45 protein-coding genes and 1 tRNA gene (2 of these 46 running past the window's edge) are annotated in these 57,671 nt (G+C 34.3%); 19 read left to right on the forward strand and 27 right to left on the reverse strand.

Features of this window, described 5'->3' with window-relative positions:
* A protein-coding gene (locus IQ05_RS07025) for a TspO/MBR family protein (RefSeq protein WP_144891409.1) crosses the window boundary here: on the forward strand, positions 1-5 show its final stretch. 475 nt of this gene lie to the left of the window's left edge; the window shows 5 of its 480 coding nt (coding positions 476-480); its start codon lies off the left edge, out of view; the stop codon is at positions 3-5.
* Between the two features lie 30 nt (positions 6-35).
* Here the strand turns inward: IQ05_RS07025 and IQ05_RS07030 are convergent, their stop codons facing one another.
* From IQ05_RS07030 to IQ05_RS07085, 11 genes are all read right to left on the reverse strand, one after another.
* Positions 36-773: a hypothetical protein gene (locus IQ05_RS07030; protein ID WP_144891411.1), complete on the reverse strand. Its 738-nt coding sequence runs from the start codon at positions 771-773 to the stop codon at positions 36-38.
* Between the two features lie 246 nt (positions 774-1,019).
* On the reverse strand, positions 1,020-1,295 hold the full coding sequence (locus IQ05_RS07040; protein WP_144891413.1) for a Txe/YoeB family addiction module toxin: 276 nt from the start codon (positions 1,293-1,295) through the stop codon (positions 1,020-1,022).
* On the reverse strand, positions 1,277-1,498 hold the full coding sequence (locus tag IQ05_RS07045) for a DUF2683 family protein (RefSeq protein WP_144891415.1): 222 nt from the start codon (positions 1,496-1,498) through the stop codon (positions 1,277-1,279). The genes IQ05_RS07040 and IQ05_RS07045 overlap by 19 nt, the downstream gene beginning before the upstream one ends.
* 79 nt (positions 1,499-1,577) lie before the next feature.
* Complete coding sequence (locus IQ05_RS07050; protein WP_144891417.1) at positions 1,578-2,801, reverse strand: BaiN/RdsA family NAD(P)/FAD-dependent oxidoreductase; 1,224 nt, start codon at positions 2,799-2,801, stop codon at positions 1,578-1,580.
* Positions 2,798-3,475 (reverse strand): glycerophosphodiester phosphodiesterase, encoded by a 678-nt coding sequence (locus IQ05_RS07055; protein ID WP_144891419.1) that lies wholly within the window; start codon positions 3,473-3,475, stop codon positions 2,798-2,800. Before IQ05_RS07055 ends, IQ05_RS07050 begins: the two co-directional genes overlap by 4 nt.
* 81 nt (positions 3,476-3,556) lie before the next feature.
* A complete protein-coding gene (locus IQ05_RS07060; protein ID WP_144891421.1) occupies positions 3,557-5,209 on the reverse strand; it encodes an alpha-amylase family glycosyl hydrolase in 1,653 nt (550 codons plus the stop codon).
* A gap of 89 nt (positions 5,210-5,298) precedes the next feature.
* Complete coding sequence (locus tag IQ05_RS07065; protein WP_244289539.1) at positions 5,299-7,104, reverse strand: glycoside hydrolase family 13 protein; 1,806 nt, start codon at positions 7,102-7,104, stop codon at positions 5,299-5,301.
* A gap of 254 nt (positions 7,105-7,358) precedes the next feature.
* Positions 7,359-9,662 (reverse strand): glycoside hydrolase family 65 protein, encoded by a 2,304-nt coding sequence (locus tag IQ05_RS07070; protein ID WP_144891425.1) that lies wholly within the window; start codon positions 9,660-9,662, stop codon positions 7,359-7,361.
* Between the two features lie 103 nt (positions 9,663-9,765).
* A complete protein-coding gene (gene pgmB / locus IQ05_RS07075; protein ID WP_144891428.1) occupies positions 9,766-10,419 on the reverse strand; it encodes a beta-phosphoglucomutase in 654 nt (217 codons plus the stop codon).
* 5 nt (positions 10,420-10,424) lie between these two features.
* A complete protein-coding gene (locus tag IQ05_RS07080; protein WP_144891430.1) occupies positions 10,425-11,783 on the reverse strand; it encodes an MFS transporter in 1,359 nt (452 codons plus the stop codon).
* Positions 11,784-12,055: 272 nt separating this feature from the next.
* Entirely contained in the window at positions 12,056-13,075 is a 1,020-nt protein-coding gene (locus tag IQ05_RS07085; RefSeq protein ID WP_144891432.1) for a LacI family DNA-binding transcriptional regulator, read from the reverse strand.
* Positions 13,076-13,311: 236 nt separating this feature from the next.
* Here IQ05_RS07085 and IQ05_RS07090 point away from each other — a divergent pair, with 236 nt between their 5' ends.
* The 4 genes from IQ05_RS07090 (at position 13,312) to IQ05_RS07105 (ending at position 21,696) form a co-directional block, all read left to right on the forward strand.
* Positions 13,312-16,257, forward strand: coding sequence for a SusC/RagA family TonB-linked outer membrane protein (locus tag IQ05_RS07090; RefSeq protein WP_144891434.1), 2,946 nt, complete (start codon positions 13,312-13,314; stop codon positions 16,255-16,257).
* Positions 16,258-16,267: 10 nt separating this feature from the next.
* Entirely contained in the window at positions 16,268-17,878 is a 1,611-nt protein-coding gene (locus IQ05_RS07095; protein ID WP_144891436.1) for a RagB/SusD family nutrient uptake outer membrane protein, read from the forward strand.
* 29 nt (positions 17,879-17,907) lie between these two features.
* Positions 17,908-18,729 (forward strand): SusE domain-containing protein, encoded by an 822-nt coding sequence (locus IQ05_RS07100; protein WP_144891437.1) that lies wholly within the window; start codon positions 17,908-17,910, stop codon positions 18,727-18,729.
* Positions 18,730-18,807: 78 nt separating this feature from the next.
* On the forward strand, positions 18,808-21,696 hold the full coding sequence (locus IQ05_RS07105) for an alpha-amylase family glycosyl hydrolase (RefSeq protein WP_144891439.1): 2,889 nt from the start codon (positions 18,808-18,810) through the stop codon (positions 21,694-21,696).
* A gap of 113 nt (positions 21,697-21,809) precedes the next feature.
* Here the strand turns inward: IQ05_RS07105 and acs are convergent, their stop codons facing one another.
* The 9 genes from acs to IQ05_RS07155 form a co-directional block, all read right to left on the reverse strand.
* Complete coding sequence (acs, locus tag IQ05_RS07110) at positions 21,810-23,717, reverse strand: acetate--CoA ligase (RefSeq protein ID WP_144891441.1); 1,908 nt, start codon at positions 23,715-23,717, stop codon at positions 21,810-21,812.
* Between the two features lie 14 nt (positions 23,718-23,731).
* Complete coding sequence (locus tag IQ05_RS07115) at positions 23,732-25,630, reverse strand: acetate--CoA ligase (RefSeq protein ID WP_144891443.1); 1,899 nt, start codon at positions 25,628-25,630, stop codon at positions 23,732-23,734.
* A 15-nt stretch (positions 25,631-25,645) separates the two neighbouring features.
* On the reverse strand, positions 25,646-26,008 hold the full coding sequence (locus tag IQ05_RS07120; protein WP_144891445.1) for a response regulator transcription factor: 363 nt from the start codon (positions 26,006-26,008) through the stop codon (positions 25,646-25,648).
* A gap of 3 nt (positions 26,009-26,011) precedes the next feature.
* The gene (locus IQ05_RS07125) at positions 26,012-28,717 is read right to left on the reverse strand and encodes a sensor histidine kinase (RefSeq protein WP_144891448.1); all 2,706 of its coding nucleotides are present in this window, start codon (positions 28,715-28,717) and stop codon (positions 26,012-26,014) included.
* Positions 28,718-29,047: 330 nt separating this feature from the next.
* On the reverse strand, positions 29,048-29,275 hold the full coding sequence (locus tag IQ05_RS07135; protein ID WP_144891452.1) for a DUF6814 family protein: 228 nt from the start codon (positions 29,273-29,275) through the stop codon (positions 29,048-29,050).
* 11 nt (positions 29,276-29,286) lie between these two features.
* On the reverse strand, positions 29,287-30,822 hold the full coding sequence (locus IQ05_RS07140; RefSeq protein ID WP_144891454.1) for an MFS transporter: 1,536 nt from the start codon (positions 30,820-30,822) through the stop codon (positions 29,287-29,289).
* A 21-nt stretch (positions 30,823-30,843) separates the two neighbouring features.
* A complete protein-coding gene (locus IQ05_RS07145) occupies positions 30,844-32,223 on the reverse strand; it encodes a porin (RefSeq protein WP_144891456.1) in 1,380 nt (459 codons plus the stop codon).
* Positions 32,224-32,324: 101 nt separating this feature from the next.
* Complete coding sequence (locus IQ05_RS07150) at positions 32,325-32,744, reverse strand: IS1 family transposase (RefSeq protein ID WP_144891458.1); 420 nt, start codon at positions 32,742-32,744, stop codon at positions 32,325-32,327.
* A 321-nt stretch (positions 32,745-33,065) separates the two neighbouring features.
* Positions 33,066-33,138 (reverse strand) — tRNA-Phe (locus tag IQ05_RS07155).
* A gap of 98 nt (positions 33,139-33,236) precedes the next feature.
* On the opposite strand from IQ05_RS07155, the gene IQ05_RS07160 reads away from it, so the two are divergent.
* The 7 genes from IQ05_RS07160 (at position 33,237) to IQ05_RS07190 (ending at position 40,972) form a co-directional block, all read left to right on the forward strand.
* The gene (locus IQ05_RS07160) at positions 33,237-33,968 is read left to right on the forward strand and encodes a type III pantothenate kinase (protein WP_144891460.1); all 732 of its coding nucleotides are present in this window, start codon (positions 33,237-33,239) and stop codon (positions 33,966-33,968) included.
* Positions 33,965-35,215 carry a hypothetical protein gene (locus IQ05_RS07165; RefSeq protein WP_144891462.1) on the forward strand — a complete coding sequence of 417 codons (1,251 nt, stop codon included), beginning with the start codon at positions 33,965-33,967 and terminating at the stop codon, positions 35,213-35,215. The genes IQ05_RS07160 and IQ05_RS07165 overlap by 4 nt, the downstream gene beginning before the upstream one ends.
* Positions 35,216-35,248: 33 nt before the next feature.
* Positions 35,249-35,803: an LPS export ABC transporter periplasmic protein LptC gene (gene lptC / locus IQ05_RS07170; RefSeq protein WP_144891464.1), complete on the forward strand. Its 555-nt coding sequence runs from the start codon at positions 35,249-35,251 to the stop codon at positions 35,801-35,803.
* Between the two features lie 11 nt (positions 35,804-35,814).
* Positions 35,815-36,018: a hypothetical protein gene (locus IQ05_RS07175; protein WP_144891466.1), complete on the forward strand. Its 204-nt coding sequence runs from the start codon at positions 35,815-35,817 to the stop codon at positions 36,016-36,018.
* A 347-nt stretch (positions 36,019-36,365) separates the two neighbouring features.
* The gene (locus tag IQ05_RS07180; RefSeq protein WP_144891468.1) at positions 36,366-38,462 is read left to right on the forward strand and encodes a peptidylprolyl isomerase; all 2,097 of its coding nucleotides are present in this window, start codon (positions 36,366-36,368) and stop codon (positions 38,460-38,462) included.
* 239 nt (positions 38,463-38,701) lie between these two features.
* On the forward strand, positions 38,702-40,285 hold the full coding sequence (locus IQ05_RS07185; protein ID WP_144891470.1) for a hypothetical protein: 1,584 nt from the start codon (positions 38,702-38,704) through the stop codon (positions 40,283-40,285).
* Between the two features lie 138 nt (positions 40,286-40,423).
* Positions 40,424-40,972, forward strand: a complete 549-nt coding sequence (locus IQ05_RS07190) for a hypothetical protein (RefSeq protein ID WP_144891472.1) — start codon at positions 40,424-40,426, stop codon at positions 40,970-40,972.
* Positions 40,973-41,038: 66 nt separating this feature from the next.
* Here IQ05_RS07190 and IQ05_RS07195 read toward each other — a convergent pair whose 3' ends face one another.
* Positions 41,039-41,974, reverse strand: a complete 936-nt coding sequence (locus tag IQ05_RS07195; RefSeq protein WP_144891474.1) for a GYDIA family GHMP kinase — start codon at positions 41,972-41,974, stop codon at positions 41,039-41,041.
* Between the two features lie 60 nt (positions 41,975-42,034).
* Positions 42,035-43,351 carry a hydroxymethylglutaryl-CoA reductase, degradative gene (locus tag IQ05_RS07200; RefSeq protein ID WP_144891476.1) on the reverse strand — a complete coding sequence of 439 codons (1,317 nt, stop codon included), beginning with the start codon at positions 43,349-43,351 and terminating at the stop codon, positions 42,035-42,037.
* A 180-nt stretch (positions 43,352-43,531) separates the two neighbouring features.
* On the opposite strand from IQ05_RS07200, the gene IQ05_RS07205 reads away from it, so the two are divergent.
* The 6 genes from IQ05_RS07205 to IQ05_RS07230 all read left to right on the forward strand — a co-directional run bounded on the left by IQ05_RS07205 (position 43,532) and on the right by IQ05_RS07230 (position 51,740).
* A complete protein-coding gene (locus IQ05_RS07205; RefSeq protein ID WP_144891478.1) occupies positions 43,532-45,703 on the forward strand; it encodes a S9 family peptidase in 2,172 nt (723 codons plus the stop codon).
* 34 nt (positions 45,704-45,737) lie between these two features.
* Entirely contained in the window at positions 45,738-47,411 is a 1,674-nt protein-coding gene (locus tag IQ05_RS07210) for a peptide MFS transporter (protein ID WP_144891480.1), read from the forward strand.
* A 77-nt stretch (positions 47,412-47,488) separates the two neighbouring features.
* Positions 47,489-49,147 carry a peptide MFS transporter gene (locus tag IQ05_RS07215; protein WP_144891482.1) on the forward strand — a complete coding sequence of 553 codons (1,659 nt, stop codon included), beginning with the start codon at positions 47,489-47,491 and terminating at the stop codon, positions 49,145-49,147.
* 3 nt (positions 49,148-49,150) lie between these two features.
* A complete protein-coding gene (locus IQ05_RS07220; protein WP_144891485.1) occupies positions 49,151-50,662 on the forward strand; it encodes a peptide MFS transporter in 1,512 nt (503 codons plus the stop codon).
* 52 nt (positions 50,663-50,714) lie between these two features.
* Entirely contained in the window at positions 50,715-51,173 is a 459-nt protein-coding gene (locus tag IQ05_RS07225) for a thioredoxin family protein (RefSeq protein WP_144891486.1), read from the forward strand.
* Between the two features lie 111 nt (positions 51,174-51,284).
* Positions 51,285-51,740 (forward strand): thioredoxin domain-containing protein, encoded by a 456-nt coding sequence (locus IQ05_RS07230; protein ID WP_144891488.1) that lies wholly within the window; start codon positions 51,285-51,287, stop codon positions 51,738-51,740.
* 10 nt (positions 51,741-51,750) lie between these two features.
* On the opposite strand, the gene IQ05_RS07235 is transcribed toward IQ05_RS07230, so the two are convergent.
* The 5 genes from IQ05_RS07235 to surE all read right to left on the reverse strand — a co-directional run bounded on the left by IQ05_RS07235 (position 51,751) and on the right by surE (position 56,601).
* On the reverse strand, positions 51,751-53,727 hold the full coding sequence (locus tag IQ05_RS07235) for a ComEC/Rec2 family competence protein (protein WP_317133637.1): 1,977 nt from the start codon (positions 53,725-53,727) through the stop codon (positions 51,751-51,753).
* 120 nt (positions 53,728-53,847) lie between these two features.
* Positions 53,848-54,420, reverse strand: a complete 573-nt coding sequence (locus tag IQ05_RS07240; RefSeq protein ID WP_144891492.1) for a C40 family peptidase — start codon at positions 54,418-54,420, stop codon at positions 53,848-53,850.
* Entirely contained in the window at positions 54,407-55,519 is a 1,113-nt protein-coding gene (gene lpxB / locus IQ05_RS07245; RefSeq protein ID WP_144891494.1) for a lipid-A-disaccharide synthase, read from the reverse strand. The genes IQ05_RS07240 and lpxB overlap by 14 nt, the downstream gene beginning before the upstream one ends.
* Before the next feature lie 37 nt (positions 55,520-55,556).
* Positions 55,557-55,862, reverse strand: coding sequence for a hypothetical protein (locus IQ05_RS07250; RefSeq protein ID WP_244289540.1), 306 nt, complete (start codon positions 55,860-55,862; stop codon positions 55,557-55,559).
* Positions 55,822-56,601, reverse strand: coding sequence for a 5'/3'-nucleotidase SurE (gene surE / locus IQ05_RS07255; RefSeq protein WP_144891496.1), 780 nt, complete (start codon positions 56,599-56,601; stop codon positions 55,822-55,824). Before surE ends, IQ05_RS07250 begins: the two co-directional genes overlap by 41 nt.
* Before the next feature lie 208 nt (positions 56,602-56,809).
* Here surE and IQ05_RS07260 point away from each other — a divergent pair, with 208 nt between their 5' ends.
* Positions 56,810-57,671: the 5' end (the start) of a carboxy terminal-processing peptidase gene (locus tag IQ05_RS07260; RefSeq protein ID WP_144891498.1), read on the forward strand. The gene runs 1,316 nt beyond the window's last position; 862 of the gene's 2,178 nt are visible here — the first part of the coding sequence; its start codon is at positions 56,810-56,812; the stop codon falls past the right edge of the window.

Consider the following 57,671-nt stretch of genomic DNA (forward strand, 5'->3'; position numbering starts at 1 on the left):
GTTGACAGTTTTCAGTCTGTTTAATCATTAAAATTTTATAGGCTTTTGAATTGCAATATTTTGCTACTCATAAATTCTTGCAGTGAAAGTATATTTTGCTGTGCAGCAATCGTTTTCGACTTGGGGTCTTTGTTGCAAAAGTCTAGAAAAGCAGCTATTTCTTCTTGACGAAGTTGCAAAGTATCGGTATAAAATTCGGTTTCGATTTGTGTTTTTGCTGCCTCTGTGAACGGTAATACAGGACTTTTTGTCTCAAGGTCGGTATTTTTGTTTTTGAATAATTTAGCAATCATTCCGCCAATCCTCATTATATCCATGCCGTTTTCAATGGTGCCATCGTAAACCCCTGGATTTTTTAGTTTGCTAGCATTTTTCTCTAATGTGTATTGATCTAGTTTGGCTTGTTCCCATTTGGCATCTTTACTTAATTTGATTGAAGGAGTGTTTTGTACCACTACTTCTTTTAGCTCTTCCACTTTGGCGACCAAAGTCATGTTTATGAAACCTTCTTTTAAAATTGCAGCTGTAACTTTCAATTCTTTTATTTCATGATTTTTGGCTACAAAAACCAATTGATCGTTCGCTTCGACTGTAATGGTAAATTTACCTTCAGTATCTGTTAAGGCGACATTTTTACTTGTAGCATTGATAACCTCTACTTTGTTTACCACAGTTTTATCAAAAACTATTTGCCCTTGAATGCGTTCTGTAACTTGCGAAAATCCACTTTGATAAAGCACAAAAAGAAGTAAAGCGAGTAATTTTGTTTTCATAAAGTTCTGATAATAGAATGGTAAAGTTATCAGAATCATCTTAAATAAAACTTACTGAAGTTTTAAACTCTTGTTAATTAAACTCAAATGGAGTTCGCCACAATAAACCCACCTGTCCACGCATTTTGAAAATTGAATCCGTCTGTGATAGCATTTACATCTAATTTATTGAGGAAAAAAAATAATTTATCTTTGGAGATTAAGAGGAGATCATTTGGTTAGATCTTACTGAACTGACTTTTATAATTATGAGTAATGACCCATTGCTGAAACAACATAAACAGTAACCGTACTTTCATGAACTTCATATATCAAGCGGTCTTTTTTATTAATTCTTCTTGACCAAAAACCTTTTAATTCATGTTTTAATTCTTCTGGTTTTCCGATCCCAGTGTATGGATGGTCCTGTAATTCGGTCAGTATTTTTATTATTTTTTTTATTGAAGCAACATCGCCCGATTTCTTATGTTTTACTAAATCTCTTTCAGCTGTTTGTTTGATAATTACTTGATATTGTCCCATAATTCCTCTGCACTATTCATAACTCTTCCTTTTTCCTTGCTTGCTTTTTTAATTTTTTTTACAAACTCTGGATTATAGGGGCTTTTATTATCTTCTTCAATGAGTACAATTTCTTTTGAGTTTTCAAAAAAGACACGAGCCATTTCTAAAAAAGCTTTGCCTTTTTTAGTATTTTCATTGATTTTCAAGGTTATCGTTGTCATAAATTACTTTTTTACAAATTTACAAAAAAATGTCGTATCGTAGATTTTGCTTGGTGTTGATTTTTAATGCGTTATGGGTTTAACCGATTGCATTCGCCACAATAAAACCGCTGGTCCACGCATTTTGAAAATTGAATCCGCCTGTAATAGCATCAATATTCACAATTTCACCAGCAAAATATAGGTTTTCATGTAACTTACTTTCCATAGTTTTGAAGTTTATTTCTTTTAAATCAATTCCGCCAGCTGTTACAAATTCTTCTTTAAAAGTACTTTTTCCATTAACTTGAAAAGTTCCTTTCGTCAATTGATTGGCTAGATTTTGCAATTGTGTTTTCGATAAATCAGCCCATTTGGTCTCCACCTCAATTCCGGAGGCGAGTACGAAAATTTCCCATAACCTGTTGGTTAGTTCGAAAGGTGATTTTTTTGAAACCGATTTTTTGGCGTGATCTTGTTTTAAGTCTTTTAGTTTTTTCTCAACTCCTGCGGTGTCTTCATCATTCAACCAATTTACGAAAATGGTAAACTGATAATTTTTGTCATGCAAGATTCGGGCTCCCCAAGCAGAGAGCTTCAAAATTGCTGGGCCACTCATTCCCCAATGCGTAATTAATAACGGTCCTGTTGAAGTGAGTTTAGTGTCTTTTACGGTTACGGTAACTTGTGCGGCAACGCCAGGTAATTCTTTTATTCTGGAATCTTTGATGTTGAATGTGAATAGGGAAGGAACCGGGCTGACTACTGCGTGACCAAAATTTTGTAACATTTCCCAAACTTTAGGATTGCTGCCCGTGGCCAGAATTAACTTTTCGACAAGATAATTTTCGGTTTGTGTTTCTATCTTCCAAACGTTTTCTCCCGAAACTTCGGGATTGAAAATAGATTGTACACTTTGTCCTGTAAGTACTGCGATTCCCAGTTTTTGCGTTGCTTTCAAGAAACAATCAATAATGGTTTGTGAGGAATTCGAAATAGGAAACATACGTCCGTCGGCTTCAATTTTTAATTCTACGCCATGTTTTTCGAACCATTCAATCGTATCGCCTGAACAAAACTGATGAAAAGGACCACGCAATTCTTTTTCGCCTCGAGGATAAAACTTTACCAACTCGTTCGGCTCAAAGCAAGCGTGTGTAACATTGCAACGTCCGCCACCGGAAATACGTACTTTTTGCAATACTTCTGCACCGCGTTCTAAAATTGCGACTTTCAGTTTTGGATTTTTCTCCACAATATTAATCGCTGTAAAAAAACCTGCTGCGCCACCGCCTACTATTATTATATCGAAATTCTGATTCATATTCTATTTGGGAAATCAGTGATGATTCCGTTTACGTTGTATGTTTTTATTTTTTGAATGTCTTCTAATTCATTGATTGTCCAAGGGAACACTTGAAATCCTTTTACTTGTATGTGTGCCGTGTTTTCTTTTGTCAATAAATGAAAATACGGATGAATGGATTTTGCTTGTATCGTTTTGGCGAAAGCCAAAGCCAAGTCTAAATCGGTTTCTGTTAAAACGCCTATCACAATTTTATCATTTAACAATGCCACTTGCTGCAACGCAATCCAATCGAAACTAGAAACTAAAAAATATTCGTATTTCCAGCCTTTTTTGTTTACGTATTTTTCAATTAGCGCCACTACTTTATCTGTTGCTGTATAATTTTTGAGCTCTATATTGATGAAACACTTTTGGTTTACTAATTCAAAAACTTCCTCTAGCGTGGGGATTTCGTGTTTTCCTTCTATTAAAAAAGCCTTTAATTCCAGCAAAGATAACGTGTTTACAAAACCTTTTCCGTTAGTTGTTCTGTCAATAGTTTCGTCGTGAATCACGATTATTTCATCATCAGCACTCAAATGCACATCGAGTTCAATCCCGTCCACGTATAGGTCTAATGCTTTTTGAAAGGAAACCAAAGTATTTTCGGGTTCGTATCCTTTTGCGCCGCGATGTCCAATTTTGAGCATTGATTTCGGTTTTGAGGCAAAGGTAAACATAAAAAAAACGCCTTCATTTCTAAAGGCGTTCTAGTGTAATTATTTTTAGACTTATTTTTTTAATTCTAACAAAACAATGTCAAATTCAGTATCGATTATAACTTTTCCATTAGCCACTACTGATTCTTTTCCAGAATAAGCATCTTTCACTTTGGTATCGTCAGCGAAAATTGTTCCTACTGAAAGTTCTTTAGTTCCACTTTTTAAATCCAAGCCAACAACTACTTTATCTGAATAATCTCCTTTTGAGAAAGTTCTTGAAAAAGTATAGGGTTGAGCTGAAATTTGCTTGTGAATTCCAGCACCTACTGAAGGATGGTTTTTTCGGAATTGACCTAATTTTTGCCAATGCAAGAGTGTTTTTTGAGTTTCTGGATTCGATGTAATAGCATCCCAATTCATAAACGAACGCAAGGTTGCATCGCCTTGTGTTCCTCTGATTACTAACGAACGAGCACTTTCGTCACCGTAATATACTTGCGATACTCCTGGCGAAAGCAATAATTTGGTTCCGGTTTCCTTATTTTTAGTACGTTTGGCATCAAACGGTGCGCCATCGTCGTGCGATGACATATAGTTCAAGACACTAAAGCCTTTTAAGTCATTGTTCAGTTTAGTCGAATATTTTGAAAATATAAATTCGTAATCTTTTTGTGCATCCCACTTGAATTCGAAATTGATCATGTTGTTAAAACCATTCTTGAAATAGTTCACTTTTTTATCGCCAAAATCAAAATCTTGACCGCCACTGATGCCATAATTATAGACTTCGGCAATGGTGTAAAAGGAATTGTTATCTAGCACTTTTGTTGGATTGTTTTTTTTCCAAGTTTCAAAAGTGTAATCACATTGGGTTTTGAAATCGGCCCAAACTGTTTCATCAGTATGTTTTACGGTGTCTCCGCGGTATCCGTCAATTCCGTATTCAGTAATATAGTCCGTCAACCATTTGATGATGTAATATTTTGGTGCTCTTGGATAACCGGTTCTTGCAAAAAATGCGTCGAGTTCTTTCATTTCTTGTTCGTAACGGCCTTCTTTTTTCCATTTTTCGATTAAAGAAGTAGGCAAAGCCACAGCTTGATTACTTTCTGTTTTAACATCAGGTAAGTTTGCTACGAGCGTGCAGGCAGTTGTGTTTTCAAATGATTTGTAATCGCAAGTTGGACCAGTTCGAACCCAATCTTTTGGCCAAACCGTATCAATAGGAGTAACTGGTCCAGTGTGATTGATTACCCCGTCTAGAATGATTCGGATGCCGTGTGCATGAGCCTTTTGAACTAAAGCCGCTAAATCTTCTTTCGTTCCAAAGTTTGGGTCTAAAGCCGTCCAATCTTTGGCCCAGTAGCCATGAAAGCCATAACTCAAACCAGTGCCCTCGTCAACGCCATCGTGAATTTGTTCCACTATCGGCGTAAACCAAATGGCATTGATGCCGAGTTTGTCAAAATAGCCGTCGTCAATTTTTTGAGAGATTCCTTTGATATCACCACCTTCAAATCCGCGCAGTTTTCCTGTGGTTTTATTTCTGTCAAAGTTTAAGTCGTTGGATGTGTCGCCATTATTAAAGCGATCCGTCATCAAGAAGTACACATTAGCTCCTTCCCAAATGAAAGGTGTTTTGTTACTCTCAACAATCGTTTGCGCATTGGAGCAACTGCTTAAAGTTATCATTGTCAATAGTAAAAGGGAATATTTTTTCATTTTTTTAGTAGTAAATGATTGTTTTTTTTTGAAACATATAAGTCATATTAGTTACTTTCAAATTTCTTAAATGACTTATATGGTTTATACTATTTCAACTCTAAAATCAAAACCGATTTAGCTTCGATTTTAATTTCATTGGTAACGTCAAAAGTAAGTTCAGAAATAACGTCTTTTCCTGATTTAAAGTTTTTGATGTTCTCTTTAAAACGATCGGTTTTTATCGTTTTGGTTTCGTTACTGTTGTTTATCACAACCATTACCGTTTCATCATTGTTGTATCTAAAATACACGTAAACATTGTTCTCCGGAATGTAATGCGTCATTTTTCCGGTATGAATGGCTGTTTTTGATTTCCTCCAATTGAATAATTTAGCCGTAAAATCAAAATAATCGTTTTGGGCTACAGATCGTCCTTCTTTAGTAAAGGCATTGTTTGGATCACCATTCCAACCTCCTGGAAAATCTTGACGGATGTCAGCATCACCTTTATCTTTATTTCCGGCCATACCTATTTCGCTACCGTAATACAATTGAGGTATTCCGCGAACAGTTGCAAGAATTGTCATGGCCATTTTGTATTTCCTAATGTCTTTTCCATAAGTTTCATTGATGCGATTGGTGTCATGATTCTCCGCAAAAATTAAAATATTGTTTGGGTTTGGATACAAGAAATCATTTGCGAAATTGTCGTAAAACTTCATCAAGCCTTTGTCCCATCCCGCATCGTCCTCGTTGAATGCTTTGGTTGTGGCTTCGTAAAGTGTAAAATCCATAACGCTTGGAAGGTAGGAATTGTAGTTTTGTATGGCCGCAATTTTACTGTCTTTTTGCCAATAGGCCATTTGCGCTTGATTTTGCATCCAAACTTCGCCAACGATATTAAAATTGGGGTATTCATCGGTGATAGATTTTGTCCAAGTTGCAATTCCTGCGGGATCGGAATAGTTGTAGGTGTCTACTCTAAATCCATCTAAATCGGCAAATTCAATCCACCAAATTGCATTCTGAATCAAGTAATTTAAAGTAAGCGGATTTTTTAAATTTAAATCGGGCATCGATGGAACGAACCATCCGTCAATAGCTACTTTTTTATCAATTTCAGCTGCGTTGATGTCATGAATAACAGTTCGTTTGTGATTGGTTTGAGTGTATTTTTCAAATTGGTTGATCCAATCTTTGGTGGGTAAATCTTTAATCATCCAGTGTTCAATTCCCCAATGGTTGATGACATAATCCATTACCAGTTTCATGTCTCTTTTATGCATTTCAGAAGCCAATCTAGCATAATCAGCATTAGTTCCATAACGTGGATCAATTTTATACACATCAGATTGTCCGTAGGTGTGATACGAAAATTTAGCATCGTTGTCTTCACATAGAGGCGTGCTCCAAATGGTCGTTGCGCCTAAGGACGAAATGTAATCTAGGTTTTTAATAATTCCTTCAATATCGCCACCGTGTCTTCCGCCAGGTAAATCTCTATTGAATTTTTCTTGAGTTGAATTTTCGCTGTCGTTATTTGTGTTCCCATTCGCAAAGCGGTCTGGCATCAATAAATACATCACATCCGAAGAATCGAAACTTTTACGTTGCGCCGCATTTTCTCTTCTTTGCTTCAAAGAATATTTTTGTGTAAACGTTTCTTTGTTTTTATTTTTAAAAGTAATTAGGAAATCAGAGGCGGGTACTTTTTTGGTGTCAATGGTGACAAAAATGTAGTTGGGATTCTCAGTTCTTTGTACGTTAGTTATTTTGATTCCATTAGAAACGGTAACTTGGCTTTCAGAAATGTCTTTGCCATAAAACAGAATCTGTAATTCTGTATTTTTCATTCCTGCGTACCAAAACGGAGGTTCCATTTTGTCTATTTGAGCATGTAACGTTACAGACATAAAAAAAAGGAATAAGGTTATCTTTTTAAAAAATTTCCTGTTAGCGAAAGGTAGAGAAATAATTTTGTCCATGGTCAATGATATAATTTTAAAAAGCGATGTTGAAATAATTGATGCTATTCCGTGGTGTATCCTACTGTTAAATGTACTTAAGAATCAACATTATGTAAACAATCCCAATTGAAATTGGGATTGTTTTTTCCTAGTAAAGGAATTTTTAAATGATAGGTTGTACTACAAGTTCTAACATTTTTTTATACTGCAAGTGCGTTTTCTGGGGAGACAACAACCTGCTCTCCGTTTACTACAATTGTCAATTCTGTATTGCCAACAATAGAGAAAGTAGTTTCTTTGTGATTGATATTCACTGTCAAAATTTGATTTCTGAAATTGATTTTAAACGAATATGCTGTCCATTCTTTTGGAATTTTTGGCGAAAAATGAAGTGTATTTTCTTTCACGCGCATTCCTCCAAAACCTTCTACGATACTCATCCAAGTTCCGGCCATTGAGGTAATATGACAACCTTCTTCTACTTCTTTATTGTAATCATCAAGATCTAGACGTGATGTTCTTAAATAGAAGGTATAAGCCATATCCATTTTGTCTAATAAAGCCGCTTGAATAGAGTGTACGCAAGGCGAAAGTGAACTTTCATGAACCGTAAAGGATTCGTAAAATTCAAAATTATTTTTTAGTTCTTCTTTCGTAAAATGATCTTCAAAGAAATAAAAACACTGTAAAACATCGGCTTGCTTGATGTATGGCGAACGTAAAATGCGATCCCAAGACCATTTTTGATTGATAGGTCTTTGGCTTTTATCCAAATCAGCTACGCGAACCAAATCTTTCTCTAGGAAACCATCTTGCTGTAAGTATACATTATGTTCTTCCGAAAACGGAAAGTACATATTGTCCGAAACTTTTTTCCAAGATTGTAATTCTGCATCTGTGATGTTTACTTTTTCAGTAATTCTTTTGTGATCTGAAGGATATTCCAGGGACACTTTCTGAATTTGCTCGTATGTATATTCTAAACACCATTTTGCAATATAATTGGTATAAAAATTATTGTTTACGTTGTTCTCGTATTCGTTTGGACCCGTTACACCAAGAATTACATATTGGTTTAAATTAGTCGAGAAATTCGCTCGTTGATGCCAAAAACGTGCAATGCCAATAAGGACTTCAAGACCTTTTTCAGGAATGTAACTGTAATCTCCGGTGTATCTGTAAAAGTTATAAATGGCAAATGCTATGGCTCCATTTCTATGAATTTCTTCAAAAGTGATTTCCCATTCGTTATGACATTCTTCACCGTTCATAGTAACCATTGGGTATAAAGCTGCACCATTAGTAAATCCTAATTTAGTTGCGTTTTCAATGGCTTTGTCTAATTGATTGTAGCGGTACGTCAACAAGTTTCGGGCTACCTCTTGGTCTTTGGTTGCCATGTAAAACGGAATACAGTATGCTTCGGTATCCCAATAGGTAGAACCACCATATTTTTCGCCAGTGAAACCTTTTGGTCCAATATTCAAACGAGAATCTTTACCAAGATAGGTTTGGTTCAATTGAAAAATATTGAAACGAATTCCTTGTTGTGCTTTGACATCGCCATCAATTGTAATGTCTGACATTTCCCAAATTTTTGCCCAAGCATCAATTTGGTCTTGAAGCATCTGGTCATAGCCCAAAGTTAAGGCAGCTTGTATTACTTTTTCGGCTGCAGTAATAGTGTTTTCATGGTTTAAAGAAACCGTGTAACCTCCAATTTTTTGGATAGATGTTTTTTGGCCTTGAGCCACTATTACATCGTAGCTAAATTGGATTTTATCTGTAGTGGCATCAATATTTGATGGTGAAATTCCTGTTTTTTCACCATTAGTTAAAATGCTGTTGTGCATGAACGTGGTTGCCTTGAAATGGGTTTTGAAGGTTTGAGCTGTTACAAAAGCTTCATTTCCTGATTTTTTTACATCAGCCGTTTCCCAGAATTTTTCTTCCCAGTTTGCATCTTCATTAGTTACACCAGCATCAATATAAGGTTTGAATACAATTTTAGAATCCTTATTCAAAGGTGTAATTTCATAATTGATAACACCAATTTCATCCAAAACGATAGACAGGAAACGACGAATATTTACCGAAATTTCAGTTCCATTTTTTAAAGTAGCTTCAAAAGAACGATGGTACCATCCTTCTTTCATGTTCAATTCTCGACGAAAGTTTTTGACATTAGTACACGCATTCAAATCGAATTTTTCACCGTTGATTTCAATGTCAATCCCAATCCAGTTTGGTGCATTTAAAACCTTTGCAAAATATTCTGGATATCCGTTTTTCCACCAGCCTACTTTTGTTTTATCTGGATAATAAATTCCAGCAATGTAGCTGCCTTGGAAGGTTTCGCCGCTATAATTTTCTTCAAAATTAGCGCGTTGTCCCATAGCACCGTTGCCAATACTAAACAAACTTTCGGATGATTTTACACGTTCAGCGTCAAAACCTTCTTCTATGATGGACCAATTGTCTGGTTTTATATAATCTTGATTCATTTTATTTTTTGTTTAAAGTTTTATTCCGCTGCGCTCCATACAATTTGGCATCACCTCGGGTAAGGTTTCAAGTAGTCTCGAAAACTTTAAAATATATTTCGTTTTATTGTATCAATGCTGCAATGAATGCGGTATCAATTTCGGTAAAATCCTTAAAGATATATTTTGCCTCATGCAACATAGATGCTTCTCCAATTCCGATGCTGGTCATGTTTCCGATATTTGCAGCTTGAACTCCTGCTACTGAATCTTCAAACACGATGGAATTTTCCGGAGAGATGTTTAGCAATTTTGCAGCCATCAAGAAAACTTCCGGATCTGGTTTTGCATTGGTCACATCATTTCCATCTACGACTGCATCAAAATAGGGTAGCAGTCCTGTTTTTTCTAAAATAGGTCTCGCATTTTTACTGGCTGAACCTAATGCTATGGGTTGGTTGTTTTCTTTTAAAAATTGTAAAATTCTAAAAACTCCCGGTAGAATTTCGCTTTCATCCATGTCAACTACATAGGATAAATAATCTTCATTTTTTTGAAGCAACCATCGGTCTTTATCTTCTTGCGAAGCGGTTACTTGTCCTAATTCTAATATGATATCAAGGGAGCGCACACGGCTTACTCCTTTTAATAATTCATTGTGTTCGTGTGTAAATTCGATATGTAATTCATTTGCGATTTTTTGCCATGCTAAAAAATGGTATTTAGCCGTGTCAACAATCACTCCGTCAAGGTCGAATATAAATGCTTTTGTAGTCATTACTATTATTTTATTACGTCATCAACATCTTTCACTTTTACTACTAAAATTGCAGCAATCAAGAAGCTGACACCGCTGGTAACTAATGCAAATATGGCATTGTCATTGTATGCATATTTAACTAATGGTCCGCCAATTAAGGCATTGATAATTTGAGGTATAACAATAAAGAAATTGAAAATCCCCATGTAAACGCCCATTTTCATTGGAGAAATTGATCCCGCTAATATGGCGTACGGCATAGATAAAATACTTGCCCAAGCTATTCCCACACCAACCATGGAAAGAATTAACCAGTTTTCATTGGTTACAAAATAGATGGAAATTAGTCCAAGTCCTCCAATAATTAAGGAGATGGCGTGTGTTAATTTTCGGCCTATTTTTTTTGCGATGTAAGGCAAAGCAAAAGCATAAAAAGCAGATACTAAATTGTAAATACCAAAAAGAACTCCAACCCAGTCTCCCGCATTTTGATATGCTTCACTCTTGCTGTCTGAAATGGGTAAGCCATAAATATGATGGGCTATAGCTGGCGTGGTAAAAACCCACATTCCAAATAAACCAAACCACGAGAAAAATTGCACCCAGCTTAATTGTCGCATGGTGGTAGGCATATTTCTAAAATCATCAAAAATGTCTAGTAAACTGGATTCTTTTGGATTTGCATCAGTTACCGTAGTTTGCCGATGTGCCATTTCGTCTTCAAATTGTGCTAATTCCTCAGGTGAATATTCTTTAGTTGTAAAGATGGAAACCAAAATAGAACCCACAAGAATAGCAGCTCCAATGATGAATGATAAGATTAAGTGCATTGGTACTCCGCCATTTTCTTCACGGTTAGAAACGCCAAACCAATTGGTTAATACGTAAGGTAACCAAGATCCGATTACAGCACCAAACCCAATTAAGGCTGTTTGCACGCTAAATCCTAGCGTACGTTGGTCAGTACGTAAATTATCGCCCACCAAGGCACGAAAAGGTTCCATGGCAATGTTAAACGAAGCATCCATAATCATTAGCATTCCTGCTCCCACCCAAAGTGCAGGCAAAAACGAAATAAAGATTTCGGCTTGAGGCATTAATATGAGACCAATAGAAGCTAACAAGGCACCCACTAAAAAGAAAGGTTTTCGTCTTCCGAATTTTCCCCACGTTTTATCACTGTAATGGCCTATGATGGGCTGTACAATAAGTCCCATTAGTGGGGCAATAATCCAAAACCAGGATAGTTCATGAACGTCAGCGCCAAAAATTTGGAGAATTCTGCTGGCGTTAGCATTTTGCAGTGCAAAACCCATTTGAATTCCTAAGAAACCGAAACTCATGTTCCAAATTTCCCAGAAACTTAATCTACGCTTTTCCATTATCGTAATTTAATTGTGATACGATAAGCGCTTTGCTTATCAAAACTTATCTTTTTTTTCGAAGTAAAAGTTAAAGCTTTGAGGGGTAAATATAAAAAGATATTTGGAACAATTGTTTTGCAAATAGAAATATCAGCAATCTTTTTTAACTACAAGGTTGTAGTAATTAATATAATACAAGAATTTTTAAAAAATCAATTCAGTTTTCAGCTGCAGTTTACAAAAAGGGACTAAAAACTGCAGCTGAAAACTGCGCCTAAAAAAGGATTAATTTATAAAGTAGACTCTCTTTCGATTAAGTGTGTTTCTATAATTTCGGTTTTGTAGTTTTCATCCTCTTCATCTTCGGCTTCAAGTCGGTCAATAAGCATTTTAGCAGCTTTATTTCCCATTTTTACACCACTTTGACTTACAGTGGTAATAGTAGGAGTAGAATATTTAGAGATAATACCATCTGTAAAAGCAATTACTGCTAGATCTTTAGGTACATTCAAACCTATTTTATTGGCAGTTTTGATTATTGTTACGGCAAATAGTTCGTTTACAGCAAAAACCGCATCAATAGCCTTGTCTTCTAAGAGTTTACTAATGGTGATTTCACAGGTGTTTACGTCTTCAATTTTAATGATTAGATCTTCATTAAATGGAATTCCGTTATCTAGGAGTGCTTTTGTATAACCATCGGTTCTTAATTTCCCCACACTAACGTAGTCTACAGTAGTTACTAGGGCTATTTTTTTTCGACCTTTATCAATTAAGCTTTGTACGGCTTCATAAGCTGCTGCTTGATCATCAATAATTACTTTATCACATAAAACATCATTGGTAACTCTGTCAAACATGACAACCGGCATTCCTTGATTGATGACTTCAGTAATGTGATGAAAATCAGCTTTAAATTGGGTTTCTTTTGATAACGATATGATAAAGCCATCAATGCTGCCGTTTGCTAGCATTTCCATGTTTAATACTTCTTTGTCAAAAGAATCATCAGAAAGACAAATGATTACGCTGTACCCATGCTCATTTGCAACTTGTTCAACACCATTGATTACAGTGGAGAAAAAATGATGCACTATCTCTGGGATTATGATGCCTATTGCTTTAGTTTTTCGGTTTTTTAAACTTAGCGCAATGTTGTTGGGCTTGTAATTGTAAAATTTGGCGAAAGCCTGAACTTTAAGTCTTGTCTCTTCGCCTATTTCAAGACTATTTCTTAAGGACTTGGAAACGGTAGAAATGGAAACGTCTAATTCTTTTGCAATTTGTTTAAGCGTTATTTTCCTTTTCATGATAGCATTTGATATAATTTAATTCTCAATAAAGATAAAATTAAATTTTTAATATGGTAATTATACTCTCAAAATTTTCAATAAAACAGAAAGTTTTCAACACTATTACGTTTTCGTAACCTGATATTTTTTTTACCTTGTTGTGTGTATTAAATTTTACATAAATTTAACATTCGAAGTAATTGTTAAAGCTATAACGCAACCAAAACAAAATTAAATTAAAATAAACAAAAAGTATGAAAACAATTTATAAAAAGTTGTTGATTTTAGTACTGCTACTCCCATTTAGTATTCTGGCTCAGAGTACAGTAAGTGGAACTGTTGTTGATAAAACCACAGGTCAACCTATTCCTGGAGTAAACGTCAACGTTCAAGGTATTAAAAATGGAGTGTCTACAGATTACGAAGGGAAATACCAAATTAACAATGTAAAAACAGGTGATAAGATTGTTTATTCTTTTATAGGATATACAACTGCTGTTGTAGAATTCCTAAGTCAAAAAACAGTTAATGTTAGCTTGCAAGAAGATTCAAACCAGTTAAAAGAGGTAGTGGTGCAAGTAGGTTACGGAACTGTTAAGAAAAAAGATGCTACTGGGGCAGTAACTGTATTAGGTACAAAAGACTTTAACAAAGGAGCAAACGTAACTGCTGAGAATTTATTAAACGGTAGAGTAGCTGGTGTTACTGTGAATACTAGTGGTGCGCCAGGTTCTGGTTCTCAAATTAGAATTCGTGGTGGATCATCTTTATTTGCAAGTAATGATCCTTTAATTGTTATTGATGGATTACCTATAGAGAATAATTCAGATAAAAACTTTGGTTCAACTTCTATTTTAGCTTCAATCAATCCAAGTACTATTGAGTCTATGACTGTATTAAAAGATGCTTCGGCTACTGCTATTTACGGGTCAAGAGCTTCTAATGGAGTGATTATCATTACTACTAAAAAAGGAAGTAAAAACTTAGCTGTTGATTATAATTTTCAATACGGAAGTGGATCACTTGATAAAACGATTCCAGTATTTAATGCAGACCAATTTAGAGCATTAATTGCAGATAAGCGTCCGAGTGATTTATCTAAACTAGGTACTGCAAACACGGATTGGCAAAAAGCAATTTATAGAAAAACTGATTATGTTGATAATAACATTTCTATAAGAGGAAACTTGTTCAACGCAATACCTACTCGATTAACTGTAGGTAATACGTACCAAGAAGGATTACGATTAACGAATACGTTCAATAGAAATACAGTAGGTTTAGCATTAAACCCTTCCTTCTTGAAAGATCATTTAAGAATAAAATTGAATGCCAATTACGCTAACGAGAAAAATAGATTTGCAGAAGGTGTTGAGGGTTCAGCAATTCGTTTTGATCCTACACAACCTATTTACAGCGCAGGTTCTATTTATGGTGGTTTCTTTGAATATTACAATCGAAGCAACGGTGAATTGTCTCCTAATTCACCACGTAATCCAGTTGCTCAATTGTTACAAACATTTGATAAAGGATTAAATAATAGATTTTTTGGTAACTTTGAGGTAGATTATAAATTTCATTTCATGCCAGCTTTACGAGCTGTAGTAAATGCAGGTTTTGACCAAGCGGATGGAGAAAGGTCCAAAACAGCTTCGAGATTTGCTGCGAGCTCAGGTGCAAATAACAATACGCCTTTTGGGACAAATGAATTTTCAAAAAGCGAAAGGAAAAACAAGTTGCTAGATGCTTATTTAGTGTACAACAAAACATTTGATAAACTTGTTTTTGATGCTACAGTAGGATACTCTTATCAAAAATGGGATTCATATAATTATGTAACAGGAAATACAAACAATCCAAATTTACTACCAGCCTCTCAGGGTGGTTTCCCGGTAACTTATATTGATATAGATAGAGTAAATGTTGGATTCTTTGGAAGATCTAACTTAAATTTTAATGATAAATATTTATTAACTTTATCTTATAGAAGAGACGGTTCTTCTCGTTTTGATAAAAACAATAAATGGGCAAATTTTCCCGCTGCTGCATTTGCTTGGAAAATTAAAGAAGATTTATTGTCAAATAATACTACAGTATCTGACTTAAAATTGAGAGTAGGATATGGTATTACTGGGCAACAAGAAATAGGTAATAATAATGATTACTTACAACAATATAATTTAGGAAGCGGTAGCTCTCAATATTATTTTGGTTCGGTTGCCTTGCCTATTGCGGTTTCTGCAAGACAAAGTGCTAACCTTAAATGGGAAGAAACTACTACTTATAACGCCGGTTTAGATTTTGGTTTGTATGACAATAGAATTACAGGTAGTGTTGAGGTTTTTTACAAAGACTCTAAAGATTTATTAGCTGATGTTGCTACTGCTGATGGAAGTAACTTTTCTAACCGATCTTGGCAAAACATTGGTAGCTTTACTACAAAAGGAGTTGAACTATCATTGAGTGCTGATATTATTAGATCAGAAGCTGTAAACTGGAATTTAAACTTTAATGCAACTACTTTTCAAAGAGAGATAACAAAATTAACAACAGATTTAATTGTAACAGGTGATCTTATTGCAGGTACAGGAAGTCAAGGGCAAGTACATCAAGTAGGTTTTGCACCAAACTCTTTTTTGTTGTACAAACAATTATTTGATACTTCAGGAAAACCAATTGAGAATGGATATCAAGATTTAAATAATGATGGTGTGATCAATGCTAATGATAAATATGTATACAGAAATCCAGATCCAAAAGCTACTTTTGGTTTTGCATCAACATTAAATTATAAAAACCTTGATTTCTCTTTCAACTTAAGAGCGAGTTTAGGAAATAGAGTTCTAAACGCTGTAAATGCTGGTAGAGCTCAATATGATCAATTAGTACCTGATGCTATGGTAGGTAACATTCCTACATCAGTTTTAGATACTGATTTTAAAACAACATCAAATGTATTTTTATCTGATTTGTATGTAGAAAACGCATCGTTTTTAAGAATGGATAACATCACATTAGGGTACACTTTCCCAAAATGGTTAGAAGGTAAAGCATCACTACGTTTGTTTGCTGGAATGCAAAACGTTTTTGTAATTTCTGATTATTCAGGTTTGGATCCAGAGGTTGCTAATAATGGTGTTGATAAAACAATTTATCCTAGACAACGTTCTATTTTAGGTGGGGTTAATGTTAAATTTTAATAATTAAATTATGAAAAAAATAAATTTTATTTACATACTATTTGCTTTCGCGACCTTACAATCGTGTACTGGTGATTTAGATGTTGTAGCTGAGGATTCTCGTGTGCTAACGCCTGCGGAGTTGTTTTCTACGCCTCAAGGGTACAAGCAAGCACTAGGAGGAGTTTACGGTAATTTAAGCTTGACAGGAACTGGTGATGCTGGTTCGTCTTTCTTACAGGGTATTGATGCCGGTACAAGCCAGTTTGGTCGTTGTATGTGGTATTTACAAAATTTAACTACTGATGAGGTAGTGTGGACTTATGAGAATGACGAAGGGACTGCTGAACTTCAGCGTAATATATGGTCATCTGCTAATCCTATTTTATTGGGAATGTTTAGTAGAACCATGGCTGAGGTTGCTCTAGCTAATGATTTCTTGAGACAATCTACTCCAGCTTTGCTTAGTTCAAGAGGAATTACAAGTCCAGCCGATGTTGCTGAGATCAATTTTTATAGAAATGAAGTACGTGTATTAAGAGCATTTGCTTATTATAACATGATGGACTTGTTTGGTAAAGCACCGTTTGTTACTGAAAATGATCCTTTAGATTTTAAAGGGCCACAGTATAACAGACAACAGCTTTTTACTTTTATTGAAAAAGAATTAAATGAAGTTATTCCTAATTTAAAAGCGGCTAGAACAAATGAGTACGGAAGGCTAGACAAAGCTATGGCTCAAATGATTTTGGCTAAGATGTATTTGAATGCTCAAGTTTACATTGGTACTCCAAAGTTTGCTGAGTGTATGGCAAAATGTCAAGAGGTAATTGCTGGTGGATATACCTTAACTACAAAATACCTTGACAACTTTAAGGCAAATAACCACACTTCATCTGAAATGATTTTTACATTACAATCAGACGGGGTAAAAACTCAAAATTATGGTGCAACAACTGTTATGATTAACGGACAAGTTGGTTCGGTTGAGTCTAATGGTGCTGAGTTTGCTGTAGGTGGTTGGGGTGGTGCCCTTAGACTTAGAAAACAATTTGTTGAAAAGTTTGATGGTTCTCAATTTAATAATGATGAGAGAAAAACGTATTCTGCAGGGTCTAGACCTATTGATATTGCTGATTTGACCAATGCTGGACAAGGTTACATTTTACGCAAATATTCTAATAAAACAACAACAGGTGTTGCTGGTGTAAACTCTACTTTTGTAGATACTGATTTTCCACTTTTTAGATTAGCTGATGCCTATTTGATGTATGCTGAAGCTCAAATGAGAAAAGATGGTGCTACAAACACTAACAATGCTACAACAGCAACTGCTCAGTCATTAACTTATATTAATGCTTTAAGACAACGTGCAAATGGTGGAGCAACAATTGCAAATGTTACGCAATCACAAGTGAATCTTGATTTTATGATTGACGAAAGATCACGTGAATTACATTGGGAAGGACACAGACGACAAGATTTGATTCGTTTTAACAAATATGGTGGTGGATCTTACAATTGGGCTTGGAAAGGTAATATTGCAAATGGAACTTCTATTCCTTCTGAGTTGAATGTGTTTCCACTTCCTAGCGCTTCTATTACTGCAAATCCAAACTTAACTCAAAACACGGGTTACTAATATAATATTTAATTCAAAAAACATAAAAGATGAAAAATTTTAATAAAATTGTACTGGCTATGTTAAGTTTAGTAGCCATTTCATGTACCGATGACATTCAAAATACAGATAGAGAGCCTGTAGCAGCAACTACTGCACCTGTATTATTGACTCCAAAAGGAGATTTTAATATTGTCCTTACAAAGGCTACCGAAAAGGATATTGCAACAACAATGGTTTGGGATGACGCTGCTTATGCGGGAACTTCAACTGTTGTAAACTACAGTATTGAAATTGCAAAAGCAGGTACTAAATTTGCTACTCCAACGGTAGTAACTACAACTACAAGTCGTTTTAAAAGTATTACAGTTGCTGAGTTAAACGCAGCTTTAATAAACGGAGGTTTTATAGACAAGCAAGAAAATCTAGTTGATATTCGTATTAAATCATCAGTGGGTGCTGCTGCAACTGCTGCTCAATTTTCTAATTCGTTTACAATCAAAGCTACTCCATACCGTGTACCACTAGCATCATCACACTGGTTAGTAGGTGCTGCCACTCCTGGTGGATGGACATGGGATAACGATGCAGAAACTGAGTTTCCTCTTGTACAGGGTCAAACTAATGTGTACCAAGTATCAGTCGTATTGAAAAACGGTGAAGCATTTCGTATCTTTTTAGGAAATAACTTTACAAGCAACGGAAATTGGGATTCAAGTAGAAATTACCCATTTTATGCTAATTCAGGTTATACTATTACATCAGAGTTAGTTAATGCAAATGATGGAGATAGTAATTTTAAATATACAGGAACTACAGGTTTAAGAGTCCTGAAAGTAGATGGAGTTGCTAAGACGATCACTTTAAATTAAATTTTTTTTTTGATAAAAAAGGGCTGTCAAATACCGATAGCCCTTTTTTTATTTCACTACATCTAACTCATTTAAACCATGAAAAAAATACTATTTTTTGTGTTATTTGGTGTATCTCTATCGGTTTTTGGGCAACAACAAAACATAACGTACGTAATTACTCCCTCAACTTTTGAAGAAACTAATTCTATAAATATTACCATCAATGGGAGTAGTCTAAATGAGTCTGCTTGGGGAGTAACGGGCAATGCTTTGTATATTTGGGCATGGTCTTTTGACATCAATGATGCAAATATTGTTGATTGTCCTACTAATGGTGCGTGGACAGCATCGAATGAAGTGAACCGATTTACGTATGATTCGGGCTCAGATACCTACACAAAAACATTTACTCCAAACACTTTTTACAGTAGAAACGGGATCGGAAGAATTGGTTTTTTAGTAAAAGCTAAAGACGGTACGGGAGATAAAAAATCGCAGGATATAATCAATGAAGTAGGTTCGTTTCAAGTAACATTGACTGCTCCTTCAGAAAACAGCGCAACTGTCATTTCTACTGGCGGAAGTTTGAATATTTCAGCTTTAAATTCGGGTGGTAGTGCGAGTTATGTATTAAAAGCTAACGGAGTAACAGTAAACACAAACCCTGCTACTGCTAATTACAATTTTAATCAAACGGCAATTACTAGCAATCAAAATTACGAACTTCAAGTAACTCAAGGTACCACAACAATTAGTAAAAAATTTAGCGCTATTGTAAACCCAAATGCGGTTAGCGAAGTATTGCCAGCTGGTTTAGTAGATGGAATTAATTATAATACTGCCGATGCCTCAAAAGCAACACTTGTACTTGATGCGCCATTTAAAGATTTTGTTTACGTTGCAGGAAGTTTTAATAATTGGCAACCTACAGACGTTTATGCTATGAAAAAGGACCCGACCTCTGGGAAGTTTTGGTTAGAATTAACAGGCTTAACATCTGGAGTAAATTACACCTATCAATACTGGGTTGTTGATGCTACTCCAAGTGCTGGATCACCATCACTTGTAAAAACAGCCGATCCGTATTCGACGCTTGTATTATCTCCTTTTGATGATGGTGGAATCTCAGCAGCAAAGTATCCAAACATGCCTGTATATCCAGTAGGGCAAGAACGTGAGGTTACTGTTTTACAAACGGGTAAAGCACCTTATAACTGGAGCAGTGCTACCACCAACTTTGTGAAGCCAGAAAAAGAAAAACTAGTTGTTTACGAATTATTAGTACGTGATTTTGATGCCAACCGCAGTTATCAAGATTTAATTAATAAGATTGATTATTTCAAAAATTTGAAAATCAATGCAATTGAGTTAATGCCAGTGATGGAATATGAAGGCAACGAAAGTTGGGGATACAACACCTCATTTCACATGGCATTAGACAAGTTTTATGGTACTTCTGATAAACTAAAAGAATTTATTGATTTGTGCCATCAAAACGGAATTGCAGTGATTCTTGATGTGGCGTTGAATCATGCTTTTGGTCGTAATCCTATGGTTCGTATGTGGATGAATGATCCTGACGGTGATGGCTGGGGCTCTCCTTCTGCTGAGAATCCTTATTTTAATACAACAGCCATGCACAGTTACAGTGTGGGTGAAGATTTTAACCACCAGCAACTTAGAACACAAAACTACGTGCAACGTGTCATTAAACAATGGGTTGAAGAATATAAAATTGATGGATTTAGATGGGATTTAACCAAAGGGTTTACCCAAAATTGCCCAGCTAATGTGGCAGGTGGTCAGGAAAATTGTACTGGAAATAGACAGCAAGATAGAGTAGAGGTATTGCAAAAATATGCCGATTATTCTTGGAATTTAGATCCAAATCACTATGTTATTTTTGAACATTTAGGCGGAAATGACGAAGAACAGCAATGGGCAAATTACAGATTGAATGAAACTCCAAGTAAAGGAGTAATGATGTGGGGAATTTTGACGGGTCAATACAACAATCTTACTAAAGGATTTGCAGGAAATATATCAGGAATGAACGCTTCCAGTAGAGGGTTTACAGCGCATCGATTAATGGGTTATGCTGAAAGTCATGATGAAGAACGTTTGATGTACAATAACTTACAGACCGGTAATAGTTCTGAAGCCAATCATGATGTTAAAAACTTGAATATTGCATTATCAAGAATGTCTGCTTTGGGAGCCGTTTCATTATTGGTTCCTGGACCAAAAATGATTTGGCAATTTGGGGAGCTAGGTTGGGAAAAGTCTATCTTTTCTTGTAATAATGGCGTTGTAAACACACCTTCTGATGGTACTTCTGGCGATTGTAAGCTAGATACAAAACCACAACCGCAATGGACTGGTAACTGGCTTGGGGATACCAATAGAAGTAAAATTTACGATGATTGGGCCAAAATGATTACTATGAAAACAATCGAACCGGTTTTTTCTGGTGCCGCAAGCATTGCAAACACGAGTTCGTTATACCCTAACATTAAAATTACAAACAGCGCTTTGGCTTCAAGCCAATTAAAAGATGTTTTGATTCTTGCTAATTTTAATGTAACCGCTCAAACAGTTCCATCTGGTTTTGCTTACACAGGCACATGGTATAATTTGATGGACAATAGTGAAATTGTAATTGCAAGTACATCACAACCAATATCTCTACAGCCAGGTGAGTTTAAAATATACGGAAATAAAACAGCTTCTTTGGCAATTGCCGATTATGAAAAATCACCAACGATTGTTTTGTATCCAAACCCAGCAACTGATTATTTTACATTGAATGAAACTATTTCTAAAGTGCAAATTTTTTCTATCACGGGACAATTGGTTAAAAGTTTTGATGCTACTAAAACAGCAGGATCTCCATTTTTAGTTAGTGATTTGAATCAAGGGCTTTATATCGTAAAAACATTTAATGAGAATAATTTCATGAAGGTCTTGAAGTTATTGAAGAATTAATATTTGGTTGAATTAGTGAAAAACGGCTGTCCCTAAAAAGACAGCCGTTTTTGTATAAAAAAAAACTGCTCCAGAAATGAAGCAGTTTTTCAACAACAAATTAAAACTAAAAATTAAATTTTACCATCCTTGATTTCGTCCACAATTTCAGGGTTTAATAAGGTTGAAGTATCTCCAAAATTAGAGTAATCTCCTTCGGCTATTTTACGTAGAATTCTACGCATGATTTTGCCAGATCGGGTTTTGGGTAAACCAGAAACAAACTGAATTTTATCCAACTTTGCAATTGGACCTATATGATCTGATATGTGTTGATTAATTTCTTTACTCAGATTTTCTCTATCTCTATATTCTCCAGTTTCTTTTAGAATTACAAAGCCATACAAAGCATTTCCTTTAATATCATGCGGGAAACCTACAATAGCACTTTCAGCAACCGCTGGATGTTCATTGATGGCATCTTCAATAGGTGCTGTTCCAAGGTTATGACCAGAAACAATTACAACATCGTCTACGCGGCCCGTGATTCTGTAATACCCAACTTCGTCACGCAAAGCGCCGTCACCAGTGAAATATTTGCCTGGAAAGGTAGAAAAATACGTGTCTTTGTATCGTTGATGATCACCCCAAATAGTTCTAGCAATTCCTGGCCAAGGGAATTTAATACATAAACTTCCCGTTACTTGATTGCCTTCAATTTCGTTGCGCTTTTCATCCATCAAAACAGGTTGGATTCCCGGTAATGGTAATGATGCATACGTAGGTTTAGTAGGTGTTACAAAAGCAATTGGCGAGATCATGATTCCTCCGGTTTCGGTTTGCCACCAAGTGTCCACTACAGGACATTTTTTATCCCCTACATGGTTGTTGTACCAGTGCCAAGCTTCCTCATTAATAGGTTCTCCTACGGATCCAATGACTTTTAAAGAAGTCAACTGGTATCGTTGTACAAATTCTATACTTTCTTTCGCTAAAGCTCTAATTGCTGTTGGAGCAGTATAGAATTGAGTGACTTTATGTTTCTCAATAGTTTGCCAAAACCTACTGAAATCAGGGTAGGAGGGAACGCCTTCGAAAATTACTGTCGTAGCTCCATTCAATAAAGGGCCGTACAAAATATAGGAGTGTCCAGTGATCCAACCAATATCAGCAGTACACCAAAAAATGTCGTTGTCCTCGTAATTAAAAACATTCTTAAACGTATATGCAGTATACACCATATAGCCTGCAGTAGTATGAACCATTCCTTTTGGTTTTCCTGTAGAGCCAGAGGTGTACAAAATAAACAACGGATCTTCGGCATCCATAATTTCAGCCACGTTATTGTCTGAGGCAGCGTCTAGAAGTGGCTGTAACCATTGATCACGACCTTCTTTCATAGGTATTGTGGTATTAATTCTTTTTGCAACTAAAACCTTTTCTACGCAATCGCAACTCAATAAAGCTTCGTCAACGATACTTTTTAAATCAATTGTTTTATTGCCTCGATAACCACCATCTGAGGTGATGACCATTTTACAAGAGCTGTCATTAATACGAGCTGCCACCGCCGATGCCGAGAATCCCGCGAAAACAACAGAGTGAATAGCGCCTATTCTAGCGCAAGCCAGCGTAGTTATGGCTAGTTCTGGAATCATAGGCAAATAAATGCATACGCGATCCCCTTTTTGTATTCCTTGCTCTTGTAAAACATTAGCCATTTTGCACACTCGCTCGTGTAGTTCGTTATAGGAAATGTGCAAAGCGGTTTCGGTTGGATCATTGGGCTCAAAAATGATGGCAGTTTTTGTTCCGTTTTTGGCTAAATGTCTGTCAATACAATTTTTAGTGATGTTTACTTTGGCTTCGGTAAACCATTTTATCTCGGCTTCGGCCATATTAAAATCAACCACTTTATCCCATTCTTGGTACCAAGTAAAGTTTTCAGAGGCTACTTTGTCCCAGAATTTTTTTGGTTCACGAACTGATTTTTTGTAATGTTTAAAATATTCCTCTAGATTATTGATTTTATAGTAACTCATGATTTTGATAAATTTTATAAATTATAACTACCTATTTTATGTTTTTGCACTGTTTGTGTAATTTCGTCAATAATGGCTTCGTCATCAATTGTAGATGGAATTTGAAAGTTTTCACCATCAACAATACTTCGCATTAGTTTTCTCAATATTTTTCCGGATCGTGTTTTTGGCAAACGTTGCACTACAACTACATTTCGCAGTGAAGCAACGGCCCCAATTTGCTGCCGAACCAGTTTTATAATTTCTTGTTCTAATTGGTATTGTTCCATTTCGGTTCCTAGTTTAGTCACAACCAAAGCCAGCGGAACTTGTCCTTTTAGCTCATCGTGAATGCCTATTACAGCACATTCTGCAACGCAAGGATGAGCAGCCACAACTTCTTCCATTTCGGCGGTTGATAAACGGTGTCCCGCAACGTTAATGACATCATCGGTTCTTCCGGTAATAAAAATATAACCGTCTTCATCTTTGTAACCGCCATCTCCAGAAAGGTAATAGCCATCAAATTTGCTGAAGTAACTGGCCTTAAATCGGGCTTCGTTTGCCCAAATTCCTAATAAGTTTCCGGGTGGCAATGGTAATTTTATGACCACAAGCCCTTCATAATTTGGACCTAGTTCTTGGCCGTTTTCATTGAAAATCTTAATGTCATAGCCACAAACTGCTTTTGTAGCCGAACCAGATTTGACAGGCATTTTTTCGATTCCAAGAGAGTTGGCAATCATGGGCCAACCAGATTCGGTTTGCCACCAATGGTCTATAACAGGAATCGGGATGTGTTCTTGATACCATTCTAAAGTGGCATTATCACAGCGTTCTCCTGCTAAAAATTGATTTTTTAAACAACTTAAATCGTATTGTTTGATGAATTCTCCGTTAGGATCTTCTTTTTTAATGGCTCTAATGGCAGTTGGCGCTGTAAACATGGTGCCTACTTTATGCTCCGAAATGATTCTCCAAAACGTACTGGCATCAGGTGTTTTTATGGGTTTGCCCTCAAATACAATGGTTGTATTTCGGTTTAATAACGGGCCGTACAAAATGTAGCTGTGTCCCACTGCCCAACCCATATCCGACGCTGCCCAAAAAACTTCATCTTGATTTACGTTGTAAATATGTTTCATCGAGAATTTCAATGCAACGGCATAACCTCCAGTGTCTCTTACAATTCCTTTTGGTTTTCCTGTAGTTCCAGATGTGTATAAAATATAAAGCGCATGATTAGAAGGTAAGGCAACACAGGCTGTCTCTTCTGATCCGTACACTAAGGCGTCATAATCTACATCATACTTCTTAAACGGGATTCTAGCGCCTAATTTTCTATTGAAAACGATAACTTTTTTTGGTCGGTGACTCGCTAATGCAATGGCTTCATCAACTAATGGCTTATAGGCAATTAATCGATCTACTTCTATTCCTGATGAAGCAGTAATAATGGCACGTGGTTTACAATCATCAATGCGGATAGCCAATTCATGTGGTGCAAAACCACCAAAAACAACCGAATGTATTACTCCAATGCGGGCGCAAGCTAACATTGCAAATGCTGTTTGCGGAATCATAGGCATGTAAATAATGGCCGTATCGCCTTTTTTTAACCCTAATGCAAGCATGCCACCTGCTAGTTTTGCTACTTCGGTTTTTACCTCAGAGTAAGTATATTTTTTTACGGTTTGTGTTACAGGAGAATCATATATAATGGCAACTTGGTCGCCGTATCCATCTTGAATGTGTTTGTCAAGGGCTAAATAACAAATATTCAATTCTCCGTCTTTGTACCATTGCGGATATCCATTTTCATCTTTCGATAAAATTGTCGCGGGTTTATTGTACCACTCAATTGCATCAGCTTGTTGTGTCCAGAATTGTTCTGGTTGTGCAATACTGTCTTCGTAAATTTTGTTATAATTCATGGTATTGAATGTTTTTTAGGATAGTAAATCATGTACTTGCTCGACTAACTTTTTGATCGAAAATGGTTTCACGACATACAAGTTAGCACCTAATGAAAGCCCTTTTTCAATGTCTTTTTCTTTATTTTTTGCCGAAAGGAAAATTACCTTGCAATGTTGCAAACGTTCCTCTTTTTTTATTTGTTCCAATGTTGCAAAACCATCCACCATGGGCATCATGACATCCAGAATAATAACGTCTGGGAGTTTAGTTTGCAAAATGTCCAATGCTTCTTGTCCGTCACGGGCTATAAAAACCTCAAAATTGTTTTTTTTGAAGGTATATTCTAATGACATTACAATGTTTGGTTCGTCATCTACAATTAAAATTTTTTTCATGTTTTAATTCGTTTCGCTTGTATTATAATTGGGTAATGTAAAAGTAAAAGTGGCGCCTTCAACCTCATTCTTTTCACTCCAAATGGTTCCTTTATGATGTTCTATAATTTGTTTGCAAATGGCTAATCCTAATCCACTTCCTATTGGTTTTTTTATGTTTTGGTTCCGAGATTGATAGAATTTATCAAAAATAGCTTCGGCATCTTCTTCTTTAATTCGTTTGCCGTTATTGTGAATTTTGACAGCTACATTTGTTTCATTCTCAAGGATAGAAATAGTTATTTTTCCATCCGTTTCTGAACAAAATTTTATAGCATTAGACAATAAATTATGGATTACTTGTATGATTCGTTCTTCATCATAAAAAGCCTTAATGACGTGATCGGTTTTGTCAAAGTCAATTGTGATTTTTTTGTTTTTAATTAATTGATTTAATGAAGTTATCGTCGTTAAAATCGTTTTTGTAATGTTGTTTTTTGACAAGTAGATTTTCTGTTTTCCCGTTTCAAATTTTTCTAAATCCAATATTTTATCAATCAAACGATTCAAACGATCCGACTCTGAAATGATGTTTTGCAAAAACTGCTTTTTCAATTCTTCGGGAATAGCGTCATCATCATGCAAGATTTCGCTTGCTGCGCGAATTGCTGTTATGGGCGTTCTCAATTCATGGGTAACGGTATCTAGAAATTCATCTTTTTGGATGTCTTTATTGACCAATTCCTGATTGGCATTTTTGAGTTGTTCTGATATTTTTTTTAATTCGTTCGAAGTGTCCGTCAACATCTTGTTGATGATAATGTTTTCTTTGGATTCCTCCAAAATTCGCAATACTTCGGGCAAGCTGATTTTGTCTTCTTTGACTACACTTGCAATTAATATTTTGGCGGAAGCCGTACCAATGTGCCCTGTTAGTAAATTCTCGGCAAACTTTATAAATCGGGCATCAGCAGTGGTCACGTTTTTATCAATGTTATATTTTAAATTGAAAATACTCAAAGCTCGTTTGGTGCGTTCTTCGCCAAGAAAGCGAAGCAATACTTTTTGAATATCAGAGATGTATGCTGTTCCTTTCCATACAAAAGCATTTTCGTGATTGGTGATGTATTGGTCAATATCCACAAACATTTCGGCATAATTGCGTTCTCTGTAATTTCCTTTGAAACTTACCGATACTGCGGCATAACTCATGATGTTAATTAATAAGCTCCAAAAAACAGCATGCGGAATAGGCTCTAAATAATCCAATCCAAAAAGTTGAAAAGGCTTTAAGAGTGAAATGCCCCAAGGCCCTTCGGTAACAAAAAGACTGACTGAATTTGTCATGCCGGTTGCATACGGAATTAATAAGGTATAAAAACAAACTGCAAATCCGACAATGATTCCTGTGATAGCGCCATTTTTTGAGCCTCGTCGCCAAAAGATAGCACCAAAAAAGGAGGGCGCTAATTGGGCAATGATAACAAAGGCTACTAAGCCTATTGAAACCAGTGAATAGTCTAGAATAAATAATCTGTAAATGGCATACGCCAAAATAATTAGAGAAAAAATTCCAATTTTACGGCTGTTGACAATGCGTTTGCTATTTTTTTCTTGCGACGAATTTTCTAAGGAACCTATAAAGCCATACGGAATCAATAAGTTGTTGCTTAACATGGTGGCTAGAGATATAGACGAAACGATAATCATGGATATAGCTGCAGAAAATCCACCCAGAAAAACCATTACCGTCAAGGTATCGTTGTCAAACAATTGCGGAATAAGTAAGGAATACGTATCTGAATTGTGTCCCTTGCCTTCAAAAAGGATGTTGCCGCCCCAAGCAATTGGGAATACAAATATATTGAATAGTAGTAAATACAGCGGGAATAGCCATATTGCAGTGCGTATATGAGTTTCTTTATTGTTCTCTACTATGGCGGTATGGAATTGTCGTGGTAAAAGAAATATGGCAAACATGGATAAAACACAAAGGAAAAACCAGTTCATAGCATCCGTAATGCCACCAATGGTATTTTTTTTGTCAAAATCTTTTAGAGTTGCTGCTTGTTTATAAATATCATCAACGCCATCAAACACAAAATAGGTTACATAAATCCCTATGATCAAAAAGAAAATTAACTTTAAGATCGACTCCATTGCAACAGCAGTAACAATACCTCTTCTTTTTTCAGATGCATCAACATATTTAGTTCCATAGTAAGAGGCAAAAAGAGCTAGAGCAAGACATACATAGGTTGTAGTATCAGTAAAAATATTTGAGCTTGCTTGTGTTTTTGTTACAATATGAAAGGTATCTGATATCGATTTGAGTTGTAAGGAAATATAGGGTAAAATTCCAAAAATACAAACTATGGTAACCAAGGCACCAAGAAATCTACTGTTTCCGTACCGTAAAGAAATAAAATCTGCAATGCTGGAGATTTTATTTACTCTCGAAATTCGGATGATTTTCTTGAGGATGATCATCCAAGTAGGGATGATTAATATGGGGCCAAGATAAATAGGTAAGTATCCTAAACCGGATTCTGCAGCTACGCCAATGCTGCCATAATAAGTCCATGCAGTACAATATACGGCTAACGAAAAAGAATAAATATAAGGATTATTAGTCCATTTGGAGTGGCTTCTTTTTTCAGACCAATAGGCAATGTAAAAAAGAATAGACACATAGAGTACTAATATTAATAAAAGACCTATACTATTCATAATACCTTTTGATAATTAAATACGAGATTGCAATTGAAAAAAGCCATGCCGAGAAGATATAAACATAGACAATTGGAAATCCAAAAATAGGTTTTGAACTGTCAAATAAAAGTAAGAGTGGCATGTTCAAGGCCAATAGCATTAGCATTGAAAGAATAACGAGTTTTTGTTCATGTCTCTTTTTCATACAAAATGGGATAGTCTAATTGATGCGTTTTTTAATAAGGAGTAATTGTTCCTGCACGTAAAGCAAATGACTTTTCGTTCAACGTTGCTTTAAATAAGCAATCTCTACAATTGATTGTAGAGATTGCCAAAATAATGGTTTGCTTAATCGTTTCTTTCGTCATAATCACCAGCGAGAGCATAGTAACCAAAGGTTCCAAGTCCCGCCACGATTAACGGAGTGAGTACAAAAAGGATAATAATTCCAAATACTAAATCTTCTTGTTTTCCTGATGTAAATTTGGGTAACCCAAATTGGAAAATACAAAAATAGGCTGCAGCTGCTGCACATGCAATCCAAACGATTCCTAAAAGTCTTTTTAATTGATTCATAGCTGTGTTTTTTATACGTGAGCGTTTTTATCTTTATTTTTTATGTAAACCATTCCAATGGTAAAACTGATAGCAGCAATAACAATTGGGTACCATAATCCTTCTAAGTAATATTCAGGATGACCTAAATCTTTCGCATTGGTTACAAAGTAGGTTGATATTGCGGGTAGTAAGCCACCAAAAATTCCGTTACCTACGTGATAAGGCAATGACATGGAAGTGTATCTAATTTTTACCGGGAACATTTCAACAAGGAAAGCAGCTATAGGACCGTAAACCATTGTAACAAATATCACTTGAATAAAAACTAAAAATATTAGTGTCCATTTGTCACTAGAGTTAATTTTTATAGTGGTTTTAGTTTCAACTTTTGGTTTTCCGTCAACTATTTTTGCAATACCGTTTTCTAAAGATACTGTTTTTACTTCTACTAATGTTGTACCATCTTCATACTCTTTGTTAGTAGTATAGATAGAGTCCATGGTTTGTTTCTTGTTTTCTTTTAATTCGGCAAGAATTTTAGTGTTGGCAACCACTTCTGTTTTGTTTTTTACATTAGTCGTTTCAAACATCTGTTTGTAGATTGGTCTGTACAAGAGGATAGCAATTAGCATTCCCCCCATCATAATGTATTTTCTACCCACTTTATCACTCAACCATCCAAAAAATATGAAGAATGGAGTACCCATAATTAATGCAATCCCAAGTAAAGTATCTACTTGTGAGGAATCAATTGACATAACCGTTTTCAGGAAACTCATTGCGTAAAATTGTCCTGTGTACCAAACGACACCTTGTCCCATTGTTGCGCCAAATAAGGCGAGTAAGACAAATTTCAAGTTGTAACGGTTTCCAAAACTTTCTTTTAGTGGGTTAGTACTCGTTTTTCCTTCGCTTTTTGCTTTGGCAAAAACAGGAGATTCATCCATATTTTTACGAATCAAATACGAAACTCCTACCATAACAATGGATACCCAAAACGGAACTCTCCATCCCCATTCGTCAAATTGTTCTGGAGAAAGAAAGTTTCTCGTAGCTAAAATTACCATCAAGGAAATAAATAGTCCCACCGTAGCGGTAGTTTGAATCCATGAAGTCCAATACCCTCTTTGTCCTACGGGTGCATGTTCAGCTACATACGTTGCAGCTCCTCCATACTCACCCCCAAGCGCTAGTCCTTGAAGCAAACGAAGAATCAAAACTAATAATGGCGCCATAAACCCAATGGTTTCATAAGTTGGAATACATCCTATTAAAAATGTAGCTCCTCCCATCAAAAGGAGTGTAACCATAAAAGTGTATTTTCTACCGATTAAATCTCCTAATCTTCCAAAGAAAAGGGCTCCAAACGGACGAACAACGAATCCAGCAGCAAATGTGGCTAAAGTAGATAGGAAAGCAGCAGTAGGATTGTCAGAAGGGAAAAATTTAGTTGAAATTACAACGGCTAAACTCCCAAAGATATAAAAGTCATACCATTCAATCATGGTACCCATTGAGGATGCGGAGATAACTTTCCAGATTCCTTTTGTTGATTTAGTGCTCATAAATTATGCTTTTAAAATTAGTTATAAATAAATTTGCAATTGTACTACGAAGTCTCCTAATGATCCAGACCTATTTGTTGATGAGGTATAAACGGGTCTCGTTGAATACTGTGTTGTTATTTTTGCATGATGCCCGTCTAAGAAAAAGTTTGAACCTATATCGAATTGTGTGCTTGTTTGGGCTAAAGCATCAAAGTCCTTGTACGTAACTGCTCCAAAGGGTTGAATTCTAATCTTCGGTTTTGCTTCTTTATTGGGTAATAAAATCCCGGCTTGTGTGTACCAGATCGTTCCAGAACCAATTGTAGGTTGCGCATTTCCAGGTCCTGAAATAGCTCTGCTACCTGTGAAATTAGGATCTACTGATCCAATATTCATAATACCCACATTACGTAAATAATTAGGTCCAAAATCATAATCATAAAGTACACTGTAACCTGTTACAGCCATTTTGTTTTCTTTTTTTCCAATGGGTAAATCTAGAAAAACGTCAGCAGATAAAAGTGTAATATCGTGCTTGTTGATTGTGCTGTTCACAGAAGATCTTGTAGCATCAGGAGCATTATAAAAACCAGCACCTACATTGAATACTTTCTTAGTTCCTAAATAACTACCTACTTTAAAGGGTAGTACATTTGCTTCTTGATCTAGAAATTGATATTCAAAATATCCAGCTTTCGACCATTTTGTCATACCACTGTTATCAACCGCTACGGCGTTATCTGCGGTAGTAGTGTTTGTAGGAACTACATTAGTGGCGTAAGGTTTGTTGTAACTCAAGCGATATTCTAGTTTTCCATATTTACCTTTTGCAAACAGCCCCATTTGTCTAGCAAATTGATCTGAGTTTTCAATCAAGGGCCAGTTAAATATAGGAGCATCAATAGTAAGGAAGTTAAGTGTAGATGCCATTGTTAATCTGGATAAACCCATGTAGTAATGCAATCCTGCACCCAGTGACATACTAAATTTTTTGTCTTTTTCTGGAAGTACAACCGCATATTCATTCCATGCATCGTGAAAGAATAAGCCTGGTTTTTTTCCTGCGCCATAGGCTCCAGTTCCTGAAGATCCTGCTGCACCACCATTAGTAAAAGTTTGGTTGTTAATCCCAAAATGGGTCAAAATCATGTATCGTTTAGATACTTGTGCATAGGCTAGAAAACGCAAACGTCTGTTCCCTATATCGGTTCCAGTTGTTGTTGCTTCGCCACCAATCATTGTACCGGGATTCATTTGAGAGGAACGCATCCAGATCTGGTTCCATGCAATGACACGCATGAATTTAGAACCGTCTTCGTTCAGGTTAAATTTCATGCCAGCACCGTAGTCAGTGGAGCCTTGAGAAAAACCTTGCAGTGATAGTAGGAGTACTGCCGCTGAAAACAATATTTTTTTCATAAATAAAATTTTGGTTAGTAAATGGTCGGTTAATAAAGTGCCAAATTCTATTTTTTTATTGTGAAAAAAAATTCAGATATATTTTTGTGTAAAGTCTATAGTTAATCCTTGAATCGTTCCCATTTAATTAGCATGAATTTATCTCCCAGTTCAGTGATAATCATTCCTGCACCAGATAATAACGCTTTGTTCTTTAAGTATTCAATTAGTTCTAAGTGACTTAAAATTTTGTAGGTAGGATGGTAATTTGCATGAGATGGTTTTTTTATGTTAAATGATTTTACCCAATTGCTAATGGTGACATGCGAAACGCTAATAATACGTTCGATTTCTCGAAAACTCAATCCTTCCAAATAAAGTTGTAAGGCCTTAGTAACATAGTAATCATCAATCTTTTTACCCAATTTATTTACGGTAAAAAAGTAGCGGCATTTTTTACATAAATACCTTTGTTTATTGTTGATTACTCCGCTTTTTGTGATTTGGGTTCCTTGACATTTTGGGCATGCTAAAAGCTCCATGTATATAAATTTTGCATAAATATACTAAATTAGCAACATTATAAATTAGAATTATTTAAAAAAAAATAAATAAACATATATACTGTTTATTTTTACCTATGATTTGTTGTGGTATTATCAGTAAAATAAGGTTTTGACTGTAAAGTGACTTTAGAAAGAGAAGATTTAGTGTGGTAATAGTAAAATTGCTACAAATAGATTTATGGTGTTGTGAAAAATAGTTGGTTGGTGTTGCAGAGTGTTTTTAAAAAAAGTAAAAACTAGTTTTTTTTCGAGAGGTATAGAAAAACAAAAAACCCGAATATTTCTATTCGGGTTTTGTGGTACCTCCAGGGATCGAACCAGGGACACATGGATTTTCAGTCCATTGCTCTACCATCTGAGCTAAGGTACCGTGCTAATGCGGGTGCAAATATAGAATCATTTTTTGTTTCTCCAAAACAAATTTAAAAAAAAATGAATTTGTATCTTCGTGATCGTAAATTTTAAATTATGGTTTTAGTTATAGACGTTGGGAATACCAGGATTAAAGCTGCTGTTTTTGAGGGGGATAAGTATGAGGAGGTTTTTGTTTTTGCAAAAGAGACTGTTCAAAAAAATATTGAAAATATTTTAAAAAAATTCCCATCGGTGGTTGATGTTGCAATTTCATCAGTGGGTTTTGTAGATGAAATTGCTTTTTTAGACCATTATTCAAAGTTAAAAGTGCACTATGTTAGACGTGAGGATGAGTATCCTTTTTGTAATAAATACGCGACACCAGCAACATTAGGAATTGATAGGATGGTTTTGGCTGCGGGTGCTGTATTGCAGTTTCCTGAGCAAAACAGGTTGGTGATAGATGCAGGCACTTGTGTAACCTATGATTTTATAGACGATCTAGATACTTATTTGGGAGGGGCTATTTCACCTGGCTTAAGATTGAGATATGAATCTTTACACAATTTCACAGCAAAACTTCCTTTGCTTACTTTAGAAATGCCAAAAGACAGCATTGGCAATTCTACTAACAGTTCCATTCATTCAGGTGTTGTAAATGGATTGGTTCATGAAATCGATGGATTCATAGCGGATTACAAATTGAGGTATCCAAATTTTATAATAATTTTAACGGGCGGTGATGCAGTTTTTTTGGCTAAACGATTAAAAAATACCATATTTGCCAATTCAAATTTCCTATTAGAGAGTTTGAATCGAAAATTCCATTATAATATCAAAAAATGATTAAAAAAATTTTAATAAGTTCTTGCTTGTTTTTTTCAGTAGCAACTTTCGCACAAGAAGGATCGGCATCTCCATATTCTTTTTACGGTATAGGACAAATAAGGTTTAGAGGAGCACATGAATACCGTTCTATGGCTGGTGTTGCAGTGGAGCAAGATAGTATACATATCAATTTACAAAACCCTGCAAGTTATGCTAATTTGAAATATACGAGTGTAGCGCTTGGAGGTACATATGGAACTACAACTTTGAAAAATGATTCGCAATCTGCAAATGCTAAAAGAACAACTATAGATTATCTAGCTGTTGGATTACCAATGGGTAAATTTGGTCTAGGTTTTGGTTTGATACCGTATTCTTCTGTTGGGTTTAAAATACAATCTACATCTGAGGATGCTGCTGCCACAAACAGACGTTTTGATGGAAAAGGTGGTTTGAATAAAGCTTTTTTAGGTCTTGGCTACAAAGTTACTCCTAAATTTAACATCGGTGCTGATGTAAGTTATAATTTTGGTAAAATTGAGACTAATAGTTTTGAGTACATTAATGATGTTTCAATAGGGACAAGGGAGTTAAACACTGCTGATTTATCGGGTGTTAATTTTAGTTTGGGAATGATGTTTGAAACTAAATTGTACAAAAAGATTAATGCATATAGCAGTTTGACCTATACCTTGCAGAGTAATTTGAAATCAAATAACTCTCGCAACATTGCAACTGCACTATACAATTCGGATTTTAATATCGCGGTTGTTGATGTTCTTGCAGATATCAATTCGTCTAAAGATTTAAGCATGCCAAGTAAAATAGCGCTTGGTGGGGGTATTGGAGAAGCAAGAAAATGGCTTTTGGGAGGTACAATTGAGTACGGAAAAAACTCAGGTCAAGCCAATGAATACAATAATAGTGCTAATGTAGGTTATGGTAAGTATGGTAGTGTTTCTCTAGGAGGATATTACATTCCAAAATACAATTCTTTTACTAGTTATGCTAAGCGAATTGTTTATAGAGGTGGTTTAAGATATGAAAAAACGGGTCTCGTTATTAATTCAGAATCTATAAATGACATGGGTCTTACGCTTGGTGTAGGTTTGCCGCTAAATGGAACATTCTCTAATGTAAACATTGGATTTGAAATGGGAAAAAGAGGTACTACAAAAGCTAATTTAATTCAGGAGAATTATGCTAATGTTAGTCTTGGGTTTTCATTAAATGAAAAATGGTTTGAAAGAAGAAAATTCTACTAGGACTTTTACAATTTGTGTTCTTAATAGCTGTATATGACAATTACGAAACGTTTTTTTTTAAAATTTGCAGCCATTAGCAGTTGTGCCTTAGTGCTTGGAAGTTGTGAAAGTAATTTTAAAAATATACAAAAAATCAATTTCTCTGAGTTTGTACCCAGTAGTGATGCTGATTTGGTTGATTTAAAATACACAGATTCTGGACGTATAACGGCAGTCTTAGTCAGTCCAAAAATGCTAGATTATGCTACCGTTGAATTTCCTTTTACCGAATTCCCAAAAGGTATTGATGTAACATTGTATGACAAGAAAGGAAAAAAAACCTTTATAAAGTCAAATTATGCAGTCTCTTACAAAGCTACAAATATGATTGATTTACAAGGCAATGTTAAAATTTTCACCGAAGACGGTCAAAAATTAGAAACAGAGCAATTGTATTTTGATCAAAAAAACGAATGGTTTTTTACCGAAAGAAAATTTAAGCTTTCTGGGGCAAAAGGAGTTTCAAATGGGCAAGGAATAGATTTTAGTAAAGATTTCAAAGTGATCAATTCACAAAAAATAACAGGAGAGGTCCAAACAGAAGAATAAAACACATCATCATGAAATATTTTAAATACACACAATACATTTATTTACTTTTTGCAGCCTATCTTATTTTTGATGGGGTTAAAAAACTCAACAATCCAGCTCTTGGTGAAGCTTGGTTGAATTTTATAATAGCAGCTTTTGCAGTGTTTATGTTTTTCTTCAGAAGGAGGTTTACTAAAAAATTTGAGGAAAGAAATAAAAATATGAAACCATAAAAATACTTGGTTTGTTTATTTGACAACATAGCTTTGTTTGGTGAAAGTTGGGTTTTGTCTTCAATAAAACAAGTGTTTCTAGGTGATGAAACTTTAGTTTTCAATCATTTTTCGGATTTAATTCAAAGTTTATTTTAACGGTTCAATGACTATGGAAAAAGCTCTAAATAGTGTTTAAAACCCTCAAAAATCATTGGTTTAAGCTAAATTAAAAATACTAAATAATGCTTCAAGGCTTTATTTTATTGGGAAAATAAATTTTCTTGCAAAATAAAAGGCTACTAGTATAATTATTAATTAGATAATTGTATTTTCGCAAACTGAATATAAAAATTAACAACAATAAAATGGCAGTTTTACAAAAAATTAGACAACGTTCACTTCTCTTGATACTCGTTATCGGGTTTTGTTTATTAGCATTTATCATAGGTGATATATTCAATAGCGGTGGTTTTAGCAGTACTTCAAAAGATGTAGGTAGTGTTGATGGAAAAGACATTTCATTTGAAGATTTTAGAGTTAAAGTTAGTAATGTTGAAAAAAGTGGTCAAGGTATTACTTCTACACAAGCTGCAAATAGAGTATGGGATCAAGAGGTTTCTGTTGCTTTATTAACATCTGAGTTTGAAAAACTAGGATTACGTGTAGGTGAGAAACATTTGTTAGAGATTTTTAAAGCGGATCAAAACATAGGTGGTAATCCATTGTTTTTAAATGCTGCTGGCGTTTTTGATGTTGCAAAATTCAAACAATATTTTAAATCAAACCCAGAACAAGCTCAGTTTTTGAAAGACAGAGAAAAAGATGCTGATTTGAATGCTAAGTTTCAATTGTACAACACGCTTATCAAAGCTTCAGTTTTTACAACGGATAGTGAAGGTAAGATGAAGTATGAAATGGAATCTAACAAAGTTAATTTTGCTTATGTTGCTGGTTTGTATTCAACAATTAAAGATAGTGAAGTTAAAATTTCTGATTCAGAAATTGTTGACTTTATGAATAAAAACAAGAAAAAATACAAAGCTGACGAATCTCGTGAAGTAGAATATGTTTTAATTGAAGACAAAGCTTCACCTGCTGATGAATCAGAAATTAAAACTAGAATAAACGGATTGTTATCTGGTAGTGTGGTGTATAACCAAAAAACAGGTAAAAATGATACTTTACCAGGATTTAGAACTACAGCTAATGCAGTAGATTTCGTTAATTCAAATTCAGATATTCCTTATGACTCTACATATATTGCTAAAAAAGATTTACCAGCTGTAGATGCTGATAAATTGTTTAACCTTGCTCCTGGTGCTGTTTATGGTCCGTACATGTTTGGTAAATACATTTGTTTGTCAAAGTCTATGGGTAAAAAATTAGCAGTAAATGTTAAAGCAAGTCATATATTAATTGGGTATGAAGGTTCTCAAGTTCCTAATCAAAAAGAAAAAAGAACTAAGGAGGAAGCAAAAGCAAAAGCTGAAAGTATTTTAGCTCAGGTAACTGCAAATCCAGATAGTTTTATGATGTTAGCTTTTACAGCTTCTGATGATTCTTCTGCACAACAAGGTGGTGATTTAGGTTACTTTGGTCCAAACCAAATGGTAAAACCGTTTAATGATTTTGTATTTAGTAATGGTATTGGTAAAGTAGGTTTAGTAGAAACTGAATTTGGTTTCCACGTAATTAAAGTTACTGATAAACAAGACGGAATTCGTTTAGCAACTGTTGCTCAAAAAGTAGAGGCTTCTGAGGCTACTGCTGATAAAATATTTACGCAAGCTACAAAACTAGAAATGGATGCTGCTGATAAAGATCTTAATGCAGTTGCAAAAACATTAGGATTAAAAGTTGCTCCTGCAGTTTCTGTAAAAGGATTAGATGAGAATTTTGGTTCTCTTGGAAATCAAAGAACAATTGTTCGTTGGGCTTTTGAAAAAGGAGTAAAAGTAGGTGATGTAAAACGTTTTGAGGTTGCTAATGTTGGGCACGTTATTGCTAAATTGAAAAGCATTGACGATTCTGGACTAATTGCAGTTTCTGTTGCAAGACCTTACGTTGAGTCTATTTTGAAAAACAAAAAGAAAGCAGAATTAATCAAAGCTAAAATGAATGGTTCTTCTCTTGAAGCTATTGCAAAAGCAGTGGGAGGAACAGTACAGCAAGCTACAGGATTAACGATGGAAAATACCATGTTGCCGAGCGTAGGTCCAGAACCAAAAGTAGTAGGTAATGCATTTGCATTAGCAACTAACAAACTTTCTGCACCAATTGAAGGTAATACAGGAGTTTATGTGATAAAAAATGTAGGAGTTGTAAAAGCGCCAGCTTTAAAAAGTCACGCTGCTTATGTTACAAAGCTTAAAACTCAAAGTGCATCAGACTCGAACAGAGTTGTTCCTGCTCTTAAAGAAAACGCAAAAATTGAAGATAACAGAATGGATTTTAATTACTAATCCAAGCTGATCAAATATAAAAAACCCGATACTGACAAAGTATCGGGTTTTTTTATAATGAAAAATCTTGTAAAAAAATAAATCATTATGTTTTTTTTCTTTTTATATTTGTTCTTATTAACAAATATTATACTAATGGAACAAAACAAAACAAAACAAAACAAAACAAAACAAATTTTACTAAATTACTAACTTTTTTCTTTTGCTCGTTATTTATTTTTTCATGTACAAATGACGATTTGGCAGTTGTTACAGATTATCAGGCCAAGTTAGAAAATGTTGAAGTAAAAAATGGTCGATTATTTTTTGTGAATAAAGATGTTCTGACTAAAGTTTATGCTAGTTATGCAAATGCCTCCGATGAAAGATTAAGTGATTTCTTAGATCCTTTAATAGCAGATGGCTTTCATTCTTTAAGGCCCGTTGTTACTAGTGAAAATGAAGGAGAGCTTTATGAATATTATAAAAAGAGAATAGAAGATAATTCTTATTTGAGGAAATCAAAGTCCCCAAAAATTAATTCAAAAGTAAATTATGATAACGATTACATATTCAGCTATTTAGATGAGGTAGAGGATGTTATTGGTGATGATACTTTTGGTGCTTTTTTAAATGTAGATGGAGAGATTCAGGTAGGAGATGAAATTTATAAATATACGGATGTTGGTTTGTTTATAGTTCCGGAAGATAAATACAATGTTTTAGAAGATTATTTATACACAGCAAATGTTTCAACTAATTTTTTGGATGCTACGCCATACAATTCTCAACTCTTCTTTGCCAATCAATATGCAGATGCTGGAATAAGTCAAATTAATGATGATTTAACATATTTTAATTTTCAGTCAGACCCTAATGATTTTTCTGCTAACGCTGGTGGGTATACTGTTACCCCAGGTTCAGTGGCTGCTACTGATCCAAGTTATAATGCTTTTTTGTCAACACTAGGTAGTTGCGATCCAAGAAGTGGATTATTTGGAAGTTTGTTTGGAGATAATGATGTCTGTATTGATCGTTATGAAGATAGAAGACGTGTGAAAACTAAAGCTTTTAATTATAATTATCTACTTGTTTATCATCTAGGTGTTAAGTGTGTAAATCAATTTAGAGGCTGGACGGGTTTTTGGAGAGTTGAGGCTGCTGATGAAATTCGTCTCGTTGTTGAAGCTGCTCAATTTGAATACAACTTAGACGCTTTGCTAGGTAATGATGCAGTTAATAACCTAACTAATGAACGATCTTATTTTATGAATAATCAAAAAGCTTTTTTTGCAGGGCCTAACACTTTTTCTTTCAATAATCAATGGGGAGCTCCTATAATAACTTATGTAAATTTAACTTCCTTGCCTCAAGTGTTTCAGACTACTGGTCAGGGGTTAACATTTGAGTTTTTTGGGAGTGGAAATACATGGTTGGATGAAAAGATTCAAAAAGGTATCGACAGTAATTTAAATGCAAGTAAGTTAAATAAATATTTTTACGATGGTCTTTTTTCTACTGTTAAAAGTCAATTGCAAAGCGCTTTTGGGCAAACTGTTGTTGTGCCAACAAACAGAACTTTTGTTGCAAAATATCCTCAAAATGGTAAAATGATAATCCAAAAATCGGTTAATTCGTCTGGATTTAATCTCGGTGTTAGAGAGCAATCATTTGATTGGGGTGTGCAACTTTGTCTTAGTGGAGGTATGAATGATTGGAATATAAAGCCTGATGTTGGTTGTAGCGTTTTAGTTAAGCCTGCAAACTTTAGGGTAAAAATAATTGGTGCTGTTAGAAAAGGTAATAGTTGGCATGGTAGCAAATTCAGTGATGGTATTGAATAATTGAATTTAAAGTCAAAAGGTTTTAGTTTAAATGTAGTAATTTATTTGCGTTATAAATTATTATTTACATTAAATTATTTTGCTTGTGATGGTAATAATGTAGTTGAAATAAAGATCTAATTTTAAATAATATAAGAAATGAAAATATTGTCCGTACTTTTAATAGTTTTTCTAAGTGTAGGTATTTGTAATGCTCAAAATACAGGAGTCGAAAAGTCAGTTTTTAATGTACAAACAGGTTTTTTGGGGATTTGGATAAATAATGAATCAAGGTTGTCTGATGAGGTTGCATTAAGAGCCGAATTAGGATTTGATACTGGAATTCGTGGAGGTTCACTTGTAGGAAGTACTATTGTTGGTTTTTCACCAGTCTTGTCCGTTGAGCCCCGATGGTATTATAACATTAAGACAAGAGAGTCTAAAAATAAATTCATAAAAAACAACAGTGCTAGTTTTTTAACAGTGGGTATAAAATACAATCCCGACTGGTTTGTTATTTCAAGCACGAAGGATTTAAGTGTTGCTGAGCAAATTTCATTTATACCTAAATGGGGTATTAGAAGATCTATTGCAAAGACTAAATTTAATTACGAACTTGGGATAGGAATTGGTAAGCGTTATTTGTTTGTGTCTGAGCAATGGGATACAGTTGCAGATTTGCATTTAAGAATAGGGTATTCCTTTTAAAAGAGTACCTTTTATAATAGTAGTAAAGTCCAATGATTATGATATGTTCATGAGCATTGGACTTTATTATTTCAAGTCATTGCCAGAGTGTAGTATCATCTCCTCATAAGGAATTACAGTCTCATATCCTTTTGATTTAAAATAAGCGGTTGGATTATGTTCTGATACTGCCATTATAAAATCTCCGCCCCAAGCGCCAAGGCTTTTTACAACGCCATCAAAATCAGGAAATAAAGTGTCTTTCACTATTGTAGTTTCTAAAATGGAACTCAAGTGTGCTTCATGTTGCGTTAATGCATATTTAAATGCTAAAAGAGTAGGAGCGTTGTAAACAGCTGTTGTCAATTGGTCATTTAAAGCTATGGTTTCGGCTAGGTTATTTTTTTTATTTTTTTGATAGGCTTCAATAGCTGTTTTACTATTTTGTTTTTTATTGAGATATACAAAATAGATATTTTTTTTAAACTCAGGATTGAATTCAACTTGTTTGACGGTTGGATTGCCATCTTTTATCTGAAAAAGAATAGGCGTGTCGTTTTGTGCGCAAGCAATATCGTATCCGCTACCTCCAAAGCTGTTTTTTAACAACGTAAAGGCATCAATTTGTAACCATTGGGCAATGTTGTTGATTAAAGTAGATGACGTCCCTAGTCCCCAATTTTTAGGAAAACTGAGTTCAGTAGTAACATTGTATCCATTTGCATTGAGAATGAATTCAGGATTCAATTTATAGGCTTCGTGTAAAATAGTGGTAAGTGTACTTTTTACAGATTCCGTTTGATCTCTAGTCCCATTAGTAATATCAGAAAATGAAAGAGTGTCTTGAAACCATATTTGACCATCAAAGTCATAACTTGTCCAAACGATTTCATGGTTCTTACTTGTTTCTACACAAAGGTTTTGTCCTTGTTTTGTAGGCAATGCAAAGGCTTGTGCGCCATCAAGAACAAGATATTCTCCCGTAACTAGAAGTTTACCATTACTGTAAAATGTTTTTTTCATCAGTATTGTTTTAATCCAAATCAAGGTTTTTAATTTTGATTGGAAAATCAAAAATCAATCTTATTTTCTTAAGTTTTCAATAAAGGAGACTACTGCGCTATGAGAAACAGCATTCTTTTTGAAATGATTTTGAATCAAAAGACGTTCTTCATTACTGGCCTCAAATTGATTGATTATGTTGTTTAAGTGCATTTTCATGTGGCCTTCTTGAATTCCGGTGGTAGTCAACGAACGTAAGGCTGCAAAATTTTGTGCTAACCCTGCAACTGCAACATATTGCATGAGTTCTTGTGCAGAAGGTTTTTCTAGCATTTCGAGAGAAAGTTTTACAAGAGGATGCAGCGATGTTAATCCTCCAACAGTTCCTAATGCTAACGGAATCTCCAACCAAAAAGTAAAAATTCCATTTTCTATTTTGGCATGTGAAAGACTAGAATACGTTCCGTTACGGGAAGCATAGGCATGAATTCCGGCTTCAACCGCACGGAAATCATTACCTGTAGCCAGTACAACCGCGTCCACTCCGTTCATGATTCCTTTGTTGTGCGTAACGGCGCGGTATGGTTCTACTTCGGCAATTTGTACTGCTTGAACAAATTTCTCTGCAAATACCTGTGGGTTTGGTATTTGTTTTTCCTCTAATTCAGCAACAGGACAAGAAACTTCGGCTCTTACAATGCAATTTGGCACATAATTCGAAAGAATGCTCATCACTACTTCAATATCTTTCTCTGACGTTGAGAATAAATCATAGTGTTGTGCTTCTTCTTTTAAGGTTTTGGAAAATTGTTCTAAACACGAATTTATAAAATTAGCACCCATGCTATCTTTAGTATCAAAAGTAGCATGTAACTGGTAATAGTTTGGTAATAAATCAGTTTTATCTTTTAAAATTATATCGGTAATTCCACCGCCGCGTTTTTGCATATTAGCGGTGGTCGACTCGGTTTCAGAGAAAAATTTATTTTTGTTTTGAGCAAAAAATAGGCTTAGTTTAGATACGTCACCTTTGAATATAAAGTGAACTTGGCCAATTTTTTCAGTATTTATGACCGTAGTTTTAAAACCTCCTCGTGTAGCCCAGAATTTTGCAGCTTTGGATGCTGCTGCTACGACAGAGCTTTCCTCAATAGCCATTGGAATGGTGCGGTACTTATCGTTTATCAAAAAATTTGGTGCAATTCCAAGGGGGATGTAAAAATTTGTAATCGTGTTTTCTATGAACTCATCATGAAGTTGTTGAATTTTTTCATCGTTGTTCCAATAATTTTTAATTACCGCAATTGCTTCAGATGGATTGGAAAAATATTCTGTTGCAATCCATTTGATTTTTTCTTCTTTTGATAATTTTGAAAATCCACTTATGGTCTTGTTCATTCTCAATTGATTAGGTTGTACTATACTGCAAAGATACGTTATTAGCGGTTTTATTTGCAATCTAAATCATTTCAATAAGAGTGAGTTGTGGTAAGCTGTTTTTACATTTAACATAAAAAATAACTGATTATTGTAATTTTTTCACTAAAATTGACGGTTTTTTATCCTTAATTTAATAGTATGTATTCAAAAAATTATATCGCTTTATTTTTATTTATTTGTTTTTCGGTTATTGGACAACAAAAAATAACCATTGATGAAATGTACAACGGTACCTTTCGAGCCAAAGGAATGGATGAATTGCAATCCTTAAAAAACACGAATCAATACACTGTTTTGAACGTAGATATGCAATCTAGGAGTTTTCAAATTGATGTATATGATTTTGCGACTTTAAAGAAAACAGCAACTTTAATTGATACTAAATCGCATCAAGAGCTGGCTAGCGGAATAGACAGTTATTCCTTTGATGCCTCAGAAAAAATGATATTACTGGCTTGTAATTCCAATCAGATTTTTCGTCATTCATTTACAGCTGATTATTATTTGTACGATATAACTACAAAAAAGTTAAAAAAACTTTTTGATTTTCAAGTTCAAGAGCCAACCTTTTCACCTGATGGTAAAAAAATTGCTTATGCTAGAGAGAACAATCTCTATGTTTATGATCTAGCTACTACTAAATCTACTGCTATAACTACAGACGGACAAAAAAATAGTATCATAAACGGAATTACAGACTGGGTTTACGAAGAAGAATTTGCTTTTGTGAAAGCTTTTGACTGGAGTACTGATAGTAAAAAAGTAGCTTACATCCGATTTGATGAAAGTAAGGTACCTGAATTCTCGATGTCTATGTTTGGCAAAGATTTATATCCTACAAATCAAACTTTTAAATATCCAAAAGCTGGCGAAAAGAACGCGGTTGTGTCTTTGCACGTTTATGATGTAGACGCAAATGCGGTGAAAAACATAAATCTAGGTAATTACAATGACTTTTATATTGCCAGGTTAAAATGGACAAATGACAGTAATGTTGTTTCGGCTCAGGTTTTAAACCGTCATCAAGACAATTTAGATTTAATTTTTGTTGATGCCACTTCGGGAACTACAAAAGTAGTTTTGAATGAAAAGGACAAAGCCTATGTAGACGTAACTGATAATTTGACTTTTCTTAAAGACAACAGTTTTATTTGGACGAGTGAAAAAAATGGTTTCAATCATATTTACTTGTATGACAAAAATGGAAGTTTAAAAAATCAGGTTACCAATGGAAATTGGGAAGTAACTAATTATTATGGTTATGATGAGAAAACTACTTCGGTTTTTTATCAATCTGTAGAAAATGGTTCCATCAATAGAGATGTATATAAAGTTTTGCTTAATGGCAAAGGAAAAGTACGACTGTCTCAAAATACAGGTACTAATGCAGCTACTTTCAGCCCAAATTTTCAATACTACATCAATACATATTCTAGCGCTTCGCAGCCTACTACTTATACTTTAAATGAAGCCAAGGCTGGAAAACAAATTCAAGTAATAGAAAATAATGAGTCTCTTGCAACCAAATTAAAGAAATACGATCTACCTGCCAAAGAGTTTTTTGTGTTGAAAACAGAAAAAGGCATAGAATTGAATGCATGGATTATAAAACCAAAAGATTTTGATCTAAAGAAGAAATATCCAGTATTCATGTACCAATATTCAGGTCCTGGATCTCAACAAGTAAATAATGAATGGAACAGTACTGATGATTACTGGTTTATGATGTTGTCACAACAAGGGTATATTGTGGCTTGTGTTGACGGACGAGGGACCGGTTTTAAAGGCGCCGATTTTAAAAAAGTGACTCAATTGCAGCTAGGTAAGTATGAGGTAGAGGATCAAATTGATGCTGCTAAAGTAATAGGGAATTATTCATTTGTAGATAAATCTAGAATTGGTATATTTGGCTGGTCTTATGGTGGTTTTATGGCCTCTAATTGTATTTTGAAAGGCAATGATGTTTTCAAGATGGCAATTGCGGTAGCTCCAGTTACTAACTGGCGTTTTTACGATAGTGTATATACAGAGCGCTATATGACTACGCCACAAGAAAACGCTAGTGGATATGATGATAATTCCCCTATAAATCACGTGAATAAATTAAAAGGAAAGTACTTGTTGATTCATGGATCTGGAGATGACAATGTGCACGTGCAAAATACTATGCAAATGATGGAGGCTTTGATACAAGCAAATAAGCAATTTGATTCTCAGATATATCCTGATAATAACCACGGGATTTATGGTGGTAAAACTAGAGTTCAATTGTATACAAAAATGACTAATTTCATTAAAGAGAATTTATAAAAGCGATAATTAAAAACAAACCAAATTAATAAAAATGAGTGAAACAGCAATAAAAACAGGACATCCAAAAGGACTTTGGGTGTTATTTGGAACCGAAATGTGGGAGCGATTCAATTTCTACGGAATGCGGGCTATCTTGACCTTGTTCTTGGTGAACTCACTGATGATGAAAGAAGAAGATGCCTCTTTAATTTATGGAGGATTCTTAGGACTTTGTTATTTAACTCCTATGTTAGGTGGTTTTATTGCCGATAGGTTTTTTGGAAACAGAAATTGTATTTTGCTAGGTGGATTGATGATGGCAATTGGACAATTCTTTTTGTTTATTAGCGCTAGTGTATTTGGTACTAACATCAGTTTAGCAAGCACTCTAATGTGGTCAGCATTGGGAATTATAATTTTTGGAAATGGTTTCTTCAAGCCAAATATTTCTTCCATGGTTGGGAGTTTATATCCAAAGCAAGAAAAAAGCAAACTAGATACAGCCTTTACAATTTTCTACATGGGTATCAACTTAGGAGCTTTTTTAGGCCAGTTGATTTGCCCAATTGTAGGTGATGTTAAAACAGATGGAGTAAGAGACATCCATGCCTTTAAATGGGGATTTTTAGCAGCTTCTATTGCTATGTTAATAGGAACTGCAGTTTTCTATTTCCTTAAAAACAAATATGTAATTACTCCAGAGGGAAAACCTTTAGGTGGTTTGCCTTCTAAAAATGATGCTTCTGACTATGAAGAGGGAGAATCTCAAAAAGCTGTTTTTTCGCAGAAAGCATTAATTGGTGCAGTAGTAGCATTCTTCGGATTGGGATTAATTTTCCATTTTGTATTTGGACAAAACTTTATATACTCTTTAATTTATGCTAGTGGTTTATCACTAGCGGGATTAATAATTTCAGATTCATCACTTACAAAAGTAGAGAGAGATAGAATTTTTGTAATTTATATTGTAGCTTTCTTTGTTATATTTTTCTGGGCTGCTTTTGAACAAGCTGGTTCATCCTTAACATTTATTGCCGATAATCAAACGGATAGAAACTTTTTCGGGTACAATATGCCGCCATCGATGGTTCAAATTTTTAACGGATTATTTGTTGTAGCATTTGCAGTACCATTCAGTATGTTGTGGGATTATTTAAGAAGCAAAGACAGAGAGCCAATTTCACCAGTAAAACAAGCAGTTGGATTAGCATTAATTGCATTGAGTTATTTTATTATTGCTTACAATGTTAAAGATTTAGGAAACAATGGTTTGCTTGCTATCAAATGGTTGATTCTTTTATATTTGATTCAAACTTGTGCGGAATTATGTTTGTCACCAATTGGACTGTCATTAGTTGGTAAATTATCTCCGAAGCGTTTTTCTTCTTTATTATATGGGGTATTCTTTTTATCAAATGCTTCAGGTTATGCATTGGCGGGAACATTAGGTTCTATTTTGCCTGCTACTGGTGATAAATTCAATAAAGCAAAAGAACTTGGCATTGATTTACAAGCGGTATTAGATAAAAAAATCACTTTAACTGTAGAACAATTAGCAATCTTAGAGAAAAATCAAATCAGTCCAAACAATCCAGTTTTTGCCGGATTTGAGATTCATAATTTATTTGAATTTTTCATGGTATTCGTTATTCTTTGCGGATTGGCAGCTGTTATTTTAATGGCATTAACTCCAAAATTGAAAAAAATGATGCACGGTGTGCGTTAACTAAATTTTAAAAATATTTTTATATCTTTCAAACCTACAAGAAATCCTTGTAGGTTTGTTTTTTAAACCAATATACTATGTGGAAAAGTCACCCTAAAGCATTGCCTTACTTATTTTTATCTGAAATGTGGGAACGTTTTGGTTATTATTTAATGATCGGAATTTTTACCTTATATCTCAAAGATGTTGAGGCTGGATTTGCCATGACTGAGAAAGAAGCTTCTGATTTGTATGGAACTTTCATTGCCTTGGTGTTTTTAACTCCGTTCATTGGAGGATTAATTGCAGATAGGTATCTTGGATATAAGAAATCAATCGTAATTGGCGGATTGATGATGGGTGCAGGTTATCTCATGATGGGAATTCACAGTTTGCCGATGTTGTATTTTGCCATGACTTTGGTAATTGTAGGAAACGGATTTTTCAAACCTAATATTTCAACACTGTTAGGTAATTTCTACAATGACGAACAGTATAAAGATAAGAAAGATGAAGGGTACAATATTTTCTATATGGGAATTAATGTAGGTGCTTTTATTTGTAACTTCTTTGGTGCTGCTCTTAAAATTGTTTTCGGTTGGCAAGAGGCTTTTATGGCCGCTGGTGTAGGAATGTTTATTGGTGTGATTGTATTTTTATTGGGAACCAAACATTACGGGGATAAAACAGATAAAAAAGGAGTGCAAGAAGGGGACATGCCTTTTTATAAAATTGTATTGTATATTTTAGTCCCATCAGTTGTTTTTGGAGTTATAGGTTGGTTTTTGAAAGGTGTTCAGTCAGAAATGAATGTTGATAGTTCTGTTTTTGGATCTGATAGTACTGATGCTTTTATATTTGCTTGTATTCCAATTGTATTTTTTTATGGAAGTTTATATTTCAAAGCTAAAGTTGAAGACAAAAGACCAATCGGTGCGTTGCTTTCAATTTTTGCAGTAGTGATTTTATTTTGGGCAGTGTTTAAATTGAATGGTTCTGCACTAAATAATTGGGGTGATAAATATACTGATAGAGAATTAACAGGGACTTCACAACAAATTGGATCTAAACTAAACCTTACTGATACGCTAACTTTTAAAAAAGATTCAGTTGCATTGTACGATGCAGCATTTAGAATTCAGAAAAAAGATGGCGAAGTTACAAAGGTTGTAGATTATCCATTGTATTTTAGAAATGTAGCGAAAGAGAAATTACCAAAAGAGGAAAGTCAAATATTTACATGGTCGGCAAATTTAAGTCAATCGATAAATCCAGGTTGGGTAATTATTTTAACACCTTTGGTTGTTGCTTTTTTTACTTTTTTACGAAGCAGGAAAAAAGAACCATCTACTCCAACTAAAATTGCTTTTGGATTATTAATTTCAGCCTTATCCGTTTTAGTGATGGTCGCTGCTGTTCACATTGGAAACAATGGAGCCGAAAAAGTATCCGTTTGGTGGCTTGTTGCCAATTACGGAATTATAACCATTGGAGAATTATTTCTCAGCCCGATGGGATTGTCAATTGTATCTAAATTGTCTCCTAAAAATATCACTGCTTTAATGATGGGTGGATGGTTTTTATCAACGTCTATTGGAAATAAATTGTCTGGAGTTCTGGCAAGTATGTGGGATCAATATGACGATAAGGCCAATTTCTTTTGGGTGAATTTTGCTTTACTTATGTTTGCTACACTTTTAATGTTTGCTTTAGTTAAAAATTTAAACAAAGTAATGAAAGACCACGGAATTAATTAAGGTATGGAAATCAATCAATCATTAGAAGAAATTCAAAATTTCAAAGGAAAGTATCCAAAACAATTGTGGTATTTGTTTTTTAGCGAAATGTGGGAACGTTTTTGTTTCTATGGTATGCGAGGTATGCTCGTGGTTTTCATGGTGAATCATTTGGCTATGAATGAAACGGTAGCTAACCTGCAATATGGTGCCACTCAGGCTTGGGTGTACGCCTTTACATTTATCGGAGGATTATTTGCTGACAAAATTTTAGGTTTAAGAAAGTCACTTTTTTGGGGTGGAATTTTAATGATTATAGGAAGTGTAATTCTAGCGGTTGATCCTAAGAATTTTTTCTTTATTGGTTTGGGTTTTACAATTGTAGGAACAGGTTTTTTTAAACCAAACATCTCATCAATGGTGGGACAGTTATATAAAAATGACGATCCACGAAGAGATGCTGGTTTTTCATTCTTTTATATGGGTGTGAATCTAGGAGCATTAATTGGAGGTTATATTTGTATAGCTGTAGCTGAGGGTTCTATGTGGCAATCTTTAGTACCGGAAAATTTAAGATGGAATGTTGGCTTCGGGTTTGCAGCAGTTGTTATGATTGTAAGTTTGCTAACCTTTACTCAAACTCAAAAAAGTTTAGGGCCAATAGGACTTTCTCCCTTGATGGATATTGAAAAATCGAAGAAAAAAAGTCTTGAAATTGCAACCTATATTGGTTCACTTTGTATTATTCCAGTAATAATAATCATGGTTGCAAATACCCAGTATACCGATTATTTTATGATTTTTATTGGTCCTGCCTCTATATTGTATTTGTTCTACGAAATGAAGAATTTTTCTTTGGCAGAAAATAAAAAGCTTTTAGCTGCTTTAGTGTTTATCATTTTCTCAATTTTCTTTTGGGCTTTTTTCGAGCAAAGTGGCGGTTCATTAAGCTTATTTGCTGCAAATAATTTGAACAATGATATTTTAGGAATTGAATTAAGTCCAAATGGAGTAAACAATGCAGCCAATTCGTTTTTTGTTATTGGTTTTGCAGCATTAGTGGGATTGGTTTGGTTATGGATGGCGAAAAGAAAGATCGAACCTAATACAGTTATTAAATTTGGTTTGGCATTTATATTTCTTGCAGGAGGTTTTTGGATATTTTATTACACTAAATTCTTTGCTGATTTAAACGGAAGAACCTCTTTAGGAGTTTTTACTTTTGGTTGGTTTATCATCACTTTTGGAGAATTGTGTTTATCACCAATAGGAATGTCAGCAATGACTAAACTATCTCCACAAAAAACACAAGCGGTAATCATGGGGATGTGGTTTCTAGCTAGTGCGTATGGACAATATTTTGCTGGAATATTAGGGGCAAATATTGCAGAAGCATCTGAAAATGCATCCAACTTAGATAAACTTTACGTATATGCTGATGGGTATTACCAATTGGGGATTTATGCTTTAATTGCAGGGTTAGTTTTGATTTTAAGTTCGCCATTCATTAAAAAATTAATGCAGGAAGTAAAGTAACGACTCCTTTTTTGGTACTATTTTTGAATATATTTGTAAAAATTAAAACACAATGAAAAAAAATATAATTACGCTATTACTAATAACTTTTTCAGTTGCTACACAAGCACAAGAGTTGGTTTGGGAAACTAATATTAACAAGGCAATGGAAGTTTCGACCAAAACTAAAAAACCGATGTTGTTGTTTTTTACAGGAAGTGACTGGTGTGGTTGGTGTATCAGATTGCAAAAAGAAGTGCTAAAAACACCTGAATTTGCAAAATGGGCAAATGATAATGTAGTATTGGTTGAACTTGATTTCCCTAGAAAATCTACCCAAACAGAGGAAATTAAAAAGCAGAATAGTGAATTGCAAATGGCTTTTGGTATACAAGGTTTTCCAACGGTACATTTTGTAAATGCTAAAACAGTTGATGGTAAGGTCAATTTTGAGGGTTTAGGCAGTACGGGATATGTTGCCGGAGGACCAGCAGCCTGGTTAACAGAAGCTAATAAGCTTTTAAAAAAGTAATTCGGTAAGATTTTGTTGTTTTATAAAGATTAATTGAACATAAATATTCATTTTATTGTTGATTATTCTGTTTTTTTGTTATTTTTATAAAAACTTTTTAAGACCTAACTTATGATTAAGAATTTACTTTTTGTGTTTATACTATCGTATAGCTTTAATATGAATGCCCAATCCTTGAATTGGTTAACAGATGTAAATGCTGCTATTGAAATTAGTAATAAAGAAAATAAGCCTTTATTACTTTTATTTGCAGATAAAAATGCTTCAAATACCCTTTTGTATTCTCAAGTTTTAAATACACTTGATTTTGCTTTATGGTCTAGGGATAACGTTGTAATTGTTAAAATTGATCTTACCCAAGAAGACGGAAATGAGTATATTGATCGCAACTTAAACTTGAAAAAAGCTTTTGGTGTGGATGTTAATCCCTCAATATGTTTTGCTAGAGCGAGTTCAAGAAAAGGTAAAATTAATTATCAGTTAATAGGTAAAATGGCTTATAAACAAGGAGGTGTTAAATCTTGGCTATCCGATGTAAAAGTACTATTAACAGAAACGTCAGAATAGTTTTTTAAATTTACTTAAGCATATAAAATCCCTTTTCACGAGTCATGTGAAAAGGGATTTTCTGTTTATCACAACTCTTTTTCCAGGTTTGCTGTATGGACCTAAAGTTCGATCCATCTGCTACAACCATTTTGGGTTTTAACTCCATTAATACACGATCTAAATTAACTTTAGTTGATTGTGTTAATAGTAGAACATCGGGATTTATATTTGGGATAAGTTGTTTCGCGCTGTCTAATACAAAAATTCTTTTTCCCTTGTAATAGATGAAGTTTTTTAAAGACTGTTTTCGTTTTATAATACCATTAGTGCTCAGTAAGTATGTGTTTAAGTTACTTTTTGCTTTGTTTTCTTTTGTAGTGATAGTGCTGCAATATACCTTGCAATGAATTCCATGTTTTACAGTAATTAACGTCTCTTTTGGTAAATGAAAAACAATCAATTCACTAATGTTTGAGTCTTGCCAGTTCATGTAGATACATCCAGCTTGCATTACTATAATTGAGGTCAATACTCCAACTAATTTATTGAAATTTGGTTTTTTAATCCAAAGCACCATACAAATTATAGATATATAAGCACTAACTAACATGAAAAAGTGGAAAGGTATATCTCTAATGATAAACTGTTCAAAGGAGGCAATACTATGAATGATTTTATTTAGAAAATAGATACTCCATTCAAATAATTGAGATAAAAATTGTGGTGCATCATATACAGCAGCGCAAAGCATTACGAGTACCCCAAAAACCATTATCACACCTAATAAAGGTATTACTATTATATTGGTAATAAAAAAGAGTCCAGGAAATTGATGAAAATAATAAATGCTTAATGAAAGGGTACCAATTTGTGCTGCAAATGATACGGTTAAAATATCCCAAAAATATTTTGTTAATTTATTTTTGGGTTGGTATAGTAGGCTTAACATTGGCTGTAGCCAAATTATAAAAAAGAGCGCTAAATAGCTTAATTGAAATCCTACGTCAAATAGAAATGAAGGTTCAATAAGTAGAATTATTAGAATGGAAACGATTAAGGTATGATATATGTTTACGCTGCGCCTAAGATGATTTCCAATTGCAATAAAAGAGAACATAGTCACAGAACGTACCACTGATGGTGCTAGTCCAGCAAGTATACCAAATAAAATAAGTGATGTTAGTATAATAAATAGTTTTATCCACGAACCTTTTTTATTGTTTGGTATAGGTTTTAAAACCAATGTCATAAACATTAGTATGAAACCTATATGAAGTCCTGAAACGGATAAAATATGTACAGCACCTGCATATTGATAGTCTTTAATAATAGTAGGCGAGATTTCTTGTTGCTGCCCAAGTATAAGTGCCATGGCAACTTGAAGTTCTTCATCGTTAAAATTATGATGTTGTAAGTTTTTTAAAATGCGTGTTCTTAATGCATCCGAGTAATACCAAAGATCTTTTTTTAATTGTTTTGCAATTTTTATTTCGTCACTTGACGTGTACATTTGGCCATAAATATGTTTGTTTTCTAAATACTTTCCATAATCAAATTGATAAGGATTTTTGGGTGAAGTATTGCGATGTAATGAGGTTTTTAACTGCAGTAAGCTCCCGACTTCTAAGGCATTTTCGATACTATCATTATTGATGTTCAGTACTATTTTACCTGATTTATTTTCATTATTAATGTGGGTAATTATTGCCACATATCGATCACTAAATGAAGTTTTTTTTAATTTTTCTCTAATGATTAGTGTATAAGTTTTTTCTTGTTCGAATACATTTTTAACTTGTAAGTAGTGACTCTCCCTGAAACTATCAGAATGTATGCGTTGCGTTGAAACTCCAATTAATCCTGCTAAAAACAATATAATTATCCCAAATAATGGTGCTGCTTTTTTATTTTTTTTGAGAAAAAAGTATTGTGCTCCTATTCCAATAAGTGAAAGTAGTATAGCTACAAAAATATATTTTGTGGGTAAAAAAATATAATGAGACAAAATAAGTCCTATTATAAAACTAATTGTAACTTTTATCAGTGGGAAATGCAGCACTTTCATAACTCTAAAGTACACATTTTAAATAAGTAAGAACTATTTTTTAGTAAGAAAATTGTAAAATTAAAAAAGTCTATTGGCTTGAACAAAATTCTTTTTATAGTATGGCTCCTTGGTAGATGATACAATTACACCTTTTGAAGTAGAGGAGTGAATAAATTTTATTTCCTCATCATAGGTGTCAATTACAATGCCCACGTGATCTATTGAATTATTTTTGCTGTTAGAAAAAAATACTAAATCCCCTTTTTTGACTTTGTCTTTTTTTACATTAATTACTAGTCCAGTTTTGGACAATTGTAGAGAATTATGTGGCAAAATAATATCTTGCTGTTTAAATATGGTAATAATTAATCCAGAGCAGTCAAATCCTTTTGAACTAGTTCCTCCATATTTGTATGGAGCTCCAAGCTCTTTTGAGGCATTTTCTATTACTGATTGAAGTGTTTTTTCTATCTTTTTTTTATCTGATGTAGGTTTTATTTCTTTGTAGTCACTTTTGTTTGCCGTTGAAATATAATTTCTAGGTGCACAACTGTAACCCAAAATCACAATAACAGCAACTGTTATACTGCGTCGAAGTACTTGTTTTATTGGTATGTACGAAGTTTTAAAATTCAATTTAAAATAAATCATTTACAATTAAAGCTGCTGTTTTTTCACTGGCACCACGACCACCTAATTTGTTTTCAAGAAGTATGTATTTTTCTAAAATAGTATTGCGTTTTTCGGTTTTCAAGATTTTGTACAACTCTTCTTTGATGCGTTTGGAATTGCATTCATCTTGAATGAGTTCTGTAACTACCTCTTCGTCCATAATGAGGTTGACTAATGAAATGTATTTTAATGTTATGATTCTTTTTGCAATTTGATAAGATATCCAGTTGCCTTTATAGCATACTACTTCTGGTACTTTAAATAAAGCCGTTTCAAGTGTAGCCGTGCCTGAGGTTACTAAAGCGGCTGTTGCATTTTGTAATAATTCATAGGTTTTATTTGCTACAAACTGTATGTTACTTTGTGTAATAAATGGGGTGTAAAAAGAGAATTCCTGACTTGGAGCCCCAGCAATTACAAATTGATATTCAGGAAAATCATTAGAAACACTCAGCATTATTTGCAGCATTTTTGTAATTTCTTGTTTTCTACTCCCAGGAAGTATTGCTATGATCGGTTTATCGCTTAGGTTGTTTTCTTTTCTAAAATCTATTTCAGTAACATTCGATTTGTTGTGTATGGCATCTATTAGGGGATGTCCCACGAAATCAACAGGGTATTGGTGTTTTTCTTCGTAGAATTTTTTCTCAAAAGGTAATATAACATACATCTTATCAATGTCTCTTTTGATATCGGTAATTCTGCTTTCTTTCCAAGCCCATATTTGAGGAGAAATATAGTAATGTGTTTTGATTCCTAGTTTTTTAGCCCACTTTGCAATTCGGAGATTAAATCCAGGGTAATCTATAAAAATCAACACATCAGGTTGGAATTCCTGAATGTCCTTTTTACAAATGTTTATGTTGTTTAAAATCGTTTTTAAATTGAAGACTACCTCAATAAAACCCATAAATGCAAGCTCACGATAGTGTTTTACTAAGGTGCCACCTACATTCTCCATTAAATCACCTCCCCAAAAACGAATTTCTGCATGTGGGTCTTTTTTGAAAAGCTCTTTCATTAAGTTTGAGCCGTGTAAATCGCCAGAGGCTTCACCTGCAATTATGTAATATTTCATGGTTGTAAAAGCTAAATTTAAAAAACGAATTCTGTATTTATATTACTAAGGTTAAAATGGCTAAAGTAATTACTGAAAACACAATTCCCTGCGCGATTTTTTCTCTGTTTAATTTTAGAGCTACCCCAAATGCTCCTAGCGTTAATACACAGCCTAATGTGATTATTTTTCCAAGATTCCCTTGAGATTTTAAGATCTGAATGCCCGCGATAAATTGGTAATCTGTAAAAAAATAAATAAAAATAAAACTGCCTAAACTGGTAGTCAAAAGTCCTATTATAAATCCTATAAGTATGTCTCTACTATTCATTCCATGTAAAGGTGTTAAGTTGTTGAATGGCATGATGCGCTGTTAAATCAAATTGTACAGGTACTACTGATATGTATCCGTTTTTTAATGCCCACTCATCAGTATCTTCTCCATGATCTTGATTAACAAATTCTCCTGCAAGCCAGTAATAATCTCTACCCTGAGGTGTTTTGCGTTTGTCAAATTTTTCTACCCAAATGGCTTTTGCTTGTCGGCATACTCGTATTCCTTTTATGTTTTCTTCTTGTAGTTTTGGAAAATTAACATTCAGTAATACACCTTCGGGTAAGCCATTTTCAAGAACTTGTAGCGCAATCTTACGAATAAAGGTTTTGATGGCATCAAAATTTGCATTCCAATCATAATCCAAAAGAGAAAATCCTATAGCGGGTATACCTTCAATTCCCGCCTCCATGGCAGCACTCATGGTGCCTGAGTAGATAACATTGATGGAAGAATTTGAACCATGATTTACTCCAGATACGCAAAGATCTGGTTTTCTTTCTAAGATTTCATTTACGGCAAGTTTAACACAATCTACTGGAGTTCCAGAACAACTGTATTCTAAAAAGGGGTCGGTATCTTTGGATATTTTATTTAGGTATAAAGTGCTGTTTATGGTAATGGCATGTCCCATAGCACTTTGAGGTTTATCTGGTGCAACAACAACAATTTCGCCAATTTCTTGCATTACAGCTATTAAAGCTCTCAACCCAGGTGCCGAAATGCCATCGTCGTTTGTAATAAGTATTAGTGGCTTGTTTTTTTTCATTTACTTAAAATTAAAAAAAAGAATATTAATTTATATTAATAACAAATGTACTGACTGAAATTGGTAAAAACTGAACTAAATGTAAAAATTTAATATCAATTGAACTTTCATTTCATTAAAATAAAACATTTTATATCTTTAACAAAAATTTATGGCATCATGTCTTTATATGGCATGGTTTTTACCGTATCTTAGAATAAAAAAATTCATGAATACTATTCTTCACTTTATGAAAAGAAATTATAAAATATTAATTGTTGTCGCATGTATTTCGATGGCTTTATTTGCATTTAATATCAAGAGCTCAAAAAGTAATGATCCTGAAAAAGATAAATTACTGTTAGAATTATTGACATTTGTTATTGAGAAAGGACATTATAGCCCTGCAACAATTGATGATAATTTTTCCAAGGGCATTTACAAGGATTACATTGTAGCATTAGATCCTTCAAAACGATTTTTCTTGCAATCTGATATTGATGAGTTTTCAAAATTTGAACTGCTGTTAGACGATCAATTATTGAACAAAGATTTAAGTTTTTTTAATCTTACCTACGATCGTTTGATCAAAAGGATGAACGAGAGCACTAAAATTTACAAATCAGTGCTTAGTAAACCGTTCAATTATGAAACTGATGAGAGTTTCAATGTTGACTATGAAAAAGCACCATATTCTAAAAATCTTACCGAATTAAATGATAAATGGAGAAAACAAATCAAGTTGTCAACCCTTTCCTCATTGGTTGATAAACAAAGATTAGAAGAAGATAAGAAGAAAAATGACGCTAAGTATGTAGTGAAATCTTTTGAAGCATTAGAGAAAGAAACGAGAGAAAGTTCTTTAAAATCTCTTGATGAGTACTTCAGTTTTATAAAAGATTTAGATCGTAATGATTGGTTTTCAGTTTACATAAATGCAATCACAGGTCGTTTTGATCCTCATACTAATTATTTTGCTGCTGAAGAAAAAGAACGTTTTGACGTAAGTATTAGTGGAAAGTTAGAAGGTATTGGAGCAAGATTACAAAAGAAAAATGATCTTACTGAAATATCTGAACTTATATCTGGTG

This window comes from Flavobacterium tiangeerense (assembly GCF_007830355.1).
Lineage (GTDB): Bacteria > Bacteroidota > Bacteroidia > Flavobacteriales > Flavobacteriaceae > Flavobacterium > Flavobacterium tiangeerense.

Bases quoted from the DNA above. Each gene is read 5' to 3' on its own strand.
- IQ05_RS07030 (WP_144891411.1), bottom strand. From the start codon at position 773: ATGAAAACAAAATTACTCGCTTTACTTCTTTTTGTGCTTTATCAAAGT.
- IQ05_RS07040 (WP_144891413.1), bottom strand. From the start codon at position 1,295: ATGGGACAATATCAAGTAATTATCAAACAAACAGCTGAAAGAGATTTA.
- IQ05_RS07045 (WP_144891415.1), bottom strand. From the start codon at position 1,498: ATGACAACGATAACCTTGAAAATCAATGAAAATACTAAAAAAGGCAAA.
- IQ05_RS07050 (WP_144891417.1), bottom strand. From the start codon at position 2,801: ATGAATCAGAATTTCGATATAATAATAGTAGGCGGTGGCGCAGCAGGT.
- IQ05_RS07055 (WP_144891419.1), bottom strand. From the start codon at position 3,475: ATGCTCAAAATTGGACATCGCGGCGCAAAAGGATACGAACCCGAAAAT.
- IQ05_RS07060 (WP_144891421.1), bottom strand. From the start codon at position 5,209: ATGAAAAAATATTCCCTTTTACTATTGACAATGATAACTTTAAGCAGT.
- IQ05_RS07065 (WP_244289539.1), bottom strand. From the start codon at position 7,104: ATGTCTGTAACGTTACATGCTCAAATAGACAAAATGGAACCTCCGTTT.
- IQ05_RS07070 (WP_144891425.1), bottom strand. From the start codon at position 9,662: ATGAATCAAGATTATATAAAACCAGACAATTGGTCCATCATAGAAGAA.
- pgmB (WP_144891428.1), bottom strand. From the start codon at position 10,419: ATGACTACAAAAGCATTTATATTCGACCTTGACGGAGTGATTGTTGAC.
- IQ05_RS07080 (WP_144891430.1), bottom strand. From the start codon at position 11,783: ATGGAAAAGCGTAGATTAAGTTTCTGGGAAATTTGGAACATGAGTTTC.
- IQ05_RS07085 (WP_144891432.1), bottom strand. From the start codon at position 13,075: ATGAAAAGGAAAATAACGCTTAAACAAATTGCAAAAGAATTAGACGTT.
- IQ05_RS07090 (WP_144891434.1), top strand. From the start codon at position 13,312: ATGAAAACAATTTATAAAAAGTTGTTGATTTTAGTACTGCTACTCCCA.
- IQ05_RS07095 (WP_144891436.1), top strand. From the start codon at position 16,268: ATGAAAAAAATAAATTTTATTTACATACTATTTGCTTTCGCGACCTTA.
- IQ05_RS07100 (WP_144891437.1), top strand. From the start codon at position 17,908: ATGAAAAATTTTAATAAAATTGTACTGGCTATGTTAAGTTTAGTAGCC.
- IQ05_RS07105 (WP_144891439.1), top strand. From the start codon at position 18,808: ATGAAAAAAATACTATTTTTTGTGTTATTTGGTGTATCTCTATCGGTT.
- acs (WP_144891441.1), bottom strand. From the start codon at position 23,717: ATGAGTTACTATAAAATCAATAATCTAGAGGAATATTTTAAACATTAC.
- IQ05_RS07115 (WP_144891443.1), bottom strand. From the start codon at position 25,630: ATGAATTATAACAAAATTTACGAAGACAGTATTGCACAACCAGAACAA.
- IQ05_RS07120 (WP_144891445.1), bottom strand. From the start codon at position 26,008: ATGAAAAAAATTTTAATTGTAGATGACGAACCAAACATTGTAATGTCA.
- IQ05_RS07125 (WP_144891448.1), bottom strand. From the start codon at position 28,717: ATGAATAGTATAGGTCTTTTATTAATATTAGTACTCTATGTGTCTATT.
- IQ05_RS07135 (WP_144891452.1), bottom strand. From the start codon at position 29,275: ATGAATCAATTAAAAAGACTTTTAGGAATCGTTTGGATTGCATGTGCA.
- IQ05_RS07140 (WP_144891454.1), bottom strand. From the start codon at position 30,822: ATGAGCACTAAATCAACAAAAGGAATCTGGAAAGTTATCTCCGCATCC.
- IQ05_RS07145 (WP_144891456.1), bottom strand. From the start codon at position 32,223: ATGAAAAAAATATTGTTTTCAGCGGCAGTACTCCTACTATCACTGCAA.
- IQ05_RS07150 (WP_144891458.1), bottom strand. From the start codon at position 32,744: ATGGAGCTTTTAGCATGCCCAAAATGTCAAGGAACCCAAATCACAAAA.
- IQ05_RS07160 (WP_144891460.1), top strand. From the start codon at position 33,237: ATGGTTTTAGTTATAGACGTTGGGAATACCAGGATTAAAGCTGCTGTT.
- IQ05_RS07165 (WP_144891462.1), top strand. From the start codon at position 33,965: ATGATTAAAAAAATTTTAATAAGTTCTTGCTTGTTTTTTTCAGTAGCA.
- lptC (WP_144891464.1), top strand. From the start codon at position 35,249: ATGACAATTACGAAACGTTTTTTTTTAAAATTTGCAGCCATTAGCAGT.
- IQ05_RS07175 (WP_144891466.1), top strand. From the start codon at position 35,815: ATGAAATATTTTAAATACACACAATACATTTATTTACTTTTTGCAGCC.
- IQ05_RS07180 (WP_144891468.1), top strand. From the start codon at position 36,366: ATGGCAGTTTTACAAAAAATTAGACAACGTTCACTTCTCTTGATACTC.
- IQ05_RS07190 (WP_144891472.1), top strand. From the start codon at position 40,424: ATGAAAATATTGTCCGTACTTTTAATAGTTTTTCTAAGTGTAGGTATT.
- IQ05_RS07195 (WP_144891474.1), bottom strand. From the start codon at position 41,974: ATGAAAAAAACATTTTACAGTAATGGTAAACTTCTAGTTACGGGAGAA.
- IQ05_RS07200 (WP_144891476.1), bottom strand. From the start codon at position 43,351: ATGAACAAGACCATAAGTGGATTTTCAAAATTATCAAAAGAAGAAAAA.
- IQ05_RS07205 (WP_144891478.1), top strand. From the start codon at position 43,532: ATGTATTCAAAAAATTATATCGCTTTATTTTTATTTATTTGTTTTTCG.
- IQ05_RS07210 (WP_144891480.1), top strand. From the start codon at position 45,738: ATGAGTGAAACAGCAATAAAAACAGGACATCCAAAAGGACTTTGGGTG.
- IQ05_RS07215 (WP_144891482.1), top strand. From the start codon at position 47,489: ATGTGGAAAAGTCACCCTAAAGCATTGCCTTACTTATTTTTATCTGAA.
- IQ05_RS07220 (WP_144891485.1), top strand. From the start codon at position 49,151: ATGGAAATCAATCAATCATTAGAAGAAATTCAAAATTTCAAAGGAAAG.
- IQ05_RS07225 (WP_144891486.1), top strand. From the start codon at position 50,715: ATGAAAAAAAATATAATTACGCTATTACTAATAACTTTTTCAGTTGCT.
- IQ05_RS07230 (WP_144891488.1), top strand. From the start codon at position 51,285: ATGATTAAGAATTTACTTTTTGTGTTTATACTATCGTATAGCTTTAAT.
- IQ05_RS07240 (WP_144891492.1), bottom strand. From the start codon at position 54,420: ATGATTTATTTTAAATTGAATTTTAAAACTTCGTACATACCAATAAAA.
- lpxB (WP_144891494.1), bottom strand. From the start codon at position 55,519: ATGAAATATTACATAATTGCAGGTGAAGCCTCTGGCGATTTACACGGC.
- IQ05_RS07250 (WP_244289540.1), bottom strand. From the start codon at position 55,862: ATGCCATTCAACAACTTAACACCTTTACATGGAATGAATAGTAGAGAC.
- surE (WP_144891496.1), bottom strand. From the start codon at position 56,601: ATGAAAAAAAACAAGCCACTAATACTTATTACAAACGACGATGGCATT.